The organism is Methylobacter sp. Wu1, assembly GCF_036553575.1.
Classification (GTDB): Bacteria; Pseudomonadota; Gammaproteobacteria; order Methylococcales; family Methylomonadaceae; genus Methylobacter.
Genome location: NZ_JAZHOC010000073.1, coordinates 57,672 through 115,342, shown reverse-complemented (window position 1 = coordinate 115,342; position 57,671 = coordinate 57,672). Strand labels below are relative to the sequence as shown.

The following is a 57,671-nucleotide window of genomic DNA, read 5'->3' as shown; positions in this document are numbered from 1 at the left end:
TGGCTGTCTTTATACCTGGCCGCGAGCAGGGTGAATACATTTTGTTCTGCCGCGAATACGACGAAACCAAAGCGTTGTGGGAAGGCGCCCACGCAGGGCTTGAAGGCGCTACCCAGCACTATGAGGCCGACGATTCTTTCCCTATCGATGATCTGGGCGAGATCCTGCCGGGCCTGCTGGAAGACAAAGGCAAGGTGTTCTATCCGATGGGCCGGGATTCGGATCTGGATCATCGGTTGCTGGAATGGATCAACCATATCCGCAGCCAATCAAGAACCGGCGTGACAGCGCCGGGCGAACTGGTTTCGCTGGAGCATATACTGCACGAAATGCGCCTGTTCAAAAGCCCTGAAGAACTTAAGCTGATGCGCCGCGCGGCGGAAGTATCCGCCCATGCCCATGTCAAAGCCATGCAGAATTGCAAGCCTGGTTTATATGAATATCAGATAGAAGCCGAACTTATTTATCATTTCATTCAGGGCGGCCTACGCGCGGTGGCCTATCCCTCCATTGTCGCCGGCGGCAGAAACGCCTGCGTGCTGCACTATACCGAAAACTCGGATAAATTAAGAAGCGGCGATCTACTGCTAATCGATGCCGGCGCCGAATGCGATCATTATGCGGCCGATATTACCCGCACATTCCCGGTCTCGGGACGTTTCAGCGAGCCGCAGAAGCAGCTTTACCAGCTGGTTCTCGATGCGCAGGCGGCCGCTATCGAACAGATCAAGCCCGGCGTGCCCTGGCATCTGGCGCACGAGGCCTCGGTTGAGGTGCTGACGAAAGGTCTCGTATCTCTGGGACTGCTGAAAGGCCGCGTGCCCACGCTGATCAAGAACGAAAAGTACAAGCAGTTCTATATGCACCGGATAGGCCATTGGCTGGGCATGGACGTGCATGACGTGGGCGACTACAAGGTCGACAAGGAATGGCGGTTGCTGGAGCCCGGCATGGTGCTGACCATAGAGCCGGGGCTGTACATACCGGCGAACTGTGAAACTGTCGATGAGAAATGGCGCGGCATAGGCATCCGGATTGAGGACGATCTGGTGGTCACGGCGCAAGGACACGAGATTTTGACGGCCGGCGTGCCCAAAACCATAGCAGAAATTGAAGCGTTGATGCAGGCGGGCTGATGCGACAGGATTATGATTTACTCATTGTAGGCGGCGGTCTGGCCGGCAACAGTCTGGCGCTGGCGCTGAAAGATACCGGCCTGCGCATGGCCATTATCGAAGCGAATACGCGCGAACAGCTCTATGCCTCCCCGGCCGGCGACAGAGCGCTGGCCTTGGCCGGCGGCACGGTAAAAATGCTGGAAGCGCTGGGCATCTGGCAGGGCATACGCCAGGCGGCCACGGCGATAAAAAACATTCATATCTCGGATCGCGGCCATTTCGGCAAGACCCGGCTGTCTGCGCAACAGGAAAATGTCGATGCGCTGGGGTATGTGATTTCGGCGCGCGACATTGAAACGCATGTGGCCCGGCTTGCCAGTGAGGCCAATATCGAGCTGATTTGTCCGGCCCGCGTTGTCGGCTTGATGTCCGGCGAGGATGCCATTCATGTCAGCCTGAAACACGGCGATGAGTCGTTCAGCCTGTCGGCTAAATTGCTGGTCGGCGCCGATGGCGGCCAGTCATCGGTGCGCAAGCTGTTGGACATCGACCAGAAAGCCACTGAATATGGGCAGACGGCGCTGGTCACTACCGTTAAAACCTCCGTGCCGCATAACAATACCGCCTATGAGCGCTTTACGGCTTCCGGACCGCTTGCTCTGCTGCCGGACGGTGACAGCGAGTGCGCCGTAGTCTGGACAAGAACCGATGAAGATGCGAAGGCGTTGATGGCAGGCAGCGAGAAAGACTTTCTGAGCGAGCTTCAGGAATGCTTCGGTTACAGGCTGGGCGAGCTTGCTTTAGCCGCCCCCAGGCGGACTTTTCCGCTGTCGCTGATACGTGCGGAAAAAATGGTTTCAGGGCGGGCTGTCATTATCGGCAATGCCGCTCATCAATTGCATCCGGTGGCGGGGCAGGGCTTTAACCTGGGGCTGCGCGATGTCGTGGCGCTGGCCGAAATGATTATCGAGCAGCATGGGGATGGCCAGGATATCGGCGCGGCCGATTTTTTAAATCGCTACGCCAAGGTCCGGCAAAAAGATCACAACCTTGTTATCGGCTTTACCGACAATGTCGTGCGGATTTTCTCCAATGAATGGCTGGCCCTGGCCTTGGTTAGAAACATCGGCTTGACGCTGCTCGATCATATCCCAGCGGCCAAAGCGCTGCTGGCCCGGCAGGCGATGGGGCTTGTCGGCCGCATGCCGCGATTGGGCAGCAGGAGATAATTATGGCTGAACGATATGAAGTGATCGTCGTCGGCGGCGGCATGGTGGGTGCGGGGGCGGCCTGTGCCCTGGCGCATGGCGGCGTCAGCGTGGCGCTGCTGGATAGGCACAATCCGGAACGGCACTGGCCGAAAGAGCCGATCGATAACCGTGTTTCGGCGTTGACGAAAGCCTCGCAGAATATTCTGGAAATGCTCGGCGCCTGGCCGGGCATGGTGCAGCGCGGCGTATGCGCCTACCGGGATATGCGCGTATGGGATGCGCGCGGCGACGGCGAATTGCATTTTGACTGTGCCGATACCGAATTCAATGAACTGGGCCATCTGGCCGAAAACAGGGTGACGGTCGCGGCCTTATGGGACGTGCTCGATACGTTGCCCTCGGCTGCTTGTCTAACGCCGGCGGCAGTCGCCGACATGCAGCTGACCGATAACGGCCGGCTGATCAGGCTGGAAGACGGCCGCCGCCTCGAAGCCGAGCTGGTGATTGCCGCCGACGGGCGCGAATCGGCGTTGAGAAAGATGGCCGGCATAGACGTGACCGGCTGGGACTATGATCAGGAAGGGCTGGTCGCCACAGTCACGACCGAAAAAAGCCACCAGGCAACGGCGTGGCAGCGGTTTCTGGAAGAAGGGCCGCTGGCTTTTCTGCCGCTGGACAATGGCCAAAGTTCGATTGTCTGGACTTTGAGCACGAAAACGGCAAAAAAGTATCTGGCCCTGAACGATGCCGATTTCCTCCAGGCGCTGGAACAGGCCTCGGGCGGCATTCTGGGCAAAATGCTGGCGGTCGGGCCCAGGGCCGCGGTTTCTTTGCGATTTCAGTATGCCAACCGTTATACCGACCGGCATCTCGCATTGGTTGGCGATGCCGCCCATGCCATGCATCCGTTGGCCGGACAGGGCGCAAATGCCGGCCTGCTGGATGCGGCGGCGATTGCCGAGCTGGTGATTGAAGCCAAACAGCAGCGGCGGCCATTGTCCGGTTCCGCTTATTTACTCCGCTACGAACGCTGGCGTAAAGGCGACAATCTGATGATGATGGCGAGCATGGATATGCTCAACAAAACCTATAAAGTATCATCGCCGCCCTTTATCGGCCTGCGTTCGGCTGGCATGAACTGGGTAAACCACACGGCTGTCGTGAAAGCGTATTTCAACCATTACGCCATGGGCTTGCGCGAGGATTTGCCCAAATTAGCCAAAGCCCAGGCTTGCTGGCAAGTCGTTCAGCGTTAGCGACAAGTGCCGAAAAGCCCGCGTTTATGCGTATTTGGTATTTACCCTGCTCGCCGGCTTCTGGTATATTCCGAAATTAGCGATTTGGTTTGCCCGCCTACAGGCTGCGCTTATTTCAGGGCAATAAAATAATAAAAATTAACTTAAGAGGTGGAGAGGTGTTATGGCTGAAGTGTTATTTGTATTAACTACTATTTTCGTGGCTTATGTCGTTTATGCGGTTGTAAACGATCAGCGGGCTACGGCTAAATCGACAGTGCCGCAGGTAAAATCTGAAAAACAGGAAGTGGTAGCAGTGCAGCCACAGGCCGCGGCGGCGCCCCAGAAAGAAGCGCCGGCGGCGAGAAGGGCGGCGGCAAGGCCTGCCGCTACAGCCAGAAGAGCTGCTCCTGCGAAGCCTGCTGCTCCAGCGCCAGAGGCGGGCAAAGGCGAAGTGCGCAATCCGGCTACGGGAGAAGTCGTTTCAGCCCACAGCAATTACCGCTTTACCAAGCGTTGGGTAAAAGAGGCGCTGGTGGCGGAAGGTTTGCTCGATAAAATTTACAAGAATAATGAATTGGATGCCGCTGCCGAAGCGAAAATAAAAGACGCAATGGCGAAGCTGGCATCCATGGATAAATATCAGGCTTAACACCGCCTGGGCTAACCGGCAGTGGTTCTGTTGCCGGTTAATTATCCAGATCCAGTTTCTTCAAGCGATAGCGTAAGGATCGAAAAGACAGCCCCAGCTGTTTGGCGGCGGCCGTCTTGTTCCATTTGTTTTCTTCCAGGGCGATGACGATCGCCTTACGTTCGATTTGCTCCAGATAATCTTCCAGCGACCCCTGAGCCGGGTCATAAGCCGGCGAGTCGGCGATGACATGCGCGCCTACCGGCAGGTTCAGGTCGTCGATTTCGATACTTTTGCCGTCATACAAGGCCAGAGCCCGTTCCAGAATGTTCTCAAGCTCGCGCACATTGCCGGGGAAATGATATTGCTGCAGTGCCGACAGGGCCGAGGCCGACACTATCGGTTTGTTCAGGCCGCCAGCTTGAGTGAGCTTCGTCAATATGTGGTCGGTGAGAATGGGTATGTCTACGGCGCGTTCCCGCAAGGGCGGCACATACAGGTCGATGACGTTGATGCGGTAGTACAAATCCTGCCTGAACGTGCCGGCCTGGACCATGTCGGCCAGGTTGCGGTAGGTGGCGCTGAGCAGGCGGACGTCGACGGGGATTTCCTGATGTTCGCCGACGGGGCGGATTCTTTTTTCCTGAATGGCGCGCAGCAGTTTTACCTGCAGGGATTGAGGCAGTTCCGCGATTTCATCGAGGAATAAAGTGCCGCCTTCGGCCGCCTGGAACAGGCCCTTCTTATCGCTGACCGCACCGGTAAAACTGCCTTTTTTATGGCCGAAGAATTCGCTTTCCATCAACTCTTGAGGAATGGCTCCGCAGTTTATGGCCACAAAAGGCTTGTCGCTGCGCGAACTCTGCTGATGGATGAGCCGGGCGACCAGTTCCTTGCCCGAGCCGGATTCGCCGCTGATATAAACCGGAGCCTGGCTGAGCGCCAGTTTGGTTATTTTGCTGCGGATGGCGCGCATGACCGGCGATTCGCCCAGCAATAGATGCCGGGTTCGCCTGTCTTTGGCGGGGTATGTCGTGGCGTTGGCAAGTTTCAGCGCGCTACTCACCATTTGCCTGAGAGCCGATAAATCGACCGGTTTCGAGACAAAATCAAAAGCGCCTTTCTTCATGGCCTGAATCGCCGTATCCATATTGCCATGCGCGGTAATAACGGCAACCGGCATCGGGGCGCAATTCGAGTGTATATGATCCAGCAGATCAAGGCCATTGCCGTCGGGCAGCTTCATATCGGTCAGGCAAAGATCGAACGAATGCTGTTGCAGCAGGGCTTTTGCTTTGCCGATATTGTCGGCGCAGTGCGTCTGGATATCCATGCGGTTAAGGGTTATTTCCAGTAACTCGCAGATATCGGGTTCATCATCGACAATCAATGTCAGTGGTTTTTTCATATTTCTATTAACTTATTTTCCGCATCGGGCAGGCAGAGTTTGAAGCAACTCCGGTTTTTTTCCGTTAAATAATAGCTCAATTTTGCCTGGTTGAGTTCGGCCAGCTCCCGAGAGATATAAAGGCCCAGCCCGGTGCCACTGGACGAAGTCGTGAAAAAGGGCTCAAAAAGATGACAGATCTGCTCGGGAGACAGACCGGAGCCGTTGTCGATGATTTCTATGCACGGCGTCTGTCCGCTGATGCGGGCCTGCAGCATGATTTTCCCCAGCTCCGGCTTGCCGTATCGGAGAGCATTCAGGCACAGGTTGTCCAGAATCTGCTTCAAGTGATCGGGGTCTATCAGGGCGTATAAAGGTTCAGTGCTTACAGAGAGCTTGAAGGTGTCGGCAGCGATAGCCTGATCGAGCATGAAATTGTTCAGGTAATCGATCAGCCAAGGCTTCAACTGGATTTTTTTCCGCCTCGACGCGTTTCTCCTGGAAAGCTGCAGGATGTCTTCGATAATGCGATTGACGCGGCCTGCGTGGGTCTGAATGATTTCGGTCAGGCGCTTGTCCTGGGGCGATAACTGAGGGTTTTCCGACAGCAATTGTCCGGCATGGCTGATGGCGCCCAGCGGATTGCGTATTTCATGGGCGATGCTGGCCGTGAGCCGGCCCAGGGATGCCAGTTTACTTTGCTGCAGGCGCTGATTATAAAGCGCGATGTCTTCAAACATGATCAGGTACAGGCATTCCTGCTGCGTTGGCAGCGGCATGAAACGGATATGAATTTCGGACCGGTTCGGAAGTTGCAGCTGTGCAATTGCCTGTTCAGGCTCGTTGAGCCAGATCTGAAAAGCCAGCCATAGCTGTTCCGAAATGTCGGCCAGCGTGGCCGGCATGGCTTGCAGATTGGCCAGCCGCAAGGCCGCTTCGTTGGCCATCTGGATAGCCTGTTTTTTGTTGGCGATGATGATGCCCGACTGCAGATGCTGGATAATGTAATGGTTCAACTCTTCCAGTTGCGTGATGGTCTGTTTTTGCTGATGAGCCAGTTGCACCGTCTGTTCACTGCGCTTCGCCAGCACATAGGACAACAGGGCGATCGTGAAGAATGAGGCTCCCAGCATCCCGGCGTATATGTAAGACGTTTTTTCAAAGAGGCCGGCCTGATCGGCATAAATCTGTTCGGACAGGACGGCCAGGCTGGCGACAGCGGCAAAATACATCGCGCAGCGGCCGCCGATCAACAAACCGCCATAGGCGATGGAGACGGCGAGCAGTATGCCTATGCCGCTGTTAATGCCGCCGCAGGCATGCATCAGCAGCGTGAGAATGATGATGTCGGTAAAAATAAGCAGCTGTGCCTGCAGCGTATAGCCGGTCAGCCGCCAGGCTATGCAGATGCTGGAGACGGCAGACAATATGACATAGCTCTGGCTGCTGTAAATATAGAGTTGGCGGTCGTATGATCCCAGCGAAGAAGGCCCTATCTGGCCTTGAAATAACACGATAAACAGCGTGGCCAGAATAAAACGGTAAGTCAGGAAAACCTTCAGCAGCAGCCAGGCTTGCTTGGCGGGAATGCCGTAGCCCTTGGAGAACGGGCAGGGAAAAATGGTCTCATGCGTATTATCTGACATGGGTGGTTTTAACAATAGCGTTTTGCAGGGACTTGGTTAGAATAGCAGATTTCCCCAGTTTTACTGGCGGATCGGATTGAACTGAACCATCATAGCATCGATGCAAAGGCTTGAGAAAATACCCTCCGGTCGTTGCCGGTCAAACCAGGAGCGATAAATGAACATTCATGAATACCAGGCAAAAAGGTTGTTTAGGGATTACGGCATCGCCGTCCCGGAGGGCCATCAGGCCGATACGCCCGAGCATGCCGGGCAGGTTGCCAGAGAGCTGGGCGGCAGCGGCTGGGTTGTGAAGGCTCAGGTGCATGCGGGCGGCCGCGGCAAGGCCGGCGGCGTAAGATTGGCCCATAGCCATCAGGAGGTCTTGGATTTCAGCCGCGATATGCTGGGCAAGCGTCTTGTAACCGCGCAGACCGATAGTGCCGGTTTGCCGGTCGAGAGGCTGCTCATCGAGAAAATCTATCCGATCAAAAGCGAATTCTACCTGAGCGCGCTGGTCGACCGCGTCAGCAGCCGCATCCTGTTCATCGCTTCGGCGGCCGGCGGCATGGATATCGAAGCCGTCGCCAAAGACACGCCGGAGCGGATCATCTCGCTGCAAATCCATCCGGCAGCGGGCCTGCAAAGCTATCAGTGCCGGAAAATCGCCTTCGCCCTGCAACTGGCCGGCGAGCAGATCAAGGCGCTGGAAGCGATCATGCGCGGCATGTATCAGCTGTTGCTGGCTAAAGACGCCAGCCAGATTGAAATCAATCCCCTGATACTGACCGAGCAGGGCCAGTTGCTGGCGCTGGATGCCAAGATTAATTTCGACGACAACGCCGTCGCCATGCACCCTGACATTCTGGACATGCGCGATCCGGGCCAGGAAGACCGGAAAGAAAACAAGGCGCAGCAATACGGGCTCAATTACATCACGCTGGACGGCACTATCGGCTGCATGGTCAATGGCGCCGGTCTCGCTATGGCGACGATGGACCTGGTGAAGCTGAACGGCGGCGCACCGGCCAATTTTCTCGACGTCGGCGGCGGCACGACGCCGGAAAGAGTCGCCGAAGCGTTCAAGCTGATACTGTCCGACGACAAGGTGAAAGCCATACTGATCAATATCTTCGGCGGCATCGTGCAGTGCGACATTATCGCGCGCGGCATTCTGGCGGCGGTTAAAGAGGTGCACGTGACGGTGCCGGTCGTGGTCCGGCTGGAAGGCACCAATGCCGAGGCGGGGCGCCAGCTATTGGCCGATTCCGGCCTGAATTTGATTGCAGAAACAGACCTGGCGACCGCCGCAGCGCAAGTTGTCGCCTTAGCGGAGGCCGCATGAGCATTTTGATCGACAAAAATACCAAAGTGATTTGCCAGGGCTTTACCGGCAAGCAGGGCACGTTCCATTCCGAACAGACGCTGGCGTACGGCACGCAACTGGTGGGCGGCGTGACGCCGGGCCGCGGCGGCGATACGCATCTGGGCCTGCCGGTTTTCGATACCGTCGAGGACGCCGTCAGGCAGACCGGCGCCGATGCAACCATGATCTATGTGCCGCCTTTTTACGCGGCCGACGCTATTCTGGAAGCCGTCGATGCCGGCATCAGGATCATCGTCTGCATCACGGAAGGCATTCCGGTATTGCATATGCTGCGCGTCAAGGCCGCCATGGCCGGCACCGATGCCTTGCTGATCGGGCCGAATTGTCCGGGCGTCATTACGCCGGGCCAATGCAAGATCGGCATCATGCCGGGCCATATCCATCTGCCGGGCGCCATCGGCATCGTCTCGCGCTCCGGCACCCTGACTTATGAGGCCGTCAACCAGACGACCAAACAGGGGCTGGGGCAGAGCACCTGTGTCGGCATAGGCGGCGATCCCATTCACGGCATGAACTTTATCGACGTGCTCAGCCGTTTCCAGCAGGACGATCAGACCCGCGGCATCGTCATGGTCGGGGAGATCGGCGGCGGCGAGGAAGAGGATGCGGCTGATTATATCAAGGCCCATGTCACCAAGCCGGTCGTATCCTATATCGCGGGGCAGACAGCGCCGCCCGGCAAGCGCATGGGCCACGCCGGCGCCATCATCACGGGCGGCAAGGGCACGGCCGCAGGCAAAATCGCCGCGCTTAAGGCGGCCGGCATTGAAGTCGTCAATTCGCCGGCCGATATCGGCGTGGCGATGCAGCGCTGTTTGCAATAACGGCCTGATGGACAATAGGTAGTGCAATACGCGAAGGACAGCTTATGAGCCGATCGGTCCGAAACTTTATCGTTCTGTTCACTATTATCGTGTTGATTGCGGTGTTCATGCTGGTGCCGAAGATACCGCAGGATCTGAATTATCATGATTTCGGCGATCGGAAGCAGATTCTGGGCATTCCCAACTTCTGGAATGTCATGACCAGCCTGCCTTTTTTGATCGTCGGTTTGATGGGCATACGGCGGGTCACGGTTAGCCGGCTTGAGGGCGGCTTGCCGCAATTGCGTCCGGCTTATTTGATGTTTTTCATTGGCGTCGGCCTGACCGGTTTGGGATCGGGCTATTACCACTTAAATCCTGACAACGGGACGCTGGTCTGGGACAGGCTGCCGATGACGATAGCTTTTATGGCGCTGTTTTCAGCCATCGTCGGCGAATTCCTATCCATTGAATGGGGCAGGCGGCTGCTCTATCCGCTGGTTCTGATTGGCATGGCATCGGTAATTTACTGGCATTGGAGCGAACGGCAGGGACTCGGCGATTTGCGCTTTTACGGCTTGGTTCAGTTTCTGCCCATGCTGCTGATTCCGGTCATGCTGATCTTCTGTCAGCCGCGGCTTTCCGGCAAGGGTTATTTGTGGGGCATCGTCGGCGTCTATGTTGCGGCCAAACTGGCGGAAACGGGCGATACCTTTATCTACGAGCACCTGCGCTTTTTCAGCGGGCATTCGCTCAAACATCTGCTGGCTGCCGGCGGAGGCGGATTGTTTCTGATTGCATTGCAAAGGCGTGTGCCGGTGCATCAGGAGGTTAAATCAGAAACCGGTGTCATTGCCAAATAAGGTTTTGTTATGATCAGTCTATAGGCCGGATTTTGTACGTCTACAGATATCTTCCGTTTTTGCAGCCAAATATTCAACCTCAGTTATTGTTAATCCATACATGTCTTTAAAAATAGCGCTTGCTCAAATCAACCCACTGGTCGGCGGTATCGATGCCAATGCCGCCAAGATTATCGAAACGGCCATTCATGCCCGGGACCGGCTGCAGGCCGACCTGATCGTCTTTCCCGAGCTGTCCGTGACCGGTTACCCGCCCGAGGATCTGTTGCTGCGGCCGGATTTTATCGCGCATGCGGCCCGCGCGGTCGAGCGCATTGCCGCGCAAGTGGCTGGCATCGATGTCGTGCTGGGCTTTCCCGACAACTATCAGGGCAAGCTCTACAACAGCGCGGCCGTGCTGCGCGATGGCGCCGTTCTGGTCCGCTACCGAAAGAATGCCCTGCCCAACTACGGCGTGTTCGATGAAAAGCGCTATTTCTTCGAAGGCGATCAGACCGCTCTGTTTACGTTAAAAGGCATCACGATCGGCATCACAATTTGCGAAGACATCTGGCATCCCGGCATTCTGGCCCGGAACAGAGACGCCGGCGCCGAACTGGTCCTGACCCTGAATGCCTCGCCTTTCCATGCCGGCAAGATCCATGAGCGCGAAGACATCATCGTCAATCAGGTTAAGGCGCTGCAGCTGCCGCTGGCCTATGTCAACCAGGTCGGCGGACAGGATGAACTGATCTTCGACGGTGCTTCGTTTGTGGTCGACAGCAGCGGCGAAGTCGTATTCCGGGCCGAGGAGTTCAGCGAGCAGGTTAGTGTGGTCGAATTTGAAGGCAACAGACCGATGAAAAGCACTTGCGCGCCGCTGTACAACGAGGTCTCCAGCGAATACCGGGCCCTGGTGCTGGGTATCAAGGATTATGTCGCGAAGAACGGCTTTCAGGGCGCCATCCTGGGCTTGTCAGGCGGCATCGATTCGGCGCTGGTGCTGGCTTTGGCCGTCGATGCGCTGGGGGCCGACAAAGTGGAAGCCGTGCTGATGCCGTCGCGCTATACGCAGGCCATGAGCCTTGAAGATGCGGCGCTGGAGGCTGAAGCTTTGGGCGTCAAATACCATACGATCCCGATAGAGCCGGCCGTCAGCGCCTTCACGGACATGCTGGCCGGTGTGTTCGCCGGCACGGCCAAGGACACGACCGAAGAGAACATCCAGGCGCGCTGCCGCGGCGTGATTCTGATGGCGATGTCCAACAAGTCGGGCAAACTGCTGCTGACGACCGGCAATAAAAGCGAAATGAGCGTCGGCTATGCGACCTTGTACGGCGATATGGCCGGCGGCTTTGCGCCGATCAAGGATGTGCCGAAATTGCTGGTCTACGAGCTGGCGCACTATCGCAATTCGCTGTCTAAAGTGATTCCGGAGCGCGTGCTCACCCGGCCGCCGTCGGCCGAGCTGGCGCCCGATCAGATCGATGAAGATTCCCTGCCGCCGTATAACGTGCTGGACCCGATACTGGAGCGGTACGTGGAACAGGATCAGTCGGCTGAAGAGATTGTCGCGGCCGGTTTCAGGCGCGAGGATGTCGAGAGGGCCATACGCCTGGTCGACAGAAACGAGTACAAACGCCGGCAGTCGCCGCCCTGCATCCGAATCACGCCCAGAGCGTTCGGCCGCGATAGGCGCTATCCGATCACTTCGGGCTACCGTGGGATTTAAAAACTTTCATTAAACTCGGTAGACGCTCTTATTATTGGGAGAACAAGCATTCATAGGGCGCCGAGCATTGATTGCCAATGGGCGCACTGTACTTCACTAGGAGGGACTTCTGACATGACGGCATCAGATCCGTACATTGTAAGACTGCGCGAAGACATCGGGCGGCTGGCCCGTGATATCGGTGCGCGCAACGTCTACCATTATCCGCAGCTGGTTGAGGCCGCAGGACTCATTGAACAATGGCTGCGCGAAGCGGGCTATACTCCCGCGCGGCAGGAGTACGAGGCGAAAGGGAGGTTGTTCGCCAATATCGAAGTCGAAGTGCGCGGCATTATTGCTCCGGAAGAGGTGATTATTGTGGGGGCGCACTATGATACGCATCGCCGATCACCGGGGGCTAACGACAACGGTTCCGGCATCGCCGCGCTGCTCGCGCTGGCCCGTGCGTTCGCGCATGAGACGATCGGCCGTACGCTGCGCTTTGTCGCCTTCACCAATGAAGAGAAACCGTTCCTGCGGACCCGGCAGATGGGCAGCCGGGTGTACGCCGCGCGCTGCCGCGAGCGCGGCGAGAGCGTGGTCGGGATGATCTGCCTTGAAACAATCGCCTACCGGTCCGAAAAGTTCGGTAGCCAGCATCTGTCGCTGTTCGGACTGCTGGCACCGGCCCGCGGCAATTTCATCGCGCTGGTCGGCAATCGCCGTTCGCGTGAACTCCTTGCTGACGCCGCGCAGTCGTTCCGGCGAAATTCGCCGGTTCCTTGCGAAACGTTCACGCTGCCGTCCAATTTTCCCGGCGCCTGGAGTTCGGACCACTGGTCCTTCTGGAAGGAGGACTATCCGGCGATCATGGTCACGGATACAGCCCCGTTGCGCTATCCTTATTACCATAAGTCCAAGGATACCATCGAACGCCTGGATTACGGGTTTCTGGCCGCCGTGACCGGCGGCCTGCATGACGTGGTCGCCGATCTGGTCGGAAAAGTATAGAAATAACAAAGGCGACTTTGGAATCGCTGGGAGTCCGCCTCAAGACCGGTCCAGCAAAAACGCGCTGGCCAGTCCCAGAAAAATAAAAAAACCCATGGCATCGGTGATGAAAGTAAGCATGACGCTGGTGCCGACCGCGGGATCCTTATCGAACTTGTGGCGCAGCAAAGGGATGCCGAGGCCGACGAAGACGGCGACTTGCAGGTTGATGAACATGGCGAGGCCCATGACCAGGGCAAGGTCCTGATTCTGATAGAACAGCCAGACCAGCCCGCCGACCAGGCTGCCCAGCAGCGTGCCGTTCAGGATGGCGAGGCTCAGTTCCTTCATGATCAGGTGACGGACATTGGCCCGGGTAATCTGCCCAAGCGCCAGCGAGCGGATGATCAGCATGCTGGTCTGGTTGCCGGTATTGCCGCCCGTCGAGGCGATGATCGGCATCAGCGAGGCCAGCGCCACCAGATGCAGAATCGTGTCTTCGAATAGGCCGATGATGCGCGTTGCGGCAAAGGCCGTGGCGATATTGATCAGCAGCCAGCCCCAGCGGTTTTTGGCGCTCTTCCAGACACTGGAAAATATATCCTCCTCTTCCTCGACGCCGGCCTGAATCAGCAGGTCTTCGTCCGTTTCCTCGCGGATATAATCGACGATGCTGTCGACGCAAAGCCGGCCCAGCAATCGGTCTTCATGGTCGACGACCGGCGCCGAGATAAGGTCGTAACGTTCGAAAGCCCGGGCGGCTTCGGTGAGATTTTGATCGACTGAAAAAGCGATAAAATCAGTCACCATAATGTCCGCTACTTGCTGGCTGGGCGGATGGGTCAACAATCGCTGCAGCGGCAAAACGCCTTTTATTTTATTGCTTTGGTCCACGACGAACAATTTGTCGGTATGGCCCGGCAGTTTGCTGCGCTTGCGGATATAGTCGGCTATGGCTTTCAGGGTCAGGTCGTCCCGGATCTTGATTGTGCCAAAATCCATGCGCGAGCCGACTTGATCTTCCCGGCAGGCCAGAACCGCATCCAGATCCTTGCGTTTTTTGCGATTAAGGGACTTCAGAATGCGCTGTATGGTATTTTGAGGCAGGTCGGCAGCCAGGTCCGCGATCTCGTCGCTTTCCAGCTTGCCGGCGACGACGGCCAGCTCTTCAGGCCCCATGTCGGCAATCAGCGTTTGCCGCACCGCATCGGAGACTTCCAGCAGCACCTGCCCGTCAATATCGGTTCTGATAGCGTTCCAGGCTGTACGGCGCTGATCCAGCGGCAGCGACTCAAGAATATAGGCGATATCGGCTGGATGAAGCTGGGCAAACGCTTCCTGTAAAAGGGCCTGCTGCTGCTTGTGCCGGGCGATCTCGACCAACGCCTGCCGGCTTGCGGGGCCTTTTTGCACCAATGATTCTTCCCGATGCTGTTTTTCCAGCAAAGTGATGACGCGCTGCAGGTGCTGCTGAAGAAACTGCTCGGAGTGGCGTTTGTCGAGGGATTCCATGGTTAAAAATAGTTTAAAGGCCGTAAGATTTGTTTTTATTAAAATATGCTTTTTACAGAGACAATAAGCCTAATTAAAATTTCCGGCTCATTTATGAAAAACATGGAAATGAAACGCTGGGCGATATTTTTATAGTATATGAAATAATATCTTAATTAATGCGGGTTATAATTAACGGCTAAAACCCTATCTATTTATCGACGTTATATAAATATATGATGAATCAATTCAGTTTGATAATACGTTTTTTATCAGTTGTATTATTGGTGTTGTCGCTTGCCGGCTGTGCGGGAAGCAGAAGGCATGAAAGTACCGGCGAATATCTTGACGATTCTGTGCTTACGACCAAAGTAAAAACGGCCATATTCAATGATCCAAGCCTGGAAGTGCTGGATATTAACGTGAAGACATTTAAAGGGGTCGTACAACTGAGCGGTTTTGTCGATTCCGAAAAAGCCGCTAACAAAGCAGTTGAGCGGGCGAGAGCGGTAAGCGGCGTTAAAATGGTCAATAACAGCCTGATCGTTAAGTAGCTGAAACGAAGCGATTGAAATCAGGCAGGCTTTATCTCAATTGAGTCTGCAGCACTTCCACCTTGTTCCAGACGGCATCGACAAAGGCCTTGTTCATTTCCGGCATGCCGTCCTGAATCCATTGAACCAGTATCCTGGCGGTATTGGGATAAGTGACCTGGACGGCATGATCATCATGCAGCCAGCGCTCAATTACCGCCGGGTCCATATCGTTCATGACATAGCCGTAGCCCAGCTGCTGCAAGGCGGCGGCATTGGAGATCTGCTCCATTTGCGCGTGCAGCGGTTTCGCCAGAATCTTTTTGCCCAGCCTCAGCGATTCGCTGGCGAGTTCAAAGCCGGCATTGCTGATGATGCCGGCGCAATCCTGTAAATTCTTCTGAAAGCCTTCGCGGGAGAGCGGATGGCAGGTGATATGGTCGAATTCAGACTGCACGGTTTCCGGCGCATAGACATGAAAGATAAACTGTTTGAAAGGCGACAATAGCCTGATGACTTCGCGCTGGTCTTCAAAAGGCAGATAAACAATAATTTTATTCTTGATGGTATTGGCGGGCGTCCCGGTCGTGTCGATGATGGGAGGCAGAATGGGTTGATCAAAATGGTGCCAATGCAGGCCGACGCCGACATCGGCCGGCGCGAAATATTTTAGGATCTCTTTGGCGATAGGGTTGGAACCCGCTTTGGGGATTTTGTGGTTGAACGCATATTGATGGCCGATACCCAAAACGGTCTTTTTTTGTTTTTTTGCCGCCCAGGCGGTAACCGGCTCAAAATCGCTGATCACCAGGTCGTAAGCGCTCAAATCCAGTGAAGCGACGTCCTTGATGAAAGTCAGCGGTTTGGCTTTGCAAGCGGTCTTCAGGTAATTGACCTGGCCCTTGTCGGTATTAAAGGTCAGGCCGGTACGCACCTGATAGTCGTTGAATATCGCCATTTCGAAATATTTATCGGCAGGACGGCCGGTAAACTGAAAACTAACCTCCATGCCGGCCGCATAAAGTTCCTTCGCCATGACGCGTGCGCGAGTGATGTGGCCGTTACCGGTGCCCTGTACCCCATAGAAAATTCTCATGGAATAATTTGCCCCAGACTGAAAAGCGCCGTGCTGATGCCCAGCATGGCGCCGACCAGCGTGTCGGTCGGGAAGTGAACGCCTAGCACGACGCGCGAGAAACCAATCAGTGCCGCCCAGCAATAAAGCGGAATCATGAGAGCGGGAAAAAAATAGCCGATCAGCGTCGCCATCATGAAGGCAGCCGAAGTATGGCCGGACGGGAAGCTGAATTGATCGGACGGCGTGATGACGCTACGGAAGTTTTGCAGTGCGGCAGCCGGACGGTTGCGTTTGAGGCTGTTCTTGAGTATGAAATAGATTGGCCTCTCGAGCAGGAAGCCCAGCAAAATAGCCTGGAGCAGAGGACTTTCAATACCTTGTCGCCAATACAGCAACCCGGCGATCAACAGATACAGCGGCCCATCGCCGGTCTTTGAAACGTACCGGCTGAATTTTGCCAATGAGCCGTGCATTTTGACATTAATCAGCCAGATAAGCATGAACACATCGTACTTATGTATCGAATAGAGCAGTTTCATTTTCTTGTCCTCTCGGCGTTTTGCAAAAGTCGGCCGCGGTCGGCGTAGAGCCGAACGATCGCGGATTTTCCTTTTGAATTAATTCCTGCCTTCGGGGCAAAGACTAAAACTCTTTTGTGACAAAGAAATGAAGGTTTGTTTAAAGTTTTGTGACAGAGGCTTTAACAGGGCTTTACTTGAAAGGGCTGCCAAAGCCTGAGGCAGGGCGGTTCAGGTGCGAATGAATCCGTACCTTGCAGTATGCATTGTTGGAGGCGCCAGAGAAAGGCGCATCCGAAACAGGCGTTAAGTCTTAAGGACGCTTGATTTTGAACAGGCGATTGTCGTAACTGACGACAAGGCTGTCGGGCCGTATATCCTTGAGCTCCAGCTGGTCTTTGATGAGTTGGCCCGGCGTATATTTGACCATGTCGATCATGACAAAACGTTCGGCAGGCGCCGGTGAATAGACAAAGACATTGATAGGCAGCTTAGGCACCGTGCGACGGAATTCGGCAGGCAGCTCATTCAAGAAAGGCAGGTCGTCCTTTGCCGGCAGCGCGGCCGGGGCCGGTTTTGCAACAGCAGCCACGATGGGCTCGATCGGTTTTACAGGCGCCGGTTTATCGGTTATGGCAGGCAACGGCTCAGGTTTAATGACTGCGTTTTTGACCGGTTCGGCTTTTTGCGGGGCCGGCCTCGGCGGCGCAACCGCCGGTTTAACAGGCTCAATGGCTGGTTTGTTGGCGACAACAGGCTTGGCCGGAGGCTGAGAGGCCGGCACAGTTCTGGCTTCGATGATTTCGGCAATCGATGCGTTTTTAGGTTCAGGCAGTCTGGCTTCGGGCTTGGGCGTCATTATTTCAGCCGGCGGTGCTACGGACGGCTTAACTATAGGCGCAGCGGACTGCGTATCGGCTGGCGGCAGGGTGGCGACAGGTTGTGTTTTTTGCGTGAACCAGAGGAAATAAGCCAGAATAATCAGGTTGCTTATGATCAGTGCGGCGATCAGTTTGGTGGAGCGCTGATGTTGCGGCGGCTGGGGAATAAGGATTCTATTCGCTACTGTATCGGGTTCGATGGCCTGCCGTTCCCGCTCTGATTTTCGCAGTGCATTCAAGATATAAGACATATTAATCCATGATCTCCAAGTGTGGCGAGTCTTTGGCGCCGATGCTGTTGTCCAGGTGAATCAGGGTGCGGGCACCCGCTATGCCGTCAGCCGTCAAATGATGCAGGCGCTGAAAGTCAATCACCTGCTTTTTAAGCGCCTCATCAAAGAACATCGGCTCATTAACACTGGTGCGGGTTCCCGTTACGGTGCTTAACTGCTGGCGAAGCCAGAGCACGTTGGCCGACGTATGCTGCGGGACGATGTCCGCCATATCCGGACGCGGCGGCTGCCAGAGCATCAGATAATAGCCGTCCCATAGGCTCAGTACATCGGCCAGCGGAAACGTCAAATCGTCATTAAAGCGGATGACCGGCTGGCCCTTGTGGACACCGGTCAGCAATGCATAGCGTTTTTGCTCGTTGGCTAACGAGAACTCCAAAATAGCAGGGCGGTCAAGTTCCAGTATATCCTTCCAGTTGGCCTTGTCGAACAGACAGCGAAGGCCCACCGTTTCCATATAATGGCAATCGGCCCGGTTATCGGTCGGCACGGCTTTTTTCCAGGCTTTGAGCGCCTGGATCATGGCTGAGTTCAGCGACAGCGCCGGATCTTCAAGCCAGGCGTTAAAAGTCTTCATTTCGGCTTTCGGCGCAACAGGTTCAGGTTTGGGCGCCGGTTGCGGGCTTTTTATGGCCGGCTTTGAAGCCGGCGCCGGAGATTGGCCTGATAATACGAGCTTGACCTGATGGTCTGCAGGTTGATGCTGGCTGAAAAAATAAATGCCTGCGGCAATGCTGCTGAAAAGCGCCAGCGCTATCGCTGCTTTTTTAGCTTGGCGATGAGGGCTTTCGAGCGCCAGCGTCTCCTGGGCCGCCCGCGCAATGATGTCGGGCGTAATGGCATGGGCATTGGTCGCGTAGGCGCCGAGCAAGGCGCGATCGCAGAGAATATTGATGAGCCTGGGAATACCTGAGGAAAATTGATAGATTTTGCGAACGGCGCGGTCCTTGAAAAGGTCGGGGTTGCCGTTGCAGACGGCCAGGCGATGATGAATATAGGCCCGTGTTTCATCAAGCGACAGCGGCAGTAAATGATAACGGGCTGTAATGCGCTGGTTGAGCTGGCGCAAGTCCTTCTGGCTCAGCAACTGCTTCAGTTCGGGCTGGCCGACCAGAATGATTTGCAGCAGCTTGGTCTTGCTGGTTTCCAAGTTGGTCAGCAGCCGGACCTGCTCCAGAACTTCCAGGCTCAGGTTCTGGGCTTCATCGATCAGCAATACGGTGCGCCTGCCGTTGGCATAGGCGGTGAGCAGGTATTGATTGATCTTGTCGATGAAGTCTTTCAGCGTTTGCCGGTTTTTGTCGTAGCCGATGCTCAGCTCGTCACAGATCGTGGCCAATAATTCGACGGCATTGAGTTTTGGGTTTAAGATCAAGGCGATATCGACATTGGCGGGCAACTGCTGCAGCAGGCAGCGGCACAGCGTGGTTTTGCCGGTGCCGACTTCGCCGGTCAGGGCCACGAAACCGCCGCCCATGTTGATGCCGTAAAGCAGGTGCGCCAGACCTTCCTGATGGCGCGCGCTCATGAACATGAAGTGCGGATCAGGCGCTATCGAGAACGGTAATTCACTGAAATGAAAGTATTGTTGATACACGATTCTGACTTCTTGGGCACTTTAAAAAAATTGTCAATTATTCTAACCCACAACTGAAAGAAGGTCTTAACTATGGGGCGATACGGCCAAACTAAACCAAAAAAATCCAGCAACATTCTGATCTGGCTGGTGCTTGTTTTGATTATCGCTGTAGGCATGGGCTGGTTTTATTTCAATCTGCAGCAACCTGCCGATATTACTGAGCCGCAAACGCAAACGCAACCTTTGGCGCTGCCGCCGGTTTCCGATACCAAGACAGATACGCAAAAGGCGCCGATTCCGACAGGGCCGGATATGGAGGCGCCCGATGCCGACATCGTGCCGGACATTGCCGAAGAGTCCCAACAGGGAAAAGGGGTTATCCTGCCGGATCTTGCCAATAGCGACGGACAGATACGCGAGGACATGATCAGGATTTCGCCGGGGCTTGCCGAATGGCTCAATACCGACCAGCTGATCAGAAAATATGTCACGATCGCCAACGATTTCTCGCAGGGCTTGCGGCTTGAAAAGCATATGCGTTTCCTCAAGCCAGGCGAGCGGTTTGCTCCCGATGCGAACCTGTTCATGAGCCGGCAAAGCTATCAGCGCTATGACAAGCTGGCGGCGGCGATCAATGCGCTGGACGTCGAGGCGGCGCTGGCCGTTTACAAGAAATTCAGGCCGCTATTCGTACAGGTCTTTGCCGAGTTCGGCTATCCTGCGGAATACAAGCTGGAAGACATCCTTGCCAAGGCCGGGGCGGAAATCCTGGCGGCGCCAGTCATAGACGCGCCGATTCCCCTTGTACAGCCCGGGGTGCTTTACAAATACGCCGACAGCGAGCTGGAAAACGCCAGTCCCGTGCACAAGCAAATGCTGCGCATGGGGCCTGAAAACACGCGCATCATTCAACAGAAAGTACGCCTTCTGCTCGAGGGGCTGGTTAATTTGAAAGATTAGCCGGCTGTTCGGCTTATAAAATGCAGGTCAATTAAGCACGAAGAACACGAAGTTTTTCTTTGTGTTCTTCGTGGTTTTATATCTTAAGCTGATGCGCGGGCAAATTTTGTTGTCCTGCAACACTCAGAATTCATTTTACTCATCCTCGCCGGTTGCCATTATGGCCGGTTTCCCTAGACCGGCAGGATGAGTCAAGTCGGGCAGATTCGATGAGATCTGCTGCGTCAAGCCTTACGCGAAAGACCACCATCTGATTGCGTCGATGGCAAGGCGGTTTTACAGTCAGAATATGGCTCAGTCTGTGTATAATGGCCGGGATTCATGACTGGTAAAAATTCCCATGTTCATCCTGCACAGCTCCAATAAAACCGAGAATCTGATGGCGCATCTGAGCGCCGTGATCGGAAACGCGCCGCTGTCATCGCCTTTTGCCAAGGAAGTTTTTCTGATCCAGAGCCAGGGCATGGAACGCTGGTTATCGCAGCAGCTGGCGACTGAATTCAAGGTCTGGGGCAACTATGAGTTTCTGTTTCCGAACCGCTTTTTCAGCTCCTTGGCCCAAAAGGTCAACCTGTCGCTCAATGATACGGTTTTCGAGCGGAATGTCATGCTCTGGCGGTTTGAGGCTCTGCTGCGGCGATTACAAGAAGATTCCTTTGGGCATGAATTCAAGGCGTTAAAGCAGTATCTGACCGGCGAGAATCTTGCCGTCAAGCGTTATCAGCTGGCGCAGCAGCTGGCGCAGATTTTCGACCAGTATCAGATGATGCGGCCCGACATGCTGGAACTCTGGCACCAGGGGCAACTGCTTTACCAATCCGAAACCGAGCGATGGCAGCGGGCGCTCTGGCTGCTCGTCACCGGTCAGATCGGCGTCAGGCACCGCGGTTCGCTGTGGCTGGATGTGATCGAGCGTTTGAACAAAGCCGGGGAAGGCGCTTTCGGCGATGCCGTGCCCGAGCGCGTGTCCGTGTTCGGCGTCAATACCATGCCGCCTTTGTTCCTGAGCTATCTGCAGGCGCTATCCAGGCATTGCGATGTGCATTTCTTTCTGCTGAATCCGGCACGGGAGTATTGGGCCGATATCGAAAGCAGGCGTCAGCGCGTCGGAGCGGAAACGTTCACCGGGCACCCGTTGCTGTCAACGCTGGGTCAGCAGGGCCGCGAGCTCCAGGACATGATTCTGGAACAGGTGCAGTTCGATTTCGAGCCGGCCAGCTTTGAGCTGAACGAAGTCCACTCAAATCTGCAGCAGTTGCAGAACGATATCCTGAATAATGCGCCGGAAAAGCGGGCGCTGCAGAAAGACGACTCGATCCGTATCCATGCCTGCCATTCGCGTATGCGCGAGGTCGAGGTCCTGAGAAACGAGCTGCTGCTGGCGCTGGAACAGGACCCGACGCTGGAACTGCGCGATATCGTGGTCATGGCCCCCGACATTCAAGCCTATGAGCCGTTCATCGCCGCCGTCTTCGACGACATTCAGCACGCCATCGCCGACCGCAGCCTGCGCGTGAGCAATAATGCCCTGGAAGCCTTTATCCGCTTCCTGAGCTTGAGCCAGAGCCGTTTCGGCTGGCAAAGCGTGCTGGACCTGCTGGAACAGCCGGCGGTCTATTCGGGCTTCAGCCTGTCCGAGACCGATCTGGAGCTGATAAAGCATTGGGTGCGCGCCACGGAAGTGCGCTGGGGCAAGTCGGCCAGCCACCGGCGGGAGTTGGGATTGCCCGAGCTGGGCGGCAACACCTGGCAGGCGGCGCTGGACCGGTTATTAATGGGCTATGCGGTCGGCAGCGATGACGATTTCATCGATGAAGTGCTGCCTTACTGCGATATCGAAGGCTCATCGGCGCAGGCGTTGGGCGGCCTGTGCGAATTCATGCAGCTGGCGTTTCAGGCCAGCTCGGAACTGAAGCAGGCTAAAACGCTGAAAGCCTGGAGCGCGCAGCTTTATTATTATGCCGATCAGCTGCTGCAGGGCGCCGATACGGTTGAGCGCCAGCAGCTTAACGAGCTGCTGATCGAATTATCGGCCGATGTGGCGGCCGTCCATAATGACGATGTCGAACTGCAAGTCATTATCAGCTGGCTGGAAGGCACGATTTCCGAGCGCAAATCCTCGCACGGCTTTTTGCGCGGCCAGTTGACGTTCTGCTCGATGCTGCCTATGCGCTCGATTCCTTTCAAGGTCATTGCGCTGCTGGGCATGAATGACGGCGAATTCCCCAAAGTCGACCGCGCCCCGACTTTCGATCTGCTCGGCCGGCATTTCCGCAAGGGCGACCGCTCGCGAAGGGCTGATGACCGCTATCAGTTTCTGGAAATCCTGCTGTCGACGCGCCAGCGCCTGATCATGACCTATATCGGCCAGTCGATCAGCCAGAACGATGCCATTCCGCCGTCCGTCATCATCAGCGAACTGCTCGACGTGCTCGAGGACAGTTACGGTCTGACCGGGCTGGTAATCAGGCATCCCTTGCAGCCGTTCAGCCCGCGCTATTTCGACGGAGTATCGGAACTGTTCAGCTTTTCGGCGACGGATTGCGCAACGGCCAAGGCCCTGTCGGCGACCAGGCAGGAGCCGCAATTATGGTGGCAGGGCGCTATCGAGATCGAAGCCAATGAACGCATTGATCTGAGCGAATTGTTTGCCTTCTTCCTGCATCCGCAGCGCTATTTCCTGCGGCAGCAGCTGGATCTGCGCTTTGGCGGCATGGAGGCCAAGGCCGAAGAGCGCGAACCCTTTGAGATCGGCAAACTGGACGGCTACGCCATCCATCATGGTTGGATACGGCAGCAGCTAAGCGGTACTTCCATATCGCTGAAAAAACTGCAGGCACAGGGCCGCTGGCTGGCCGGCAGTCCGGGCGAGCTCGAGTTTGAACGGCAGCAGAAATTGATCGCCGAATTCGTCCAGCGCATCGAGCAGAAAAATCTGGGCCCGGCATTGGACGATCTGCCCGTCGACATCAAAGTCGGCAGCTATCGCCTGATCGGCAAATTGGGCAACCGCTATCAAAACGGCAGCCTGTTCTATCGTTACGCCGATCTGAAAGGCAAGGACTTCATCAACGCCTGGCTGCATCATCTGGTCATCAACCGCCTGGAGCCGCAGGCGACCTGTCTGTTCAGCACCGATGAAGATCTGCTGTTTCTGCCCGAGCATTGCCAGCCCGAATACCTGCCCGAACTGATAGAGATTTACCGGCTGGGCCAGCAGCAGCCCGATGCGTTCTTTGTCGAGCCGGCGCTGGCCTATGTCAGGCAGGCGCATAAGCTCAATGCCGGCAGCCGCGCAACGAAGTCGGCGCTCGATACCGCCATGGAGCAGCTGGCCCGAGCCGTTGAACAGCCGTATGAGCCGGAGCTCAGAAGGCTTTACCGCAATGCCGACGATATAGCGCGGGTGCTGGGCGAATCGTTCGAGCGGCAATGCCAGGCGCTGCTGCAGGATGTCTGGGCAGCAACGCATGGCCAGTGATTATCGGATAATGAAAATGCATGATTTCAACCCGGTGCAAACCGAACTGCTCAAAGGCGTCAATCTGATAGAAGCCAGCGCCGGGACCGGCAAGACCTATGCCATCGCCATGCTGGTGCTGCGTTTTGTCGTCGAGCAGGACATGAAGATCGAGGAGTTGCTGGTCGTGACCTTTACCAAGGCGGCGACTGAGGAGCTGAAATCGCGTGTGCGGGCCAGGCTGGCCGAAGCCAAACGGGTGCTGGACGGACGCCTTGATGACGTGGACAGCAATGTGGTCGCGTGGCTGGATAATCTCGACATAGAGCCTGAACTGGTTAGACAGCGCCTGGAACGGGCATTGCTGGATATCGATCAGGCCGGCATCTTCACGATCCATAGTTTCTGCCAGCGCATCTTGAAAGAGCATGCGCTGGAAAGCGGGCAGCTGTTCGATGCCGAGTTGACCAGCGATCTGGCCGACATCAAGCAAGCCTGCGCGGACGATTTCTGGCGACGGCAGATTTATAACCGCTCGGCCTGGGAGGTTTCGGTGCTGACGGCGGACTATAAAACCCCGCACGAGCTGCTGGCCAGCGTCGATTTCATTCCGGCCCATGTCGATGTTTATCCTCCAGGCTCTTGTCTGGACAGCCAGTTGGCCGAATTAAGGCAGTTGGCGGCCTCAGTCAGGGAAGCGCTGGATGCTTGTGTAGAGTCGCTGAGGAACAGCTTTGCCGACGGCAAGTTCAAGCCGAGTTATTGCGACAGCTTTGAACAGCATATCCAGGCGCTCAGCGATTGGCTGCACGGCAGGACGGCGCAGCTGCCCGATGCCGAGACTCTGGCTGTTCTGACCGAAGACGGGCTCATGGAAGGGCTGGACGGCCGCAAGCTAAGAGGCGATAAGAAGGCCGGCTATCTGGCTGATCTGGCGATCGATACCGCGCCTTTCGATGCGCTGGCCGAAGCGCAGGGCGCTATTACCTTGGCTTTGCGCCGGAGCCTGCTGGAAACCTTGCACCTGGAACTGGACAAGCGGCTGCGGCAGATGAACGTCATGTCGTTCGATGATCTGATCACGCGCCTGTCGGAAGCCCTGCGCGGCGACAAGGGCGAACTGCTGATCGCCGAACTCCGGCAACGCTTCAAAGTCGCGTTGATCGATGAATTCCAGGATACCGATCAGGACCAATGGTTTATTTTCTCGTCGCTGTTTGCATCGCCTGATCATTACCTGTATCTGATCGGCGATCCCAAGCAGGCGATCTACAAATTCCGCGGCGCCGATATTTACTCCTATCTGGCGGCGCAAAAACAGGCTCGGCATCAGTTCACGCTGGGTAAGAACTGGCGTTCGCACCCCGAGCTGGTCGATGCCGTAAACACGTTGTTCAAGCGCGAGCGGGCATTTCTGCTCCAGGATCTGACGTTTAATGCCGTAGCGGCGGCCGTGCCGGCGGCTGAACGGACGCTGTATCAGGCCGACCGCGCGCTCGCGCCGATGGTGTTGTGGCAGTTGCCGCCAAGCGATGCCAAATCGGGCTACTGGACCGCCGGCAAGGCGGCCGACGAGATCAGAAACGCGGCCGTCAATGAAATTCTGCAATTGCTGAGCGGCGATTATACGCTGGCCAGGAAAATCAATGACGATGTTATGGCCGGAAAGCTCGAACCCAGGGATATCGCGATTCTGGTGCGGACCAATACGCAGGCCCGTGACTACCAGGCGGCGTTGCGCAGTGTGGGCGTGCCGTCGGTATTGAACAGCACCGAATCTGTTTTTGCCTCACAGGAAGCCCTGGATTTATATGTGTTGTTGCAGGCTGTGGCGCATCCGGGCGAAATGGCCCTGCTCAAGCAGGCGCTGGCCTTGAACTGGTTCGGCCTGGACGGCCGGGCGCTTTATGAGCTGGTCAACAGCGAGACGGAGCTGGATGCGCGCATGGCGCGTTTTCTGGGCTATTACCAGGACTGGCAGCAAAAAGGCCTGATGGTCATGATGCAGCATCTGCTGGCGCAGGAGGCCATCCGGACGCATCTGTCCGCCACGGTCATGGCCGAGAGGCGTCTGACCAATCTGCATCATCTGATCGAGCTGGTGCAGCAGGCCGCCGTCGACGAGCATCTGGGCATCAATAAAACGCTGGATTGGCTGCAAGCGGCCATTGCCAAGGCGGAGCAGGACAAAAGCAGCGCCGACGATCAGCAGTTGCGGCTCGAAAGCGACGAGGAGGCGGTCAAAATCATCACCATGCACCGCTCCAAGGGGCTGGAGTATTCGGTTATTTTCTGCCCTTATCTGTGGCAACGCAGCGGCCGGTTGAACAGCGAAACGCGGCTGATCAAATGCCATGACAGCGGCCGAGCGACCGTCGATCTGGGCTCGAAGGATTTCGAACGGCGCAAGGCGCTGGCGCTGGCCGAAGAGCTGGCCGAGGATCTGCGCGTGTTTTACGTGGCCGTGACGCGGGCCAAATCGCGCTGCTACATCGCCTGGGCCGATGTCAGGACTGAGAGGGCCGCCAATGATTCGGCCATGGCCTGGCTGCTGGATTTTGCCGATGCCGACTTTGCCGCGCAGCAGGCAAAATTTGTCGCCTTATGCCAGTCGAGCTCGTTTGACTATCGATTACTGGAACTGCCATGCTTGACAGTCGGCAGTTATCAGCGGCGGTTTGCGCCGTGCGATTTGCTTCCCAAAAAACGGAAAAGGCCGTTATATACGAGCTGGCAAATGAGCAGTTATACGGCCCTGTCGAATTTAAGCCTGCACGATGCGCCCGAGTTGCCTGAAGACAAAGCCGGTGAGGCGCAGCGGTTGGAGCCCGAAAAGGACAAGCTGGCATTGCCGCGCGGCGCGCATACCGGCAATGTCGTACACGCGTTGCTGGAGAATGTAGCGTTTGCCGATCTGGCCCGGCGCAAGGATATCTCGAAATTGCGCAATCAGGCTTGCCAGCGTTACGGCCTCAGGCTGGAAACGCCGGAGCTGATTGATGAGTTGCTGCAAGCCGTCGTCATGACGCCGCTGTCCGATACGGATGCGTCTTTCTGTTTGATGAACCTGAAAGAAAGCCGCTGCCTGAAAGAGATGCCGTTCTATCTGTCCATGCAGCCGGTCGATGTCAGCCGGATCAACAAGATTCTTCTCGATACGCCGATTTTTCAGCCGTTGAACAGCAAGCAGATGTGCGGCTATCTGACCGGTTTTATCGACCTGGTCTGCGAGCATGACGGCCTTTATTACATCATGGACTACAAGACCAACAGCCTTGCCGATTATGAGAATGAAACTTTGGCCCGGGCCATGCTCGAGCATAATTATGGGCTGCAATACTGGATTTATACCGTGGTGCTGCACCGCTATCTGCAAAAACGCCTGCCGGATTACAGTTATGAGCGTCACTTCGGCGGCGTCCGTTACTTATTTGTGCGCGGCATGCAGCCTGAGCAGGCCATGAGCGGGGTTTATCAGGACCGGCCGGAGCTGGTCAGGATCGAAGCCCTGGCAGCATTGTTTGGAGAATAAGATGCAGGATCAGGAAAAAGTCTATAGCCGGCTGGATGTCGCTTTCGCCCGTTTTCTGGGGCAGCGGTGCAAGCTCAGCACTGAGGAAAAGCCGCTGTTTGAAAGCCTGGTCAGGCAGTTGTCGCATGAGCAAAGCCAGGGCCACAGCTGCATGCAACTGGCGGAGAGCGACTGCGCATTGGTGCGGGCTTCGGGGTTGGCGGCCGTATCAGGCCAGACTGCCGGGTCGTTGCCCCTGGTGCTCGAGCAGAACCGCCTGTATCTGCATCGTTATTGGGATTATGAAAGCCGTCTGGCGAAACAGATCAAGGCAATGGCACAGGCAAAGCCATCCATAGAAGGCCTAGACGCCGCGCTGGACCGTTATTTTCCGGCGCGGCCCGATGAGGTCGACTGGCAGCGAGAGGCCGCCAATATGGCACTTACGCGGGGATTTTGCATTATTACCGGAGGGCCCGGGACAGGCAAGACGACGACGGTGGTCAGGATTCTGGCCTTAATGCAGGAACTGGCCTCAGAACCTCTGCATATCGCTTTGGCGGCGCCGACTGGCAAGGCGGCCATGCGTCTGCAGGAATCGATAGGCGCTAACAAAGCGTCGCTGCCGTGTGCGGAATCCGTCAAGCAGCTTATCCCTGAAAAAGTGACAACGCTGCACCGCTTGCTGGGCGCCATGCCGCCGTCTCCGTATTTTCGCCATAATGCCGACAAGCCGTTGATTTATGATCTGGTGGTGGTCGACGAGGCGTCCATGGTCGATCTGGCGCTGATGAGCAAATTGGTCGATGCGCTAAAGCCCGGCGCTGGCCTGATTTTGCTTGGCGATAAGGATCAGCTCGCTTCGGTCGAATCGGGAGCCGTGCTGGCCGATCTGACGGCGATTTTGCCGGACTGTACGCTGGAGTTGAAGAAATCGCACCGGTTTGACGAGAACATCAAGAAGCTGGCGACCGCCGTAAATCAGCAACAGGCCGATGTCGCCTGGCAGGCGCTGCAGCGTGGGGATAAAAATATAACGCTACTGGATCAGGACCTTGTCGATTATGTGGCGGGGCGGCAGGCGGATTACCTGCAGCTGGTTAAGGCCGCAGCGCCCTTTGACGAGATCTATCGCGCCTTCAGCCGCTTTCAGGTGCTATGCGCCAATCGGCATGGCAAAAACAGCGTCGCCGAGATCAATCATCTGGTCGAGCAAAAGCTCGTCACGCAGAAATTGATTAATGTGTCCGGGCTTTGGTATGTCGGGCGGCCAATCATGGTTACGCAGAATAACCCTGCTTTGCAACTTTACAATGGCGATATCGGCATTTGTCTGCCCGATCATGATCAGAGCGGAAAACTGATGGTGTTTTTCCAGCGGGCCGATGGCAGTGTTAAAAAATACTTGCCCGCGCGCGTGCCGCATTGCGAGACCGTGTTTGCGATGACCATACACAAAAGCCAGGGTTCCGAGTTCGAGGAGGTGCTGATTGCTTTGCCTGATGCGGTTAATCCCGTGTTGACAAAGGAATTGCTTTACACGGCTATCACCCGGGCCAGAAAAACGGTCAAACTGGTAGCTGATGAGGCAGTGTTCGTGGCGACTGTTGGTCGGAGGGTCGAACGTATCACCGGTCTGGTCGATAAATTCAAATCTGATCTATAAGATTGATAGGCTGTATGCGCCGACGCTGTGCTTAGAAGCTAAGCACAGCCCTGCCATTTCTGGCATTAATAATTGCGTTGAACGGAAAACTTAGCCAATAGAATCAGTGCGTTTTTGTATTCCGAATCGGGCAGGATGCTTAATGCATCGATCGCTTTTTGCGCTTCTTCATCGGCGCGCTGCTCGGTATAATCAATCGCTTTAGTGCTCTTTACGACGGCATAAACTTCACTGAAGGCATCGCGATTGCCGTTCTTGACCGCATCGATCACGATATTGGCTTCGCTGTCATTGCCGTGCTGAATGGCATAAATCAATGGCAAAGTCGGTTTGCCTTCGGCCAGGTCGTCGCCGAGATTCTTGCCTAACTCCTCCTGATTGGCCTTGTAATCCAGCGCATCGTCGATAAGTTGAAAAGCGATGCCGAGATGCTGGCCGTACCTGGCCAAGCCTTCTTCCACTTCTTCGGAAGCATTGGAGATGACGGCGCTCAGTCGGGTTGCGGCGCTGAACAGGATGGCTGTTTTTCTGGAGATGACTTCGAGATATTTTTCTTCGGTGGTTTCGGGGTTATTGCAGTTCAAAAGCTGCAGAACCTCGCCTTCGGCAATGGCGGTTGTCGTTTTGGACAGAATTTCCATAACGCGCATATTGCCCGTGCGCACCATCATTTCAAATGCGCTGGAGTAGAGGTAATCACCGACCAGGACGCTGGCGGCATTGCCCCAAACCGCATTGGCAGACTGTTTGCCGCGTCGGCGGTCTGAATCGTCAACCACGTCATCGTGCAGCAGTGTCGCGGTATGGATGAATTCAATGACGGCGGCGAGCACCAGATGATTGCTATTGACATCGCCCAAAGCTTTGGCTGCAAGCAGCAGCAGCATCGGGCGCAGTCTTTTGCCGCCGTTGCCGATAATATAATGGCCGACCTGATTGATCAGGATAACATCGGAACTTAACTCGTTAATGATGAGCTGGTCGACCGCCTTGGCTTCAGAGATGGTTAAATTCTTGATCGAATTAAAATCAATGGGCGCTGATGCGTTCGATGTGGATTGTGATGCCATTATTAATGCTGCGTGTTTAGATTAGGTTATTTTTCATGATGATAGCTATGAAATACAAAGCCGTTAAGCTATTATAACTTAATACAAAGTTAATCGCCCATGCTATTGAATAAACTATAGTGGTGTCAATAGCCTTCTTGTGTTATTTTATTGCAAGAATATTAGGGGTCGGTTGATTTTAAATTTGACTTGACTTAGTTTTAAAAATAAAATTGTCTGTTCACTTTAAACAGATTAATGCTTGATGGAGCTTGCGCAGATGTATGCGGTAATTCAAACAGGTGGTAAACAGTACCGAGTAGAAGAAGGTACGACCTTAAAAATAGAAAAACTTGAGCTTGGAACAGGCGACAGCATTGAATTCGATAAAGTGCTGATGGTTCAGTCAGGCGGCGATGTTAAAGTTGGTCTGCCTTTCATTGAAGGCGGCAAAGTGACAGCGACTGTTTTGTCTCAAGGTCGGCATAAAAAAGTTAAAATTATTAAATTCAGAAGACGTAAGCACCATATGAAACACATGGGGCATCGTCAATACTATACAGAAGTCCAGATTACTGGCATTTCTGCTTAATATTTAGGAGTTACAGATGGCTCATAAGAAAGCGGGCGGTAGTACGCGTAACGGACGCGACTCTAATGCGAAAAGATTGGGTGTTAAACGTTTTGGCGGTCAAGTCGTGACGGCGGGCAGCATTATTGTGCGCCAACGTGGAACGCATTTTCATGCAGGCGACAATGTCGGTTGCGGAAAAGATCATACATTGTTTGCAACAACTGACGGTAAAGTGCTTTTTCAGGTTAAAGGTCCTAATGGCCGTAAATTTGTCAGTGTAGTTGCTGCATAAAACTTACAAGCCGCACTGTGGGCGGTAGTATGGTTGTCTAAAAAAGCTCCGCTCGTTAATAGTGGGGCTTTTTTTGTTTTTATCGGTAAGTAAGTTTTTAAATGCGGCGGCGTGATTTATGAAATTTGTTGATGAGGCGGAAATTCGTGTAGAAGCGGGTGATGGCGGCAATGGCAAGGTCGGCTTCCGTCGCGAGAAATATGTGCCGTTGGGTGGGCCTGATGGCGGCGATGGCGGTGATGGCGGCAGTGTCTATCTGGTCGCGGCTGAAAATGTAAATACGCTGGTTGATTTTCGCTATCACTCAGTACACAGGGCGCAGCGCGGCGAGAATGGCATGGCTCGCAATTGCACGGGAAAAAAAGGTGATGATTGCTATGTGCAGGTGCCTTTGGGCACGCGTGTCTCCGATGCGGAAACAGGCGAGGAGATGGGGGACCTGACCGAAGTCGGCCAGACGTTGCTGGTGGCCAAGGGCGGCTTTCATGGTCTCGGCAATACCCGTTTTAAAAGCAGTGTTAACCGTGCTCCGCAATATGCCAGCAAAGGTACTGAAGGCGAGCATCGCAGGCTGCATTTGGAGTTGACGCTGATTGCCGATGTCGGCTTGCTTGGCATGCCTAATGCGGGGAAATCCAGTCTGATACGGGCGGTATCGTCAGCTCGGCCTAAAGTTGCTGATTATCCGTTTACTACGTTGCATCCTAACCTTGGCGTGGTCAGGATCGATGATCTGCGCAGTTTTGTGATTGCCGATATTCCGGGTGTGATTGAAGGGGCGGCTGAAGGTGCGGGGCTGGGTTTGCAGTTTCTCAAGCACTTGTCGCGGACGCGCCTGTTGTTGCATCTGGTTGATGTTGAGCCTTATGAAAGTTCGGATTCGCCGGTTGAGGCAGCGCGCAAGATTATCCGTGAAGTCGAGAAATGGAGCGATGATTTGGCGCATAAGCCGCGTTGGCTGGTGCTCAATAAAGTAGACAGGTTGCTTGATGAGGAAGTGGGTGAGCATTGCCAGGCAATTATTGATGAGCTTGGCTGGTCGGGGCCGGTCTTTAAAATCTCGGCAATTAACGGGGATGGTGCTAGAGAATTAATGTTTGCCATCATGGAATTTTTGGAACAGCATCGGCGAGAAGAAAGTGAGCAGGAGTGATTTTGCGAAAGCCAAGCGAATTGTCGTCAAAATAGGCAGTTCTTTGTTGACGGATGGCGGCCGAGGCCTCAACAAGCCGGCTATTGCGGCTTGGGTTAGGCAAATGGCTGCGCTAAGGCGGCAGTCAATTGAAGTGCTGCTGGTTTCTTCGGGTTCGGTGGCCGAAGGCATGTGCCGTCTAGGCTGGAAAACAAGGCCTAAAACATTGCATGAGCTGCAGGCGGCGGCGTCGGTTGGTCAGATGGGGCTGGTGCGCGTTTTTGATGATAATTTTCAACAACACGGATTGCATGCGGCGCAGGTGCTGCTGACGCACGATGATTTATCGGACCGTCAGCGCTATTTGAATGCCAGAAGCACTCTGCTGACGCTGATAAAGATGGGGGTTGTGCCGGTCATTAATGAAAATGACACGGTCGCAACCGAAGAAATCCGCTTTGGTGATAATGATACCCTGGGCGCCTTGGTGGCGAATCTGGTGGAGGCGGATCTGCTGATCATTCTGACGGATCAGAAAGGGTTGTTTACGGCCGATCCAAGCCTGTATCCTGAGGCGGAGTTGATCTCCGAGATCAGTGTCAATGATGGTCGACTGGATATCGTGGCTGGAGAGAGCCGTAGTGGGCTGGGGCGAGGCGGCATGTTTACCAAGGTTCGTGCGGCGCGCCTGGCGTCCAGATCGGGGGCTGCTACCGTGATTGCGGCAGGTGTTGTTGAGGATGTGATTACGTCGGTGATTGCCGGGGCTAATCTGGGGACGTATTTATTGCCGGATATAGAGCCTTTGGTGGCCAGAAAGCGCTGGCTTGCCGGGCAGTTGCAGGTCAAGGGAAAGCTGGTTCTTGATGCGGGCGCAGTCAGAGTTTTAAAAAGTGACGGCAAGAGCTTGTTGGCTGTTGGTGTTAAATCAGTATCGGGTCGGTTTGAGCGCGGCGAGCTAGTTTCGTGTGTGGATGAAAGCGGTCAGGAAATCGCCCGGGGGCTTGTCAATTATGGCAGGGCGGATGCAGCGTTAATTGCCGGCAAGAGCAGTTCTGAATTTGAAGCTATTCTTGGCTATGCCGATGATTCGGAAATGATACACCGAGATAATATGGTATTGCTGTAGAACGGCCAAATAAAAAGGCCGCAACTCGTGGGAGTTCGGCCTTTTTATTAGTAAGACTAAAGCTTTTATTAAGCGATAGATTTTACTTTTGAATTCAGTCTGCTTTTGCTGCGAGAGGCTTTATTTTTGTGGATAAGGCCTTTGTTTACTGCTGAATCGATAATGGGCACAACGGTCTTGAAGGCGGCTTGCGCTTTTTCTTTGTCGCCCGCGTTAACTGCGGCAATAACTTTTTTTACGAACGTGCGTAAATTGCTGCGTTGTCCTGCGTTGCGAATACGGCTTTTTTCCGCTTGTCGCGCACGCTTTTTAGCTTGTGCTGTATTAGCCATAATTTCTCGATTTTTGCTATGTGAGTTAATAAGACCGCATATTATCTTTTTAAATGTTATCATTGTCAAAAAAATAATGAATTAACAATGAGGAGCAGCATTGAGCGGGCAGCTTTTTAAGTCCACTGCCGTTGTAGGCGGCATGACCATGATTTCGCGGCTATTGGGATTTGTCCGGGACATGCTGATAGCGCGGCTTTTCGGCGTCAATCCGGCAACCGATGCGTTTTTTGTTGCTTTTAAAATTCCGAATTTTCTGCGGCGCCTGTTTACTGAAGGGGCTTTTGCCCAGGCCTTTATTCCAGCGCTATCAGACCAAAAGGAGCGCGGCAGCCGGGCGGCGTTAAAGCAATTCGTCGACAGGACGGCCGGAAGCTTGGTGCTGGTTTTAATGCTGGTTACGATTCTCGGCATGATTGCTGCGCCTGTGCTCATTACTTTGTTCGCTCCCGGCTTTATCTGGCAAGGATCTCAGCATGAACTGGCCGTGCAGATGCTGCGGATTACTTTTCCGTATTTGTTTTTTATCTCGTCGGTGGCGTTTGCAGGCAGTGTCTTGAATGCGCACGGCAAGTTTGCCATTCCGGCTTTGACGCCGGCTTTGCTGAATATCTGCATGATCGCTGCCGCAATCTGGCTGGCGCCCCTGATGGCCGAGCCGGTTGCGGCATTGGCGTGGGGAGTCTTCATAGCCGGCGTAGTGCAATTGTTGTTTCAGATGCCGGCCTTGATGCGCTTAGGTCTGCTCCCGCGGCCGAGATTCGATTTTAATGATGTAGGCGTCAAGCGCATGATGGGGTTCATGTTGCCGGCGATTCTCGGCGTTTCAGCCACGCAGATCAATTTGCTGCTGGATACATTGATGGCTTCGTTTTTAGGCGCCGGCAGCGTTTCCTGGTTGTATTATTCAGACCGTCTGGTGGAGTTTCCGCTGGGTATTTTCGGAATTGCCGTGGCTACAGTTATTTTGCCGAGCTTGTCGAAAAATCATGCCGCCGACGATGCGAGGGCCTTTTCGAATTCATTGGATTGGGGGCTGCGCTTGGTTTTATTGATCGGCATGCCGGCCATGGTCGGGCTGCTGATGCTGGCCGAACCGATTTTATCGACACTGTTTCAATACAAGGAATTTGGCGCTGACGATGTGCAGCTGGCAGGGCAGAGCCTCATGGCGTATTCAGCCGGATTGTTGGCATTTATTCTGATTAAAGTGTTGGCGCCTGGTTTCACTTCCCGGCAAGATATGAAAACGCCGGTCCGTTATGGGTTATATGCTATTGCCGCCAATATCATTTTAAACGCTGCGCTGATGTTTCCTATGGCGCATGCGGGGATCGCTTTGGCAACATCCCTGAGCGCGTTTTTAAATGCTTTTTTACTGCTTGGCAAACTGTTGAAAGAAAAGGTTTATCGGCCGGCCGAAGGATGGGCATTGTTTTGGGTCAGGATACTGTTGGCAAGTGCAGTAATGGCGGCCGCCTTGTATTATTCCGTTGATGTCAGTCAGTGGGGGCAGTGGGATTCCATGGACAGAGTCATCAATTTGATCGTATGGATTGCGATAGGGTGTGCAATTTATGCGTTTACATTAGTCATGACCGGTTTAAGGTTCAAGCATTTAGTCGGCTGGCATGACAGTAACGTATTGCAATAGCGCTTTGCCGAAATCCTAGGATTTCTTGCCGGATTCATGCATTTCGCCAGATTTATGTTTTGAGTTCACATGAAGTTACCCATGATAGAATAAAGAATTTTAATTTGTCACATTCATGCGTTTAATTAGAGGCCTGTCTCATTTAGAACCGTTGGAAAACGGTTGTGTGTTGACTATCGGGAATTTTGACGGCTTGCATTTAGGCCACAGGGCCGTGATCGATAATCTGGCGACGCGCGGCAGGGCGCTGGGTCTGCCGGTTATCGTGATGATTTTCGAGCCGCAGCCGCTGGAATATTTCCTGGGAAAAAATGCGCCATCCCGATTGATGCGCTTGCGGGAGAAAGTGATCCAGTTTTTAAAGCTGCCCGTTGATGATTTACTGATATTGCGCTTTAATCAACAGATTGCCAATTGTGACGCCGAACAGTTCATTTCGGATATTTTAATAAAAAAACTGAACGTCAAGCATTTGGTTGTCGGGGATGATTTTCATTTCGGCAAAGACCGGCGCGGCAATTTTGCCCTGCTGAAGAAAAAAGGCCAGGCCTTCGGTTTCGAAGTTGAAGATACTGGATCTTACTATGTAGACGGTCAGCGCGTAAGCAGCACTCTGATCAGGGACGCGCTGGGCGCCGGCGATCTGGTTAAAGCCGAGAGACTGCTGGGGCGCTGTTATTCCGTATGCGGACGGGTTGCGCACGGCGACAAGCGGGGCAGGACGATTGGCTATCCGACCGCCAATATACGCATGTTTAGAAAAAATACGCCTGTGGTCGGCGTCTATGCCGTTACCATGACCGGCATAGACGGCCAGGAATTCGAAGGTGTAGCGAATGTCGGGACGCGGCCTACGGTCGATGGCGGCTCAAAAGTGATACTGGAAACACATTTGTTTGATTTTAATAAAGAAATTTACGGACGTTACGTGGAAGTGCATTTTAAACGAAAAATCAGAGATGAGATGCGTTTCCGGTCGCTGGATGAACTTAAGGCTCAGATCGTAAAAGATGTGGCGGATACTAAAAAGATTTTTGCTGAATTAAGAAACGTATGACGATGGACTATAAAAAAACACTGAATTTACCTAAAACCGCCTTCCCGATGAAGGCCAATCTGGCGCAGCGTGAGCCGGAGCGGTTAAAGAAATGGCAGGAGGCCGGCCTGTATAGCAAAATCAGGGAGCAGTTTGCCGGTAGCCCCAAATTCATTCTGCACGATGGGCCTCCCTACGCCAATGGTGAAATTCATATCGGCCACGCAGTCAATAAAGTCCTGAAAGATATCATTGTCAAATCGAAAACGCTGAGCGGTTTTGATGCGCCTTATGTGCCGGGCTGGGATTGTCACGGTCTGCCTATCGAATTGATGGTGGAAAAGAAAGTCGGCAAGGCCGGCGTTAAAGTGTCTCCGGCGGTTTTTCGCAAGGCCTGCCGCGAGTATGCAGGCAAGCAGGTCAACATTCAGAAAGAAGCGTTTGTCCGGCTCGGCGTCCTGGGTGATTGGGATAACCCGTATTTAACGATGGATTATGCTTTTGAAGCCGATATCGTGCGTGCATTGGGGAAAATCAGCGCCAAAGGGCATTTGACCAAGGGCGCCAAGCCCGTGCACTGGTGCACCGACTGCGGCTCGGCGCTGGCCGAAGCGGAAGTCGAGTACGAAGACAAGCATTCGCCGGCCATTGACGTGCGTTTCCAGGTTATTGATGAAGAAGCGTTTATGGCGAGCTGCCACCATGTCCCCGAGCATGAAGGCGAGGGACTGTTATCGGTCGTCATCTGGACCACGACACCGTGGACACTGCCGGCCAACCAGGGCGTTGCCCTGAATCCTGATCTTGACTATGCCGTGGTTCAGTGCGAGAAAGACGGCAAAAAAGAGCGCCTGGTCATAGCCGAAGTCCTGCTTAAGGATGCGATGGCGCGCTATGACATCGAAAACTACCATGTCGTTGCCTATTGCAAAGGCGCGGCGCTGGAACATCAGTTGCTGCAGCATCCTTTTTATGACCGTCAGGTACCGGTCATCCTCGGCGACCATGTCACGACCGATGCCGGCACCGGCGCCGTGCACACGGCGCCAGGACATGGTCAGGACGACTATGTGGTCGGCCAAAAATACGGTTTGCCGGTCGACAATCCGGTCGGCAACGATGGCATTTTTCTGCCTAATACCGAACTGTTCGCTGGCGAGCATGTGTTTAGCGCCAATGATCATGTGGTGGCGGTGCTCAAAGAAAAAGGCAAGCTGGTGCATGAAGAAGCCATTCTGCACAGTTATCCGCATTGCTGGCGCCATAAAACGCCGATTATTTTCCGGGCCACGCCGCAATGGTTTATTTCCATGGATAAAAACGGCCTACGCGAGCAGGCGCTGAACGAAGTCAAGCGAGTGGACTGGATTCCGGAATGGGGTCAGGCGCGTATTGAAAGCATGATGGAAAACCGGCCTGACTGGTGTATTTCACGCCAGCGCACCTGGGGCGTACCGATTGCCTTTTTTGTCCATAAAGAAACCGGCGAACTGCATCCGCGCACGCCTGAACTGATCGAGCAAGTGGCTCAACGCATCGAGCAAAAAGGCATAGAAGCCTGGTTTGAACTGGAGAAGGAAGAGTTGCTGGGCGAGGAGGCTTCATTATACGAGAAAATGACCGATACGCTGGATGTCTGGTTTGATTCCGGCGTCACACATGCCTGTGTTCTGGAGAGACGCCAGGAACTGGCTTTCCCAGCCGATCTGTATCTGGAAGGCTCGGACCAGCATCGCGGCTGGTTCCAGTCATCGCTGCTGGCTTCGACGGCCATGAATGATGTGGCGCCTTATGAAGCCGTATTGACACACGGCTTTACTGTGGATGCGGAAGGCAAGAAAATGTCCAAGTCCAGAGGCAATGTGGTTGCGCCGCAGGAGGTCATGAAGGAGTTAGGCGCCGACGTCTTGCGGCTATGGGTGGCGTCGACCGATTATCGCGGCGAAATGTCCGTGTCCGATGAAATCCTTAACCGGACCTCGGACGGTTACCGTCGCTTGAGAAACACGGCCCGATTCCTGCTGTCGAATCTGGACGGCTTCGATCCTGCCCTGCATCTGGTCGAGGCGAAGGATTTGCTGGCCCTGGATCGTTGGGTCGTGGATAGGGCCTATGCGCTCCAGGAAGAAGTTAAGGCCGCTTACGAAAGCTATCAGTTTCAACTTATTTTCCAGAAAGTGCACCATTTTTGCGTGATCGATCTGGGCGGCTTTTATCTGGATATCATCAAGGACCGTCAATATACGGCCAAAGAAGATTGTCTGGCCAGACGTTCTGCTCAAACGGCCATGTATCACGTGCTGGAAGCGCTGACTCGCTGGCTCGCGCCCATCATCAGTTATACAGCCGATGAAATCTGGAATTATATGCCCGGCGAGCGCAGTGAATCGATATTTCTGGAAACCTGGTATCAAGGCCTGTGCAAACTGGACGACGAGGCTGCGATGAACCGCGAGTTCTGGCAGAAAGTCATGGCTGTCCGAACTGTCGTCGGTAAAGAGCTGGAAAAGAGCCGGGCGAAGGGAGAGATAGGCGCTTCGCTCAATGCCGAGGTTGAACTGTATTGCAATGCGGATTACTTTGATGCTTTGAACCGCTTGAAAGATGAGTTGCGCTTTGTCTTTATTACTTCAAATGCCACGGTAATGGCCGATCAGGCTTGCCCTGATGATGCCGTTCAAACCGAGATTGACGGCGTTAAGTTAAAAGTTGCCGTGTCCGGGCATAAAAAATGCGTGCGCTGTTGGCATCAACGTCAGGATGTGGGGTCGCATGCCGATCACCCTGAACTTTGCGGTCGCTGCGTTGAAAACGTGGCTGGCGCCGGCGAAAACCGACAATTTGCGTGAGTACTATGTTGAAATGGTTATGGTTGTCATTATTGGCAATAGCTCTGGATCAGAGCAGCAAGCTCATCATCGACAGTTCGATGCAGCTTTACGAGTCTATCCCGGTCATGCCGTATTTTAATCTAACTTATCTGCATAACCCCGGAGCGGCTTTCAGCTTCCTGAGCGAAGCGGGCGGCTGGCAGCGCTGGTTTTTTGCAGGGTTAGCCATTGTGATCAGTGTAGGCATTACTGTCTGGCTGGCCAGATTGAAAAAACATGAGACCTTGCTGGCTGCCGCGCTGGCGCTGGTTCTGGGCGGTGCGATCGGCAATTTGATTGACCGGTTGTTGTATGGTTATGTTATCGATTTTCTTGATGTGTATTATGATTCCTGGCACTGGCCGGCCTTTAATATTGCCGATTCGGCCATTACGCTGGGCGTGGTTCTGATGCTTGCCGAATCATTCGGCATTGGGCAGTCCAAGCATGCTGAACAGGCATAGATCGCCGCCGAGCTATTAGGTATTCAATAAACTGAACAGTTTCTGCCAATCAAACGATGCGCCCGGATCGGTTTTTCGTCCGGGCGCAATATCACTATGTCCTGTAATGCGATCTGTCGATAGCTGCGGATAGGTCTCAAGCAGCAGGCGAATCACTGCCGCCAGCTGCAGGTACTGTGCGTCTGTGTACTCGATCAGCTCAGTGCCTTCAAGTTCTATGCCGATGGAGAAATCATTACACCTCTCCCGGCCTTCATAAACCGATTTCCCGGCATGCCAGGCGCGCTTGTCAAAAGGCACATACTGCACGATTTCTCCTGTCCGCCTGATCAATAGATGTGAGGACACCGTCAGCTGATAGATGTCTCTGAAATAGGGATGTTTGTCCGGGTCGAGCTGATTGCAGAAGAGCTGATCAATATAAGGCGTGCCGAACTCGCTCGGCGGCAGACTGATGCAGTGTATGACCAACAAGGAGATATCCGTAGTATCGGTTCTTGCGTCAAAGTTTGGCGAAGGGAGGCGGGTAATGCCAGTTAGCCAGTGGCTATCTATTTTCATGAAATTTATAGAGGAAAAAACGGAAATAGAGCACAGAATTCACGAGAAAAATGCGTATTATCTGTCAAAATAATAATTTAGGTACAGTCTTGGTTTGGCAAAGACTGATCATTTATTTTGCGGAAGAAACATGGCTATGAACATACGGCAATACACAGACATTAGCAAAAGCACATCGAATGATGCCGAAATTCTAGCCAAATTCAAATCGATTTTTTATCACTACATCGAGCCATTGGTTGATGATTGCTGTATGCGGATTGATTTCGAATTCGGGCTGCAATCAGGAAAAGATCGCGAGAAAACGGATTACAGAAAGCAGTTGGAGCACGTTCAGGCGGTTCGAAGAAAAATAAAGCAAAATTACTTACTTAAGGTGAGCGATGCTTTCCATTTTACCTCTCAAAAGACGGTAAAAAATCCGGATCAGAAAATAAATATGGCCTCTGCCTCGCTGGCCAGCGATGCTATGGTAGAGGAAAGCCATGTAGTTGCTTCGATTATCCGCGACTGCGAGCATTCTTTTCAAGGGCAGTTGCATCAGATGAACAGGCAACTCTCAATCAAGATGGGAAAACAAGTCTTTTCTGACCGTAATAACCCGGCTTCACCGGCAAATCTGGCTCATGCTTTGGCGGAGGTGATTAATCCACTGAAATTAACCACCAAGTTTCGGGTTGCTGTCTATAAAGCATTTGAAGATCATGTGTTTAGCCAGCTAGGCTTTATCTATGGCGAATTGATCAGGCAGATCGATTCAGAGTGTGAAATAGCCTCATACGATGTCAGTGAAATTAGGGAAGCGCCTGAACCTTCTATCGCAAGCAGTGAATTGATAAGCCGAGATTTTCAGCTATTACAGAAAAAACTGGATCAGTGGCGTTCAATGTACACCCCCTCGGCTTATGATTTAATTCCGAAATCCGAAAGTGCAGCCACCTATGAGCATTTTGAAATAATACACGCGCTGGAAATTCTTGGTCAGCTTTATGCTTTCGAGGATGCCGATCGGGAGATCGGGAGCCCGCTGAAATGGCGAGTCATTAAAAAGCTTGAAGAGCTAAATTTCAGCGGAGATATCAAGGCATTGGCGAAATGCGATGAAGATATTCTGGATTTAGCGGCTTTGATTTTTGGAGAAATTAACAGTGACGATACGCTGACAAGCGCTGTAAAGTCCGCCTTGCTCCAGTTGGAAATACCCTGGGCTGCGATTGCATTGGGACAATACAGCGTCTTTACCGGTATAGACAATCCTGTCAGGCGCTTATTGAATGATTTGTTTGCTGCCGGGCAATTTTTAAACCCGGCTGATCATAGTGACCGCCTGGTTTACGAGCGCATTGTCGACGTCATAAAGCTTATAACCAGAGAAAATGGATCTGGGCATGTTCATTGGGCAAATGAGGCAAGCGATTTTGGGCGTTATCTGGAAAAACAAAAGCAGCGGGTTCAGATTCTTGAAGATCGCTCCAGACAGTTAATGCAAAATAAAGAATCGCTGGAGCTGAGCAAAAAAGTCGTAGCCAAGACTATTGATGACAGCATGCAGGGAAAGGAATTGCCGGCAGTCATAGCCGACTTTCTGCATGATGTCTGGCAACATGTTTTGCTGGTCGATCACGTCCGCAGAAATGAAGAGCCGGAACTTTGGATAAAATCGGTACGGGCCATGGAAGAGCTGGTCGTCAGCGTGTTGCCTCCGAGAGATAATGATGAAAAAAAACGGATATTAAAATTTTTGCCCGGCACGATCAAAGAACTGAGATACGGACTGGATCGAATTTCATACGATAAAAACGCACAGTCTCGCTTCTTTAAGGATCTTGCGGTACGGCATATCATCCTGATGGATAGTAAAGATAAAAAAAGAGAGCTGGGTAGTGTTGTTAAAGCCAGTCCGGTTGTGGAACAGGGCGCGAGCATCAAGCCTGAAGTCATCGTGGATGAGTGGAGCGAACAGGTAAAAAATATGCCGGAAAACAACTGGATAGCTATCGATTTCGAATCGGGACGGCAATGGGGCAAGCTGATATGGAAAAGCGCGGAAACGGAAAATATGCTGTTTGTCGGCAAAAATGGCGCAAAAATGCTTGAAGTTAAAGTCCAGGAACTCGCTGAAAAATTTAGACAAGAACAGGCGGCTATTGTAACCTTGGACGAGAGATCCATTGTAGAGCGAGCGCTTTCCAAATTAGACAGGTTATGACAGAACAATCAAAAATCGCAGAAGTAAAACCCTTTCTTGATGAAGACATCGGTTCGGGCGATATTACAGCGGAAATCATTCCCGAAACAACGCATGCAGAAGCCGAGGTTATCACCCGGGAGGCCATGGTACTCTGCGGCCGTGCCTGGTTTGATGCGGTATTTAAGGCATTGAGCCCCAGCGTCAACATTGACTGGCTGGTGAGTGAAGGCGATAAGGTCGATAAAGACACGCTCCTTTGCAGGCTCAGCGGTCCAGCCAGAAGCCTGCTAACGGGAGAACGTACCGCGTTGAACTTATTGCAGACTTTGTCAGCTACGGCAACAGTCGCTCGGCAATATGCGGAAGCTGTTGCCGGCACCGGCTGTAAAGTGCTGGACACCCGCAAGACCATGCCAGGACTCAGGAACCCACAGAAATACGCGGTCGCCTGTGGCGGCTGTCATAACCACAGGATTGGGCTGTATGACGGCGTATTGATCAAGGAAAATCATATTATGGCGGCGGGTTCCATAGCCAAGGCTGTTCAGACCGCGCGTGCCAAAACATCGGTTCCTGTCGAAGTGGAAGTCGAATCCATGCAGGAGCTGGAAGAGGCTATCGCGGCCAAGCCCGATCGCATCATGTTGGACAATTTTACTCTCGAAGACATGCGGGCAGCGGTAGCACTGAATGCCGGGGCTATAGAGCTGGAAGCGTCGGGCAATATCGGCCTTGACAATATACGCACGATTGCCGAAACGGGAGTCGATTATATTTCCATCGGGGCATTGACTAAAAATGTCCGCGCCGTTGACTTGTCGATGCGCATTAAACTGGTAGCCGGCAATGATTGAAGATCCTGACAAGCTGTTCAAGCAAATCAGTCATGGCATCTATGTCATAGGCGTCAGTGATGGAATACATCAAAACGCCTTTACGGCGGCCTGGGTCATGCAGGTCTCTTTTGATCCGCTGCTGCTGGCGTTGAGCATTAATCCCCAGCATTATTCCTATAAGCTGCTGCAGGCGGGCGGCATCTGTACCGTCAATGTTCTGGGGCAGGATCAGCAGGCCATTGCCGAGCATTTCGGCCGCCCCGGCCTCAAAGACAAGATGGCCGGTTTTCAGTGGCTGACAGGCAAAACCGGAGCGCCGATATTATCCGAAAGTCTTGCTTATTTTGACTGCGAAGTCAGTCATTATGCCGATGCGGGCGATCATAAAATCGCGGTCTGCAGAGTCATAGGCGGGGCGATGCTGAATCAAGGCCAGCCGCTATTATATGTCCAGACCGGCGATATGGATGGCAGCAGCGCACTTTATGCGGAAAGCGCTGAATAAAAGTTGTAAGGCACCTCAGCGACAGGGCTACGCCGAGCGGCTATATCTTGCGGCCCTGATTCAGTGCCGCGTTAAAGCCGACGGCAATCGCCTCAGTCAATATATTCATATTTTGTGACGATTTTTCTGACGCCGGCGGTCTGCCGGGCCGCTTCTGTGGCTGCCGCACCTTCATTCTTGTGAACCAGTCCCATCAGGTAAACTACACCGTTTTCGGTGACTACTTTGACTTCTGTGCCGTTGAATCCGGGTATCGTATTAATGGAAGCCAGTGCCGCTTTCAAGTTTGCGGTAATCACCGCATCATTAGCGCGTGCTTGCTCTGAACTGGGCTTGGCAAGCAGTACGGCATTGTGTATCTGTTTTATGTTGGGAATGGTGCGGACTATGGCAATGATTTTATTGCGCAAGCCCGCGCTAGGGGCTTCACCCGTAACCAGGGCCATGCCATTGTAAGCTGTGACATTTACGTGGCTGTTCTTTTCTATTTCTTCGTCGGCTCTTAATGCTTGGGATGCATTGGCTTCTATGGATTGATCCATCAATACGATATCGCCGTGGCGGCGTTCATTGATTGGTTTGCCGGTGGTTGCGCAACCGTTCATGGACAAGCCGATAACGAGCAACAGAGATAGCAACAGATGATTTTTCATGGATTAGCCGCCAAAGAGTTGATGGTCGATTAAGTCGCACAGGCAATGCGTAATCAACAAGTGCACTTCCTGTATGCGTGCGGTTGAGCTTGACGGCACGCGAATTTCTATATCAGTTTCATTCAATAACGGTGCAATCCTGCCGCCGTCATGGCCGGTTAGGGCGATGACTGAAATATCTTTGTCGTGTGCGGTAGTGATAGCCTTGGATAAATTGGCCGCATCGCTGGCGTCGGTGTATGCGACCAGGATATCGCCGCCTTGTCCGAGCGCCCGGATTTGTTTCGCGAAAATTTCATCAAAATGATAAGCATTGGCTATGGCTGTCAGGGCAACCGTGTCTGTGGTTAAGGCAATGGCCGGCAATGAGGGGCGTTCGCGCTCAAACTGGTTGAGCATGGCCGAGGACAAAAACTGGGCATTGGCCGCCGAGCCGCCATTTCCGCAGGACAATATCTTTTTGTCATTCAGTAAGGCGGCGACCATGCGCTGCGAGGCAAACTCGATAAGCTCGCAGAGGCCGGCCATGGCATCCTGCTTGGTCTGAATGCTGTCGGAGAAATGATTGATGATTCGGTCTTGTAGGCTCATTGAAATTGCAGGGTTAAAAGGCGTTTTGTATCCAATCTATAGTGCCATTGCCGGAAATGGCGATAACATCAAAACGAATAGGCCTGTCTGTCTTATTGGCTGATAAATAATGATGAGTCGCCGCTATTATACGGGATTGTTTCTTTTGTGTAACACTCTCGAGCGCGCTGCCGTATTTATCGGATTTGCGAAATCTGACTTCGATGATCACCAGTGTCTGCTTATCGAGCATGACTAAATCAAGTTCGCCCTGCTTGCAGCGGAAATTGCGGCAAACCGGTTCGAATCCTTTGGCGAGCAAAAAACGATAGGCCTGCTCTTCGGCGTTTTCACCGCGGATTAAGTGGGTCGCTTTCGCTTTGATTTTATTCAGCATGCTCGTCCATCGGCAACAATGCCTGCGCGGGCTGATTTTCATGCGTGGGAGGTGTATTGGTGGCGTCGATCAGTTCAGGCCGTCCATCCATGAATTTGGCGCAAGCCAGTTCACGTTTAATGCGCCCGTCAGGCATCAGTGACAAGATTCCGGTGGCTCCGGAGTAGGGAGCGATGTCGAGCTTATCCAGTTGGCCGATCAGGCCATAGGCATCTATACCCATGGCGATCAGGCGCAAATAAGGACTGGTAAATTGTCTCCAGATGTCTTGCAAAGCGCTCATGCTGAGGCCGTCCTGGCCGGAGCCGAGCAGCCAGGGCGTATCGCAAAACGTTATCTTGTTGAGGTCCTGGTCCAGCGCCGGATCGGGCTGGCCGCTGTAGACAGCCGGCAGCGCGTAAATGGGCAGGCTACCGGCTTGATAGTATTGCAGTTGCGGATTGATCAGGCGTGCTTCGCCGCTATAAGCGCTTAGCAGGAGCGCATCGGCATCCTGCCGCTGTCGAGGCGTATAGGTCAATGAGGGCATCAACTGACTGATTTTACGATAGCGGCCCTCGCTTTCATCGATATTCAGCAGCTTTTTGATGGCCGGGGAAAAGTCGGTGGTCTTTGGATTATAGCTTTGCAACTCAAGAATTGAGCCGCCGACTCCCTGCCAGTTTTCTATGAAAAAATTGGCTATGCGTTTGCCCTGATCGTTTTCCGGAATCAGTAATAAGGCTTTTTGGCGGCCGTCCAGCCAGGCTTTATGGGAAATCTGTTCAACATCATCCATAGGGCTGAGGCTGAATTGGTAGAGATTGTGTTTAAGCAGTCCCGGAATGTGGTTTAAAGCCAGTACGGGAACGTCAAATGCAACAGAGTCCGCAAGGCTTTGAATGTGTTCTTTGTTTAGCGGGCCGACAATGAATTCCGCTCCCTCAGTGACCGCCTGATTATATAAGTCGGCTGGGGTTGACTGCTCAGTATCGTAAAAGCGGATAGTGGGTTTTGAGCCATTGCTGTCCTGACGATCGTAGGCGGCCATAAAACCGGCGCGTATGGCCTTGGCGGCTTGAGCGAAAGGGCCTGATTCGGGAAGTAAAACGGCGATCGATAGGGACTGTTTGTCTGCGTTTTCGGCCCTGTTTTTCAGTAAGTAAGAGTTGGCCGGATGTCCTGGAAAAATTTCGCGCCATTTTGCCAATCCGGCATCAAAAGCGGCTGGGTCCTGCTCCTTTAGTTTTAATACGCTGGCCAAGGATAGCCATCCGGCCAGTTCATCCTTTGCCTCATGCGATTGCGCCTGCAAGGCGGGCTCTGGCATTAGGCTTAATGTTTCAAGAATGGCGGCATGGTTGTCATCGCGCTCATCAGGCGAGCTTAATAACTTGCCCAACTCGATTCTGGATCTGACGCTGTCCAGCAGGCGGCCGGTTAATGAAAACGCAAAGGCCTGTGATTGAAAATATTGGATTCTATTTTCCGGACTTAGCTGCTGGGCTTGAATTAACTCCAGTCTGCCGAGGGCCTGTTCGGCCTCACCGACATTGAGCGCAATCTGGGCATAAATCAGATTCAGCTGGCCGCGTTGCTGGACAGACAAGGCGGCGGGATCAAGGTCATCGGCGAGTTTTTGCGCTGTATCATGATTGCCGGCTTGAATTAGGGCGTCAATAGCCTGCAGTTGGTGCTGGCTTTGTTCGGGAGACAGTTCGCTGGCAGGTTGCTGGTATAATGGCGGTGCCGGTTCGGTTAGGGGGGCTTGCATGACAGGGGGAGTCTGCCCTTGAGGCTGGACATTATTGTCAGGCAACATGGCGCAACCGGAAAAAAGCCATAAGACCGGAAGCGAGACATAGAGTAATAGCGGCTTATACCTTGGCCGTATCTTAAAATCAGAAGTTTTCAAGTGAGAAAGTCCAATGTCAAGTCAATGCGGCAAATTATATGTTGTTGCTACGCCAATAGGTAATTTAGCAGATATTACCTTTAGAGCGGTGGAAATATTAAAACAGGTTGATTTAATTGCCGCGGAAGACACCCGGCACGTCAAAATGCTGTTACAGCATTATGGCATCAGCAATAAAGTGGTGTCACTGCATCAGCACAATGAGGATACGGTTTCGGCCGGCCTGCTGGAAAAAATGAGGCAGGGTCAATCAGTCGCGCTGGTTTCAGATGCCGGTACGCCGCTGCTAAGCGATCCGGGCATGCCGTTGGTGCGCATGGTGAAAGACGCGGGGCTGGAAGTGTCGCCGGTGCCGGGTGCTTGCGCATTGATCGCCGCATTGTCGGCGGCAGGACTGCCGGTTACGAAATTTTCTTTCGAAGGCTTTTTGCCCAGAACTTCATCGGCGCGGCAGGCGTTTTTTCATGAAAAACTGATGTGCCCGAACACTTGGGTATTTTATGAGTCCAGCCATCGGATTCTGGCCTCGTTAAAAGACATGGCAGAAGTGCTGCCGTTGGATCGTCAGATCGTCATTGCCAGAGAATTGACCAAACTGCATGAAACCATTGTAAAGACCAACTTGGGCAAGGCGTTGGAATTGGTCGAGAATGACGAAAATATGAGAAAGGGCGAGTTCGTTGTCATTGTCGATGGCGCGGTCGTGGATAAAAAAGAACAGGTTATTACCCCAGAGCAGCAGAAGTTGCTGGCTGTGTTATTGCGGGAATGCTCTATTAAAACCGCCGTCGCCATGGCTGTGGAAATCACCGGCGTTAGAAAAAAATTGCTATACCAGGCAGCGCTGGATATGCAATAAGTAAAAACGCTTAGTTTATCCGTTAATGGTATTCGTCAAGGTGCTGGTTGAATAAGTGTGACAGATTAAGCAATACGTAAAAGCACTTAGACTGTCCGTTAATATCATTCCCCGAGGCAGTCAGTGAACAAGTGTGGTAAACTATGCATTGAAAGAGTCGGCTGAGCAGTCGCTGTTTTATCGCAAGATAGAATGGAGGAAAGTCCGGGCTCCATTGGGCAGGGTGCCAGGTAACGCCTGGGGGGCGCGAGCCTACGGAAAGTGCCGCAGAAAATATACCGCCAGCCTTCGTGGCTGGTAAGGGTGAAAAGGTGCGGTAAGAGCGCACCGCGCAACTGGTAACAGGAGCGGCAGGGTAAACCCCACCCGGAGCAAGATCAAATAGAGGAACAGACGCGTGGCCCGCGCGGTTCCTGGGTAGATTGCTTGAGCTGCAAGGTGACTTGCAGCCCAGATGAATGGCTGTTCTAGACAGAACCCGGCTTACAGGCTGACTCTTTCTTTTATTTAAGCCTCAAATTTTCGAGAGGTTGAATTCATAAACATTTTTGAAGTTGAAGTTGTATGAAAATGTTCGGTAAATATTGCCGCAGTTCCTTCCTATTTCTTCCCGCTATCACCGATAAAGCCTGCCGAGCTTAAGGTGTCTTACGTTTAAAGTATTACTGCCATAATATCAATTAACTTTCTGATAAAGCATAAGATTTATTTGAAGGTATTTTATGCGTTTCAACCTGTCATTCAAGGTTACGTAAGTCATTGTCAAAAAAGAAAGATTATTAATGAAATCCTCCTTGACTCAAGCTGGTTTGAAAACTATAGTGAATTATAGTGGTGAAAAGTGGAAAAAAATGGTTTTTTTGGGAATTCGAGGTAAATCTTGTTTCGAGGTATCAGCTCAATCACGCTTGATGATAAAGGGCGTCTTGCCATTCCAACGCGTTATCGCGAGGAATTGCAGGAGTGCTGCGATCGTCAGATGGTTGTGACAGTTGCCGTGGATGAGCGATGTGTCGGAGAACACGGCTGTTTATGGCTGTATCCACTGCCTGAATGGGAAAAACTCGAACAAACGATCAGTAAATTGCCCACCTTGAATAAAATGGCCGGCAAGTTAAGACGTTTCGTTATTGGCAATGCTTCCGAGTGCGATATGGACGGGCAAGGGAGGTTGTTGTTGCCGGAAAAACTCAGGACGTATGCGCGCATGGACAAGAAAATTGTTTTAGTTGGCCAGCTTAATAAGTTTGAAATCTGGAACGAAGAGGCATGGACGGCAAAAGAAAATGAATGGCTCAATGGCGATGATGACGAAGGGTTGGAAGATCTAGGGTCATTATCCTTTTAAGACGGGAGATTTGTTAGTGAAACATTTGCCCGTTATGTTTGCGGAAGCTCTGCAACAGTTGGCGATTAAACAAGACGGCATCTATCTGGATTGTACATTCGGTCGAGGCGGCCATAGTCAGGGGATCTTGGAACAATTAGGTCCATCCGGACGCTTGCTGGCTTTTGACCGCGACGCTGATGCGGTTAACTCCGAATATGCAAAGGCCATGCTTCAAGATAAGCGGTTTCAGTTGATACATAACTGTTTTTCCGAGCTGGAAAACATAGTCACCAGCGAAAGTCTGGCGGGGCATGTCGACGGGATTCTGATGGATTTGGGTGTGTCATCCCCTCAACTGGACAATCCTGAAAGGGGTTTCAGTTTTCTGCGCGACGGACCCTTGGACATGCGCATGAATGGGAATGCCGGAGTATCGGCAGCGCAATGGCTGGCGACTGTCGATGAGCAGGATCTCGTCAAGGTTTTGTTCGAATATGGCGAGGAACGCTTCGCGCGACGCATAGCCAGAGCTGTCATCGAAAGACGAGCCCAATCGCCTGTGGCAACCACCGGACAATTAGCCGCGCTTATTGAAGAGGCTGTGCCGGTCAGAGAAAAGCATAAGCATCCTGCAACGCGTACCTTTCAAGCCATACGCATTGAAATCAACCGGGAATTGGATGAGTTAAAAGACGTCCTGCAGCAATCGGCGCGGGTTCTGAAGCCGGGCGGGCGATTGGTAGTGATCTCCTTTCATTCGCTGGAAGACAGAATCGTAAAGCGTTTTATCAGGGACGAGTCCGGGGCTAAATATGATCCCGGCAAGCTGCCTGTCAAGGAAGCCGATATTGATAAAGGCCTTTTTAAAAAAGTAGGCAAGGCGTTAAAAGCCGGCAAGCAGGAGACTGCGCAGAACCCTAGGGCGCGCAGTGCAATTATGCGGGTAGCAGAGAGAATTTAAGTGGCGACGAATCGGATTGTAGGTATGGCGGTTCTGCTGATAATGCTTCTGGTATCGGCGCTGGCGGTGATTTATAGCAAATACTACTCGCGGCTGATCTTTATCGAGATTCAGAAACAGGAAAGAGCTTTGGATCAGTATGAAGTGGAATGGGGACAGTTGCAGTTGGAACTGACGACTTTAACGGAACAGAATCGGGTTGAGTTAGTCGCGCGGGAGCAATTGAAATTGGTCATGCCGTTACGGGAAAAGATCATTTATATAAAACCGTAAATGTTAGATTTTCAAGACAACAGGAAAGCAAGCGCGCAAACCGGTAATTTCTCCGGCAGAAGGAAGTTTGTCATGGTTTTCATGATGAGTTGTATGGCGGTATTGGTCGGACGAGCGGTTGATTTGCAGGTACTGAATAAACAGTTTCTGAAAGACCAGGGCGATATGCGGCAGGTGGATGACGTATCCGTATCGGCCTATAGAGGCATGATCAAAGATAGAAACGGCGAACCTTTGGCAATCAGTACGCCTGTGCAATCCATATGGGTGAATCCCAGGGAGCTTAAGTTCGCTCCGAAAGATCAAGTCCGGCAAATGGAAAAACTGTTGGGCCTGTCGGATGGCAAAGTAACCGAACTGCTCAAAGAGGATACTACTCGGCAATTCGCGTATATCGCTCGCCGGATCAATCCCGGATTGGCCGATCAGGTAAAAGAGTTAAAACTGACCGGTGTGTATTTCGAGCGCGAATTCAAGCGTTTTTATCCTACGGGCGGCGTTTCGGCGCATTTGGTGGGCTTCACCAATGTGGACGATATCGGGCAGGAAGGGCTTGAAGCAGGGTATGAAAAAGCCTTGAAAGGCACTCCGGGCAGCAAGCGGGTCATCAGGGATGGGCAGCGTCGCATTATTGACGACATTGAAAACATTAAAGAACCGGTTTCGGGAAAGAATCTCGAGTTAAGCATTGATCAGCGCATCCAGTATCTGGCGTATCGGGAATTGCAGCTGGCCGTTGACATGCATAAAGCCAAATCAGGCACCTTAGTGGTATTGGATGCAAAAAACGGAGAAATTCTGGCGGCAGTGAATCAGCCGTCTTTCAATCCGAATACCCGCAAGAATCTAAAAGAAAGCTTATACAGGAACCGGGCAATGACGGATGTCTTCGAGCCGGGTTCGACGGTTAAGCCTTTAGTAGTGGCGGCGGCTTTGGACGGCGGTTATGTCCGCCCCGATGAGGTTTTCGAAACCAACGGCATGTTTCGGGTCGGGCGCCATCTGGTCAAGGATGTGCATAATTACGGCACCATGACTTTGACGGATGTGCTGAAGAAGTCCAGCAACGTGGCGGTTAGTCAGATGGCGTTGGAAATGCCGCCGGCCTATTTCTGGGGCCTGTATGACAAACTCGGTTTTGGGACCGCGACCGGAGCCGGTTTTCCAGGCGAAGCCAGCGGTAGTCTGCTCGATTATCACAAATGGCATCCTTTTGAGCAGGCGACCTTGTCGTTCGGTTACGGTTTGAATGTAACCGCCGTGCAATTGGCAAGAGCTTATACGGCGCTGGCCGATGATGGCATTCTGCATTCGGTCAGTTTATTGAAACGGGATGAAGATGAAGATATGCGGCGCGTGTTTTCAGCCAAGACCGCCAGACGCGTCAGGGCGATGATGGAAAGCGTGGTTATGAAAGACGGCACGGCTTATGAGGCCAGAGTCGATGGCTACAGAGTCGCCGGTAAAACCGGAACGGCAAAAAAAGCCGGTGCCGGAGGCTATGTCGATAAAGCCTATCAGGCTGTCTTTGCTGGCATGGCGCCGGCTAGCGACCCTAGGCTGATTATCGTGGTCATGATTGACGAACCTTCCGCCGGTCAATATTACGGTGGCATAGTTTCCGCTCCGGTGTTTTCCAAAGTCATGGCTGGCGCATTAAGAGTGCTGGGCGTAGCGCCAGACCAGGAAGACACCATGCCGGTGCTGCTGACGCAGAAAGCCTCATGAACATGAAGCTGAAGGATTTATTAGCGGGGCTCGCGCTCGTCGACGATGAATTGGCGATAACGGGTTTGGCGCTGGATAGCCGATCGATAGTCAAGGGCAATGCATTTATTGCCCTGAATGGGTCTGCGCAGCACGGATTGATGCATGTCGCTCAGGCTATTGCAAATGGCGCTTGTGCCGTGATTTTCGATCCGGCCGGGCAGGGCAGGCAATTGGCGGAACGGGTCGGCGATATACCGGCCATTCCAGTAGACAATCTGGGATTGCGGCTGGGTGAAATCGCCGCGCGTTTTTACGGTGACCCATCGCAACGGCTCGATGTTATCGGTATTACCGGAACGAATGGAAAAACCTCGTGCAGTCAGTTTTTAAGTCAGCTGATGGATGGCTGCGGCATTATCGGGACGCTGGGTTGGGGCGAGTGGGGCAGACTCAATAAAACCCTTAACACGACGCCCGACGCCTTGGCCGTTCAGCATATACTGGCTGAGCTGGCAAAGGCTAAAAAACAAACGGTTGCAATGGAAGTGTCCTCGCACGGTTTGGAACAGGGCCGCGTTAACGGTGTACGTTTTAAAGGCGCCGTCTTTACGAACATCAGCCGCGATCATCTCGATTATCACGGCTCGATGGCGGCTTATGTCGAGGCCAAGCTGGCATTATTGCACAAGCCGGGACTGGCTTTCGCGGTAGTGAATCTGGACGATGAGTACAGCAAGCAAATTATAGCCGCAGCGCCTGATTCGGTCGCCGTATGGGGATTTAGCACCAAAGGGAAAACAGAAGGCCCCGGCGAAAACGTGAATGCAGAACACATCCTGCATCAAGCCGGCGGCATCGAGTTTGACGTGCGTTGGCGGCACGAGCAGCGGCGCGTCAAAGTGCCGTTATACGGCGATTTCAATGTAGAGAACGTCCTGGCTGTGTTGACCGTCATGCTGGCGATGGGGCTTACATTGACAGATGCTGCTGACAGGTTGAAGCGCCTCGAGCCGGTGGCTGGACGTATGGAACGTTTGGGCGCAGAGGGTGAACCTCTGATTTTTGTCGATTATGCCCATACGCCGGATGCGCTGGACAAGGTGTTATCCAGCGTCAGGAAGCATTGCAAAGGGGCATTATGGGTGGTTTTCGGTTGCGGCGGCAACAGAGATATCGGCAAGCGTCCGCAAATGGGAGCCTGCGCAGAACGTCGGGCAGATTATGTGATTGTTACGGATGACAATCCGCGTTATGAAAATGGACTCAATATAGTAAATGACATATTGGCTGGTTGCAGTTCAGGTAAGGTTGAAGTGATCCAAAACAGAGAACAGGCGATACAAAAAGCGGTAGCTAGTGCGGGCGCAAACGATTGTATCGTGATTGCCGGTAAAGGCCATGAGCAGTATCAGGAGATCAATGGCGTAAAAATACCGTTCAGCGACAATCAAGCGGTGATTGACGCATTAAAAGCGAGAGCGGCGCAATGATGGCGATGAGATTAAGCGATATTGCCCGCTATGTGCACGGACAACTCGTCGGGCAGGACACAGCCATCTCATCGGTCAGTATCGATACCAGAGCCATCAAGCCCGGACAGCTCTATATGGCAATCAAGGGACACAACTTCGACGGCAATGATTTCGTCGATCTGGCCGAGCAGGCTGGAGCCGCCGCGGCCATTGTGAATAAAGGAGTCGCGTCGACAATGCCCTATATAGCCGTCGATGATACACGTCTGGCATTGGCTGAACTGGCCGGCGCCTGGCGCCGGAAGGCATCAGTTTCGGTAGTCGGCCTGACCGGCAGCAATGGCAAAACGACGGTCAAGGAAATGGTGGCAGCCATATTGGGCGTCAATGATCCGGTATTGTTTACTCAGGGAAACCTGAACAATGAAATCGGGGTGCCTTTGACTTTGCTTCGGCTCGAAGAACGGCATCGCTATGCCGTGGTCGAGATGGGGGCAAACCATCCCGGAGAAATTGCCTATACCAGCACCCATGCCCAAGCCGATGTCGTGATCATCACGAATGTAGGTGCGGCACATATAGAAGGTTTCGGCAGTCTGGACGGTGTCGCGCGGGCGAAGGGCGAAATTATCCAGACGCTTAAAAATGACGGCATTGCCGTGTTGAATCACGATGATGCCTATTTCGACTATTGGAAAGCCATAGCCGGAGCCAGAAAAACCGTGTCATTCGGTTTAAATGACGGAGCCGACGTGACTGCCCGGGCAATCAGGACGGAAATCCGCACTAATGAGAGTTCCGATTCGAGTGGTACAGCTTCTGCCGAGTTTATAACCGGTTTTGAGTTAGTCACGGCTCAGGGTTCTCTGAATGTGAACTTGAAACTGGCAGGACGGCACAATGTCCTTAATGCGCTTGCGGCGGCGGCCGCCTGTCTGGCTTTAGGCGTAGGCCTGCAACAGATTAAACAGGGGCTGGAAGGCGTAAAACCGGTGACGGGCCGTTTACAGCCGCTGATGGGCCTGCAGCGCAACATCATCATCGATGATACCTATAATGCGAATTTTGCCTCACTGAAGGCGGGACTGGATGTGCTGAAAGGCATGCCAGGCGAACCCTGGGTTGTCCTGGGGGCTTTTGGCGAATTGGGGCCGGAGAGCAAAAAAATACATGAAGAAATGGGCGAACTGCTTAAAGCCAGTGGAGTCGTGCGTCTGTTGGCTACAGGTGCCGATACCCGAAATACTGTGCGGCTTTTTGGCCCGGGAGCTACTTTTTTTGAGACCCAGAATGAGCTGATCGATGCATTAAAACAAGAACTTAAAGGCAACGAATCGGTTTTGATCAAAGGGTCGAGAGCGCAGCGCATGGAAAATGTAGCTGCAGCTCTGGTTGAAAATTTCAGGATTTAGAAGATGTTAGTTTATTTGGCAGATTATTTAATGACATTCGAAGGCGGCTTTCGGGTTTTTCATTACCTGACATTTCGCGCCATTCTCGGAGCATTAACTGCGCTGATGATTTCCTTCATCGTCGGGCCGGTGATGATCAGAAAACTGAGCCGCAACAAGATCGGGCAGAGTGTTCGTGAATGCGGTCCGCAAACGCACTATGAAAAATCGGGCACTCCTACCATGGGCGGAACCCTGATTTTGGTGGCGATTGCCATCAGTACTTTGCTGTGGGCAGATCTCGGCAATCGCTATATCTGGGTCATCATGCTGGTCACCATGGGCTACGGCGTTATCGGATTCGTCGATGACTATCGGAAAGTGGTTCGCCGCAACAGTGACGGCTTATCGGCTAAAGCTAAGTATTTCTGGCAGTCCGCCATCGGGTTGGTGGCCGCAGTTTTTCTGTACAAAACAGCCGTGCTGCCGGCGGAAACGCAATTCATCGTGCCTTTTTTCAAGAGCGTCATGCTCGATATGGGCTGGATGTATGTGGTGTTGGCCTATTTCGTCATTGTCGGCAGCAGCAATGCCGTTAACTTAACCGACGGTCTGGATGGATTGGCCATTATGCCGACCGTCATGGTGGCTTCCGGGCTGGGAATTTTTGCCTATCTGTCCGGGCATGTGACGTTTGCCGAATATCTGGCGATTCCTTATTTGCCTAATGCCGGGGAATTGATTGTATTTTGCGCCGCTTTGGTGGGCGCCGGATTGGGCTTTTTGTGGTTTAACGCTTATCCCGCGATGGTGTTTATGGGCGATGTAGGCGCGCTGGCGCTGGGCGGAGCTTTAGGCGTATTGGCAATACTTGTTAGACAAGAAGTTGTGCTGATGATTATGGGCGGTGTTTTCGTCATGGAAACGGTATCCGTGATTATCCAGGTTGCCTCTTTCAAGACGACAGGGAAACGCGTTTTCCGTATGGCACCGATTCATCATCATTTTGAGTTGAAAGGTTGGCCCGAACCTCGGGTTATCGTACGTTTCTGGATCATCACCGTGATCTTGGTGCTGATCGGTCTGGCAACTTTGAAATTGAGATAAAGAAAATGGATAAGACAGCGATTACAGAATTGTTAAAAAAGAATTTTGCGCTGGATCCACACAGCGCCAAGGTTTTAGTGGTCGGCCTTGGCGTAACAGGAATTTCAGCGGCACGTTATTTACAAAATCTGGGCATTAAGTTCGCTATCGTCGATAGCCGGGCTAAACCGCCGCTATTGGAGGAATTCTCCCAGCAGATGCCTGACGCCGCGGTTTTTACCGGCGGATTTGATGAAGCGGCTTTTAAGGTTGCTACGCATCTGGTCGTCAGTCCCGGTGTGTCGCTTAATGAGAACGCTATTGTCAAAGCCATTGCCAATGGCGCGAGAGTCGTCAGCGATATTGATCTGTTTGCCTGCTCTGTTGATGTGCCAGTTGTTGCGATTACCGGTTCCAACGGTAAAAGCACCGTGACAACCATGCTCGGCGAAATGGCGAAAGAAGCCGGCAAACGCGTGGGCGTAGGCGGAAATCTCGGGACGCCGGCTCTGGATTTGCTAGAGCAGGATGCGGAACTGTATGTGCTGGAGCTTTCAAGTTTTCAGCTGGAAAGAACCACTGTTTTCAATGCAGCGGCTGCTACCGTGCTTAATGTATCGGCGGATCATCTGGACAGGCATGCCGACATGGCAGGCTATGCTGTGGAAAAGCGCAGGGTTTTCGACGGCAATGGCGTTATGGTCATCAATGTTGATGACCCTGTTGTCAATGCGATGAAAGATGCGAGCAGAGAAGTGCTCACATTTTCTATCAACAGCATGAAAGCGAATTTTTACCTTGCAGCAAAAGACGGCAAGGAATATCTGATGCACAATGATACGATACTGATGCCTCTGGCCGAATTGCCGCTTGAAGGCCGGCATAATGCAGCAAATGCGCTGGCCGCTCTGGCATTAGGCGTAGCTGTCGGATTGGATGAGCAGGCCATGTGCCGGGCATTGCAGAAATTTAAAGGGCTGGCGCACCGCATGCAGCGCGTCGCTGAAATACGCGGCGTCACTTGGGTCAATGATTCAAAGGCAACCAATATCGGCGCCTGCGTAGCGGCTTTGCAGGGGTATGACCGCAAAGTCATTCTGATCGCCGGTGGCGATGCCAAAGGCGCCGATATGAATGAGCTGATGCCCGTCATCAAAGAAAAAGCCAAAAGTGTCGTGTTGATGGGTAAGGATGCGGGACTGATCGAGCAGGCGCTCAATGGCTGTGTACCTGTTTATTCCGCTGAAAATATTTTTCAGGCTGTGCAGATCGCCGCCAATCTTGCTGACGCCGGTGAAAGCGTATTGCTTTCTCCAGCCTGTGCCAGTCTTGATCAGTTTAAAAATTATCAGGATCGCGGCGAGAAATTCACTAAAGCGGTGCTGGAGCTGGTTGCATGAGCGATCGCGCGAAAACGCCGCGGGCCAGGCGATTGCATTTTGATCCGTTGTTGCTAGCGACGTGTACGAGCCTGTTGCTGATCGGTTTCATAATGGTGACGTCATCATCATTGCATTTAGGCGTAAAAATGGCCGATGAC

The 57,671-nt window shown here is 53.2% G+C and carries 49 protein-coding genes and 1 other RNA gene (2 of these 50 cut by a window edge); 36 read left to right on the top strand and 14 right to left on the bottom strand.

Going from position 1 to position 57,671, the window contains the following annotated elements; all coding sequences use genetic code 11:
* The 4 genes from pepP to V2P20_RS16225 all read left to right on the top strand — a co-directional run.
* Positions 1–1,136 carry the 3' portion of a Xaa-Pro aminopeptidase gene (gene pepP / locus V2P20_RS16240; protein WP_331820116.1) on the top strand. It extends 175 nt beyond the left edge of the window, so 1,136 of the gene's 1,311 nt are visible here — the last part of the coding sequence; the start codon falls outside the window, past its left edge; it ends in the stop codon at positions 1,134–1,136.
* Positions 1,136–2,347 (top strand): 2-octaprenyl-6-methoxyphenyl hydroxylase, encoded by a 1,212-nt coding sequence (gene ubiH, locus V2P20_RS16235; protein ID WP_331820114.1) that lies wholly within the window; start codon positions 1,136–1,138, stop codon positions 2,345–2,347. Before pepP ends, ubiH begins: the two co-directional genes overlap by 1 nt.
* A 2-nt stretch (positions 2,348–2,349) precedes the next feature.
* Complete coding sequence (locus V2P20_RS16230; protein WP_331820112.1) at positions 2,350–3,585, top strand: UbiH/UbiF/VisC/COQ6 family ubiquinone biosynthesis hydroxylase; 1,236 nt, start codon at positions 2,350–2,352, stop codon at positions 3,583–3,585.
* A gap of 163 nt (positions 3,586–3,748) precedes the next feature.
* Positions 3,749–4,216 carry a hypothetical protein gene (locus tag V2P20_RS16225; RefSeq protein WP_331820111.1) on the top strand — a complete coding sequence of 156 codons (468 nt, stop codon included), beginning with the start codon at positions 3,749–3,751 and terminating at the stop codon, positions 4,214–4,216.
* 37 nt (positions 4,217–4,253) lie between these two features.
* Here the strand turns inward: V2P20_RS16225 and V2P20_RS16220 are convergent, their stop codons facing one another.
* Positions 4,254–5,603: a sigma-54 dependent transcriptional regulator gene (locus tag V2P20_RS16220; protein WP_331820109.1), complete on the bottom strand. Its 1,350-nt coding sequence runs from the start codon at positions 5,601–5,603 to the stop codon at positions 4,254–4,256.
* Positions 5,600–7,228, bottom strand: coding sequence for a HAMP domain-containing sensor histidine kinase (locus V2P20_RS16215; protein WP_331820107.1), 1,629 nt, complete (start codon positions 7,226–7,228; stop codon positions 5,600–5,602). Before V2P20_RS16215 ends, V2P20_RS16220 begins: the two co-directional genes overlap by 4 nt.
* A 157-nt stretch (positions 7,229–7,385) precedes the next feature.
* On the opposite strand from V2P20_RS16215, the gene sucC reads away from it, so the two are divergent.
* The 5 genes from sucC to V2P20_RS16190 all read left to right on the top strand — a co-directional run bounded on the left by sucC (position 7,386) and on the right by V2P20_RS16190 (position 12,961).
* A complete protein-coding gene (sucC, locus tag V2P20_RS16210; protein WP_331820105.1) occupies positions 7,386–8,552 on the top strand; it encodes an ADP-forming succinate--CoA ligase subunit beta in 1,167 nt (388 codons plus the stop codon).
* Positions 8,549–9,418: a succinate--CoA ligase subunit alpha gene (gene sucD / locus V2P20_RS16205; RefSeq protein WP_331820103.1), complete on the top strand. Its 870-nt coding sequence runs from the start codon at positions 8,549–8,551 to the stop codon at positions 9,416–9,418. Before sucC ends, sucD begins: the two co-directional genes overlap by 4 nt.
* Positions 9,419–9,462: 44 nt before the next feature.
* On the top strand, positions 9,463–10,260 hold the full coding sequence (locus V2P20_RS16200) for a ceramidase domain-containing protein (protein WP_331820102.1): 798 nt from the start codon (positions 9,463–9,465) through the stop codon (positions 10,258–10,260).
* Between the two features lie 100 nt (positions 10,261–10,360).
* The gene (locus V2P20_RS16195) at positions 10,361–11,971 is read left to right on the top strand and encodes an NAD+ synthase (RefSeq protein ID WP_331820100.1); all 1,611 of its coding nucleotides are present in this window, start codon (positions 10,361–10,363) and stop codon (positions 11,969–11,971) included.
* 114 nt (positions 11,972–12,085) lie between these two features.
* A complete protein-coding gene (locus V2P20_RS16190; RefSeq protein ID WP_331820098.1) occupies positions 12,086–12,961 on the top strand; it encodes a M28 family peptidase in 876 nt (291 codons plus the stop codon).
* 39 nt (positions 12,962–13,000) lie between these two features.
* On the opposite strand, the gene mgtE is transcribed toward V2P20_RS16190, so the two are convergent.
* The gene (gene mgtE / locus V2P20_RS16185) at positions 13,001–14,452 is read right to left on the bottom strand and encodes a magnesium transporter (protein ID WP_331820096.1); all 1,452 of its coding nucleotides are present in this window, start codon (positions 14,450–14,452) and stop codon (positions 13,001–13,003) included.
* Positions 14,453–14,670: 218 nt separating this feature from the next.
* Here mgtE and V2P20_RS16180 point away from each other — a divergent pair, with 218 nt between their 5' ends.
* Positions 14,671–14,985 (top strand): BON domain-containing protein, encoded by a 315-nt coding sequence (locus tag V2P20_RS16180; protein WP_331820172.1) that lies wholly within the window; start codon positions 14,671–14,673, stop codon positions 14,983–14,985.
* Between the two features lie 31 nt (positions 14,986–15,016).
* Here the strand turns inward: V2P20_RS16180 and V2P20_RS16175 are convergent, their stop codons facing one another.
* From V2P20_RS16175 to V2P20_RS16160, 4 genes are all read right to left on the bottom strand, one after another.
* Entirely contained in the window at positions 15,017–16,060 is a 1,044-nt protein-coding gene (locus V2P20_RS16175; RefSeq protein WP_331820094.1) for an MJ1255/VC2487 family glycosyltransferase, read from the bottom strand.
* Positions 16,057–16,581: a phosphatase PAP2 family protein gene (locus V2P20_RS16170; protein WP_331820092.1), complete on the bottom strand. Its 525-nt coding sequence runs from the start codon at positions 16,579–16,581 to the stop codon at positions 16,057–16,059. Before V2P20_RS16170 ends, V2P20_RS16175 begins: the two co-directional genes overlap by 4 nt.
* 292 nt (positions 16,582–16,873) lie before the next feature.
* A complete protein-coding gene (locus tag V2P20_RS16165) occupies positions 16,874–17,692 on the bottom strand; it encodes a general secretion pathway protein GspB (RefSeq protein ID WP_331820090.1) in 819 nt (272 codons plus the stop codon).
* 1 nt (position 17,693) lies between these two features.
* Positions 17,694–19,331 carry an AAA family ATPase gene (locus tag V2P20_RS16160; RefSeq protein ID WP_331820088.1) on the bottom strand — a complete coding sequence of 546 codons (1,638 nt, stop codon included), beginning with the start codon at positions 19,329–19,331 and terminating at the stop codon, positions 17,694–17,696.
* A 72-nt stretch (positions 19,332–19,403) separates the two neighbouring features.
* Between V2P20_RS16160 and V2P20_RS16155 the strand changes: the two genes are divergently transcribed.
* The 4 genes from V2P20_RS16155 (at position 19,404) to recD (ending at position 28,910) form a co-directional block, all read left to right on the top strand.
* Entirely contained in the window at positions 19,404–20,273 is an 870-nt protein-coding gene (locus tag V2P20_RS16155) for a DUF3014 domain-containing protein (protein ID WP_331820086.1), read from the top strand.
* A gap of 340 nt (positions 20,274–20,613) precedes the next feature.
* Entirely contained in the window at positions 20,614–23,754 is a 3,141-nt protein-coding gene (recC, locus tag V2P20_RS16150) for an exodeoxyribonuclease V subunit gamma (protein WP_331820084.1), read from the top strand.
* 16 nt (positions 23,755–23,770) lie between these two features.
* Positions 23,771–27,265 carry an exodeoxyribonuclease V subunit beta gene (gene recB / locus V2P20_RS16145; RefSeq protein WP_331820082.1) on the top strand — a complete coding sequence of 1,165 codons (3,495 nt, stop codon included), beginning with the start codon at positions 23,771–23,773 and terminating at the stop codon, positions 27,263–27,265.
* Between the two features lies 1 nt (position 27,266).
* Positions 27,267–28,910: an exodeoxyribonuclease V subunit alpha gene (gene recD, locus V2P20_RS16140; protein ID WP_331820080.1), complete on the top strand. Its 1,644-nt coding sequence runs from the start codon at positions 27,267–27,269 to the stop codon at positions 28,908–28,910.
* 65 nt (positions 28,911–28,975) lie between these two features.
* Here recD and ispB read toward each other — a convergent pair whose 3' ends face one another.
* Positions 28,976–29,980: an octaprenyl diphosphate synthase gene (gene ispB / locus V2P20_RS16135; protein WP_331820078.1), complete on the bottom strand. Its 1,005-nt coding sequence runs from the start codon at positions 29,978–29,980 to the stop codon at positions 28,976–28,978.
* Between the two features lie 259 nt (positions 29,981–30,239).
* Here ispB and rplU point away from each other — a divergent pair, with 259 nt between their 5' ends.
* The 4 genes from rplU to proB all read left to right on the top strand — a co-directional run bounded on the left by rplU (position 30,240) and on the right by proB (position 33,086).
* Entirely contained in the window at positions 30,240–30,551 is a 312-nt protein-coding gene (gene rplU / locus V2P20_RS16130) for a 50S ribosomal protein L21 (protein ID WP_027159057.1), read from the top strand.
* 16 nt (positions 30,552–30,567) lie between these two features.
* Positions 30,568–30,825: a 50S ribosomal protein L27 gene (gene rpmA, locus V2P20_RS16125; RefSeq protein ID WP_194968180.1), complete on the top strand. Its 258-nt coding sequence runs from the start codon at positions 30,568–30,570 to the stop codon at positions 30,823–30,825.
* 118 nt (positions 30,826–30,943) lie between these two features.
* The gene (cgtA, locus tag V2P20_RS16120) at positions 30,944–31,978 is read left to right on the top strand and encodes an Obg family GTPase CgtA (RefSeq protein ID WP_331820076.1); all 1,035 of its coding nucleotides are present in this window, start codon (positions 30,944–30,946) and stop codon (positions 31,976–31,978) included.
* Positions 31,965–33,086: a glutamate 5-kinase gene (proB, locus tag V2P20_RS16115; RefSeq protein ID WP_331820074.1), complete on the top strand. Its 1,122-nt coding sequence runs from the start codon at positions 31,965–31,967 to the stop codon at positions 33,084–33,086. Before cgtA ends, proB begins: the two co-directional genes overlap by 14 nt.
* 68 nt (positions 33,087–33,154) lie before the next feature.
* Here proB and rpsT read toward each other — a convergent pair whose 3' ends face one another.
* The gene (gene rpsT, locus V2P20_RS16110) at positions 33,155–33,418 is read right to left on the bottom strand and encodes a 30S ribosomal protein S20 (protein WP_027159061.1); all 264 of its coding nucleotides are present in this window, start codon (positions 33,416–33,418) and stop codon (positions 33,155–33,157) included.
* Between the two features lie 100 nt (positions 33,419–33,518).
* Here rpsT and murJ point away from each other — a divergent pair, with 100 nt between their 5' ends.
* From murJ to lspA, 4 genes are all read left to right on the top strand, one after another.
* The gene (gene murJ, locus V2P20_RS16105; RefSeq protein ID WP_331820073.1) at positions 33,519–35,072 is read left to right on the top strand and encodes a murein biosynthesis integral membrane protein MurJ; all 1,554 of its coding nucleotides are present in this window, start codon (positions 33,519–33,521) and stop codon (positions 35,070–35,072) included.
* A 115-nt stretch (positions 35,073–35,187) separates the two neighbouring features.
* Positions 35,188–36,129 (top strand): bifunctional riboflavin kinase/FAD synthetase, encoded by a 942-nt coding sequence (ribF, locus tag V2P20_RS16100; RefSeq protein ID WP_331820072.1) that lies wholly within the window; start codon positions 35,188–35,190, stop codon positions 36,127–36,129.
* A complete protein-coding gene (gene ileS, locus V2P20_RS16095; protein WP_331820071.1) occupies positions 36,126–38,957 on the top strand; it encodes an isoleucine--tRNA ligase in 2,832 nt (943 codons plus the stop codon). Before ribF ends, ileS begins: the two co-directional genes overlap by 4 nt.
* A 5-nt stretch (positions 38,958–38,962) precedes the next feature.
* Positions 38,963–39,442: a signal peptidase II gene (gene lspA, locus V2P20_RS16090; RefSeq protein WP_331820070.1), complete on the top strand. Its 480-nt coding sequence runs from the start codon at positions 38,963–38,965 to the stop codon at positions 39,440–39,442.
* A gap of 15 nt (positions 39,443–39,457) precedes the next feature.
* Here the strand turns inward: lspA and ampD are convergent, their stop codons facing one another.
* A complete protein-coding gene (ampD, locus tag V2P20_RS16085; protein ID WP_331820069.1) occupies positions 39,458–40,003 on the bottom strand; it encodes a 1,6-anhydro-N-acetylmuramyl-L-alanine amidase AmpD in 546 nt (181 codons plus the stop codon).
* Between the two features lie 130 nt (positions 40,004–40,133).
* Between ampD and V2P20_RS16080 the strand changes: the two genes are divergently transcribed.
* The 3 genes from V2P20_RS16080 to V2P20_RS16070 are packed head-to-tail and all read left to right on the top strand — an operon-like array spanning position 40,134 to position 43,535.
* Complete coding sequence (locus V2P20_RS16080; RefSeq protein ID WP_331820068.1) at positions 40,134–42,212, top strand: DUF1631 family protein; 2,079 nt, start codon at positions 40,134–40,136, stop codon at positions 42,210–42,212.
* On the top strand, positions 42,209–43,048 hold the full coding sequence (gene nadC, locus V2P20_RS16075; RefSeq protein WP_331820066.1) for a carboxylating nicotinate-nucleotide diphosphorylase: 840 nt from the start codon (positions 42,209–42,211) through the stop codon (positions 43,046–43,048). Before V2P20_RS16080 ends, nadC begins: the two co-directional genes overlap by 4 nt.
* A complete protein-coding gene (locus tag V2P20_RS16070; RefSeq protein WP_331820064.1) occupies positions 43,041–43,535 on the top strand; it encodes a flavin reductase family protein in 495 nt (164 codons plus the stop codon). Before nadC ends, V2P20_RS16070 begins: the two co-directional genes overlap by 8 nt.
* A gap of 92 nt (positions 43,536–43,627) precedes the next feature.
* On the opposite strand, the gene V2P20_RS16065 is transcribed toward V2P20_RS16070, so the two are convergent.
* The 4 genes from V2P20_RS16065 to V2P20_RS16050 are packed head-to-tail and all read right to left on the bottom strand — an operon-like array spanning position 43,628 to position 46,908.
* A complete protein-coding gene (locus V2P20_RS16065) occupies positions 43,628–44,188 on the bottom strand; it encodes a BON domain-containing protein (RefSeq protein ID WP_331820062.1) in 561 nt (186 codons plus the stop codon).
* A 3-nt stretch (positions 44,189–44,191) separates the two neighbouring features.
* On the bottom strand, positions 44,192–44,779 hold the full coding sequence (locus tag V2P20_RS16060) for a phosphoheptose isomerase (RefSeq protein WP_331820060.1): 588 nt from the start codon (positions 44,777–44,779) through the stop codon (positions 44,192–44,194).
* A gap of 13 nt (positions 44,780–44,792) precedes the next feature.
* Complete coding sequence (locus V2P20_RS16055) at positions 44,793–45,155, bottom strand: YraN family protein (protein ID WP_331820058.1); 363 nt, start codon at positions 45,153–45,155, stop codon at positions 44,793–44,795.
* Entirely contained in the window at positions 45,145–46,908 is a 1,764-nt protein-coding gene (locus V2P20_RS16050) for a penicillin-binding protein activator (protein ID WP_331820056.1), read from the bottom strand. The genes V2P20_RS16055 and V2P20_RS16050 overlap by 11 nt, the downstream gene beginning before the upstream one ends.
* A gap of 154 nt (positions 46,909–47,062) precedes the next feature.
* Between V2P20_RS16050 and rsmI the strand changes: the two genes are divergently transcribed.
* The 11 genes from rsmI to ftsW form a co-directional block, all read left to right on the top strand.
* Positions 47,063–47,908 carry a 16S rRNA (cytidine(1402)-2'-O)-methyltransferase gene (rsmI, locus tag V2P20_RS16045; RefSeq protein ID WP_331820054.1) on the top strand — a complete coding sequence of 282 codons (846 nt, stop codon included), beginning with the start codon at positions 47,063–47,065 and terminating at the stop codon, positions 47,906–47,908.
* 153 nt (positions 47,909–48,061) lie between these two features.
* Positions 48,062–48,410: RNase P RNA component class A (gene rnpB / locus V2P20_RS16040), an RNA gene on the top strand.
* A 378-nt stretch (positions 48,411–48,788) separates the two neighbouring features.
* Positions 48,789–49,256, top strand: a complete 468-nt coding sequence (gene mraZ, locus V2P20_RS16035; RefSeq protein ID WP_194968196.1) for a division/cell wall cluster transcriptional repressor MraZ — start codon at positions 48,789–48,791, stop codon at positions 49,254–49,256.
* A 16-nt stretch (positions 49,257–49,272) separates the two neighbouring features.
* On the top strand, positions 49,273–50,199 hold the full coding sequence (rsmH, locus tag V2P20_RS16030; protein WP_331820052.1) for a 16S rRNA (cytosine(1402)-N(4))-methyltransferase RsmH: 927 nt from the start codon (positions 49,273–49,275) through the stop codon (positions 50,197–50,199).
* A gap of 24 nt (positions 50,200–50,223) precedes the next feature.
* Positions 50,224–50,472, top strand: a complete 249-nt coding sequence (ftsL, locus tag V2P20_RS16025; protein ID WP_194968198.1) for a cell division protein FtsL — start codon at positions 50,224–50,226, stop codon at positions 50,470–50,472.
* Positions 50,473–52,200 carry a penicillin-binding transpeptidase domain-containing protein gene (locus tag V2P20_RS16020; RefSeq protein ID WP_331820049.1) on the top strand — a complete coding sequence of 576 codons (1,728 nt, stop codon included), beginning with the start codon at positions 50,473–50,475 and terminating at the stop codon, positions 52,198–52,200.
* Between the two features lie 2 nt (positions 52,201–52,202).
* Positions 52,203–53,672, top strand: a complete 1,470-nt coding sequence (locus V2P20_RS16015) for a UDP-N-acetylmuramoyl-L-alanyl-D-glutamate--2,6-diaminopimelate ligase (RefSeq protein ID WP_331820170.1) — start codon at positions 52,203–52,205, stop codon at positions 53,670–53,672.
* A complete protein-coding gene (gene murF / locus V2P20_RS16010) occupies positions 53,672–55,066 on the top strand; it encodes a UDP-N-acetylmuramoyl-tripeptide--D-alanyl-D-alanine ligase (protein ID WP_331820168.1) in 1,395 nt (464 codons plus the stop codon). Before V2P20_RS16015 ends, murF begins: the two co-directional genes overlap by 1 nt.
* A 3-nt stretch (positions 55,067–55,069) precedes the next feature.
* Complete coding sequence (gene mraY, locus V2P20_RS16005) at positions 55,070–56,152, top strand: phospho-N-acetylmuramoyl-pentapeptide-transferase (RefSeq protein WP_194968200.1); 1,083 nt, start codon at positions 55,070–55,072, stop codon at positions 56,150–56,152.
* Positions 56,153–56,157: 5 nt separating this feature from the next.
* The gene (gene murD / locus V2P20_RS16000; RefSeq protein ID WP_331820047.1) at positions 56,158–57,531 is read left to right on the top strand and encodes a UDP-N-acetylmuramoyl-L-alanine--D-glutamate ligase; all 1,374 of its coding nucleotides are present in this window, start codon (positions 56,158–56,160) and stop codon (positions 57,529–57,531) included.
* Positions 57,528–57,671: the 5' end (the start) of a putative lipid II flippase FtsW gene (ftsW, locus tag V2P20_RS15995; protein WP_331820045.1), read on the top strand. 1,032 nt of this gene lie beyond the right edge of the window; 144 of the gene's 1,176 nt are visible here — the first part of the coding sequence; it begins with the start codon at positions 57,528–57,530; its stop codon lies off the right edge, out of view. The genes murD and ftsW overlap by 4 nt, the downstream gene beginning before the upstream one ends.

What these genes read in the sequence shown, in the direction of transcription:
- recC (WP_331820084.1), top strand. Translation starts at nt 20,614, where the DNA reads ATGTTCATCCTGCACAGCTCCAATAAAACCGAGAATCTGATGGCGCAT.
- lspA (WP_331820070.1), top strand. Translation starts at nt 38,963, where the DNA reads ATGTTGAAATGGTTATGGTTGTCATTATTGGCAATAGCTCTGGATCAG.
- ribF (WP_331820072.1), top strand. Translation starts at nt 35,188, where the DNA reads ATGCGTTTAATTAGAGGCCTGTCTCATTTAGAACCGTTGGAAAACGGT.
- murF (WP_331820168.1), top strand. Translation starts at nt 53,672, where the DNA reads ATGGCGATGAGATTAAGCGATATTGCCCGCTATGTGCACGGACAACTC.
- V2P20_RS16065 (WP_331820062.1), bottom strand. Translation starts at nt 44,188, where the DNA reads ATGAAAAATCATCTGTTGCTATCTCTGTTGCTCGTTATCGGCTTGTCC.
- V2P20_RS16015 (WP_331820170.1), top strand. Translation starts at nt 52,203, where the DNA reads ATGAAGCTGAAGGATTTATTAGCGGGGCTCGCGCTCGTCGACGATGAA.
- ileS (WP_331820071.1), top strand. Translation starts at nt 36,126, where the DNA reads ATGACGATGGACTATAAAAAAACACTGAATTTACCTAAAACCGCCTTC.
- ubiH (WP_331820114.1), top strand. Translation starts at nt 1,136, where the DNA reads ATGCGACAGGATTATGATTTACTCATTGTAGGCGGCGGTCTGGCCGGC.
- V2P20_RS16155 (WP_331820086.1), top strand. Translation starts at nt 19,404, where the DNA reads ATGGGGCGATACGGCCAAACTAAACCAAAAAAATCCAGCAACATTCTG.
- V2P20_RS16200 (WP_331820102.1), top strand. Translation starts at nt 9,463, where the DNA reads ATGAGCCGATCGGTCCGAAACTTTATCGTTCTGTTCACTATTATCGTG.
- V2P20_RS16165 (WP_331820090.1), bottom strand. Translation starts at nt 17,692, where the DNA reads ATGTCTTATATCTTGAATGCACTGCGAAAATCAGAGCGGGAACGGCAG.
- V2P20_RS16050 (WP_331820056.1), bottom strand. Translation starts at nt 46,908, where the DNA reads ATGCAAGCCCCCCTAACCGAACCGGCACCGCCATTATACCAGCAACCT.
- nadC (WP_331820066.1), top strand. Translation starts at nt 42,209, where the DNA reads ATGACAGAACAATCAAAAATCGCAGAAGTAAAACCCTTTCTTGATGAA.
- V2P20_RS16215 (WP_331820107.1), bottom strand. Translation starts at nt 7,228, where the DNA reads ATGTCAGATAATACGCATGAGACCATTTTTCCCTGCCCGTTCTCCAAG.
- V2P20_RS16080 (WP_331820068.1), top strand. Translation starts at nt 40,134, where the DNA reads ATGGCTATGAACATACGGCAATACACAGACATTAGCAAAAGCACATCG.
- mraY (WP_194968200.1), top strand. Translation starts at nt 55,070, where the DNA reads ATGTTAGTTTATTTGGCAGATTATTTAATGACATTCGAAGGCGGCTTT.
- rpmA (WP_194968180.1), top strand. Translation starts at nt 30,568, where the DNA reads ATGGCTCATAAGAAAGCGGGCGGTAGTACGCGTAACGGACGCGACTCT.
- ftsL (WP_194968198.1), top strand. Translation starts at nt 50,224, where the DNA reads ATGGCGGTTCTGCTGATAATGCTTCTGGTATCGGCGCTGGCGGTGATT.
- mgtE (WP_331820096.1), bottom strand. Translation starts at nt 14,452, where the DNA reads ATGGAATCCCTCGACAAACGCCACTCCGAGCAGTTTCTTCAGCAGCAC.
- recB (WP_331820082.1), top strand. Translation starts at nt 23,771, where the DNA reads ATGCATGATTTCAACCCGGTGCAAACCGAACTGCTCAAAGGCGTCAAT.
- sucC (WP_331820105.1), top strand. Translation starts at nt 7,386, where the DNA reads ATGAACATTCATGAATACCAGGCAAAAAGGTTGTTTAGGGATTACGGC.
- ampD (WP_331820069.1), bottom strand. Translation starts at nt 40,003, where the DNA reads ATGAAAATAGATAGCCACTGGCTAACTGGCATTACCCGCCTCCCTTCG.
- rpsT (WP_027159061.1), bottom strand. Translation starts at nt 33,418, where the DNA reads ATGGCTAATACAGCACAAGCTAAAAAGCGTGCGCGACAAGCGGAAAAA.
- V2P20_RS16220 (WP_331820109.1), bottom strand. Translation starts at nt 5,603, where the DNA reads ATGAAAAAACCACTGACATTGATTGTCGATGATGAACCCGATATCTGC.
- rsmI (WP_331820054.1), top strand. Translation starts at nt 47,063, where the DNA reads ATGTCAAGTCAATGCGGCAAATTATATGTTGTTGCTACGCCAATAGGT.
- V2P20_RS16195 (WP_331820100.1), top strand. Translation starts at nt 10,361, where the DNA reads ATGTCTTTAAAAATAGCGCTTGCTCAAATCAACCCACTGGTCGGCGGT.
- V2P20_RS16055 (WP_331820058.1), bottom strand. Translation starts at nt 45,155, where the DNA reads ATGCTGAATAAAATCAAAGCGAAAGCGACCCACTTAATCCGCGGTGAA.
- V2P20_RS16190 (WP_331820098.1), top strand. Translation starts at nt 12,086, where the DNA reads ATGACGGCATCAGATCCGTACATTGTAAGACTGCGCGAAGACATCGGG.
- V2P20_RS16070 (WP_331820064.1), top strand. Translation starts at nt 43,041, where the DNA reads ATGATTGAAGATCCTGACAAGCTGTTCAAGCAAATCAGTCATGGCATC.
- murD (WP_331820047.1), top strand. Translation starts at nt 56,158, where the DNA reads ATGGATAAGACAGCGATTACAGAATTGTTAAAAAAGAATTTTGCGCTG.
- V2P20_RS16225 (WP_331820111.1), top strand. Translation starts at nt 3,749, where the DNA reads ATGGCTGAAGTGTTATTTGTATTAACTACTATTTTCGTGGCTTATGTC.
- rplU (WP_027159057.1), top strand. Translation starts at nt 30,240, where the DNA reads ATGTATGCGGTAATTCAAACAGGTGGTAAACAGTACCGAGTAGAAGAA.
- V2P20_RS16020 (WP_331820049.1), top strand. Translation starts at nt 50,473, where the DNA reads ATGTTAGATTTTCAAGACAACAGGAAAGCAAGCGCGCAAACCGGTAAT.
- cgtA (WP_331820076.1), top strand. Translation starts at nt 30,944, where the DNA reads ATGAAATTTGTTGATGAGGCGGAAATTCGTGTAGAAGCGGGTGATGGC.
- V2P20_RS16230 (WP_331820112.1), top strand. Translation starts at nt 2,350, where the DNA reads ATGGCTGAACGATATGAAGTGATCGTCGTCGGCGGCGGCATGGTGGGT.
- ispB (WP_331820078.1), bottom strand. Translation starts at nt 29,980, where the DNA reads ATGGCATCACAATCCACATCGAACGCATCAGCGCCCATTGATTTTAAT.
- V2P20_RS16060 (WP_331820060.1), bottom strand. Translation starts at nt 44,779, where the DNA reads ATGAGCCTACAAGACCGAATCATCAATCATTTCTCCGACAGCATTCAG.
- V2P20_RS16175 (WP_331820094.1), bottom strand. Translation starts at nt 16,060, where the DNA reads ATGAGAATTTTCTATGGGGTACAGGGCACCGGTAACGGCCACATCACT.
- recD (WP_331820080.1), top strand. Translation starts at nt 27,267, where the DNA reads ATGCAGGATCAGGAAAAAGTCTATAGCCGGCTGGATGTCGCTTTCGCC.
- V2P20_RS16170 (WP_331820092.1), bottom strand. Translation starts at nt 16,581, where the DNA reads ATGAAACTGCTCTATTCGATACATAAGTACGATGTGTTCATGCTTATC.
- V2P20_RS16180 (WP_331820172.1), top strand. Translation starts at nt 14,671, where the DNA reads ATGAATCAATTCAGTTTGATAATACGTTTTTTATCAGTTGTATTATTG.
- sucD (WP_331820103.1), top strand. Translation starts at nt 8,549, where the DNA reads ATGAGCATTTTGATCGACAAAAATACCAAAGTGATTTGCCAGGGCTTT.